This window comes from Nocardia sp. 2TAF39 (genome assembly GCF_052114905.1).
In the GTDB taxonomy this organism is placed as follows: domain Bacteria; phylum Actinomycetota; class Actinomycetes; order Mycobacteriales; family Mycobacteriaceae; genus Nocardia.
In genome coordinates this window covers 1-42,094 of record NZ_JBFRFQ010000056.1, presented here as the reverse complement: position 1 = coordinate 42,094, position 42,094 = coordinate 1, and the positions used below count along the sequence as shown (strand labels likewise).

Genomic DNA, 42,094 nt, shown 5'->3' with positions numbered 1-42,094 from the left:
GCCCACCGGCACGATCACCGCGTTCTTCACCGCCTGCGCCTTCACCAAACCCAAAACCTCGGTCCGGAAATCCTCCAACCGATCCGACCACCGCAAACCACCACGCGCCACCGAACCGAAACGCAAATGCACACCCTCCACCCTGGGGGTGTACACGAAAATCTCGAACTGCGGCCTCGGCTTCGGCAACTCCGCAATCGCATGCGGATTCAGCTTCACCGACAGGTAGTCCAGCGGGTTGCCCGCGTCGTCGCGCCGGTAGTAGTTGGTGCGCAGCGTCGCCTCGATCAGGCCGAACAGAGCGCGCAGAATCCGGTCGGTGTCCAGGCTGACGACGGCGTCGATCTCCGTCTGCACCCGCTCGGCGAGCGCCGCGGCCCTGGTGGCCGCCTCCGCGCCGACACCGTCCGGATCGAAGTGCGCGGCGAACAGCTCGGTGCACGACCGCGCGGTAGCCGGATGGGTCAGCAGCACGCGGGTGATGTTGCCGAAAGTGTAGGCGAATCCGGCCTGCTGCAGGTATTTCGCATACGCGCGCAGCAGCACCACCTGACGCCAGTGCAATCCGGCGCGCAGCACCAGCTCGTTGAGGCCGTCGACCTCGGCACGGCCGAACCACATCGCGGTCACGGCCTCCGGAAAGCGTCGTCGCACACTGGTTTCCGGCAGCGATTCGAGTTCCACCGAGTGCTCGAGGTGTGCGGAGGACTCACTGTCGAGCGCGTCGCGCAGCGGCGCCGCGGCGACGCGCAATCCGAAGTCGTAGATCCAGCGATCCGGCCGATCCGGCAGCGTGATCTGGTATGGCCGCTCGTCGACGACTTCCACACCCAGACTCTGCAATACCGGAAGTACCCGGCTCAGCGAGATCCCCTCTCCGGCGACATACAGCGTGAATCGCCATTCCGCCGAGGAGGATTCGCTTTGCCGGTACAGATTTGTGTCGATGGCGCCGTCGTCGAGCCGCTCGAGCCGCCGCAGATCGGAAAGCGCGTGCGCGGGCTCGTGTTCCTGCTGGTAGCTCGCCGGGAACGCGGCCGCATAGTCGGTGGCCAGCGCCTGTGGTACATCGGACGCGCCCGCGGCCTCGGCCACCAGGCGGTCGCCCCAGGTCCAGGTCGTCGCCAGCAACAGCTCCTGGATCCGCTCACGGTTCTCGTCGGAGATGTCGGCAGCTTCCGCACCGGGCTTGCGGTGCACCGTGAAGTAGACGACGGCCAGTTCCGATTCGGTGGCCCGCGCCGAATAGGCGATCTGCTCGGCGTCGAATTCGGCTCGCAGGATGTCGCCCATGCGCAGACGGACTTCGGTGGAGTAGCGGTCGCGCGGCAGATAGACCAGGCAGTAGATGGCGTCGCTGCGCGCGTCGCGCCGGATGAACAGCCGCACCTGCCGCCGCAGGCCCAGATTCATGACCGCGGACACGGTTTCGAACAGCCTGCGCGCGTCGGTGGAGAACAGCTCGACCCGCGGGAACGACTGCAGCATCTCCAGCATCGCCTGCCCGGAGAACGAATCGAGCCCGAAACCGGCCCACTCGATGACCTGCAGCACGCGACGCGAGATGACCGGGATGTCGAGGATGTTCTCGTGCAGACCCGCGACGGTGAAGGTGCCCACGAAGACGTGCTCGCCCTTCACCATGGCGACAGTGTCGCCCCAGGACGCGCGACCACTGGGATCGGTGCCGCCATAATCGGCGACGCTGATGAAGTACAGATCCCGTGAACCCGGCAGCAGCGAGTCCACCGAGCCGTTGGCCATGCGAAGGACCGTCCGTTTCGCGCCGACCACGGGCACGCTGATATCCGCGACAGCTCCGTTGCTGAGCACGCCGAGCCCGGTGCCCGGCAGCTGCCACGGCTCGAAAGCCGCGTCCGCACTCGGCGCGGAGCGACGGAAGTGATAGTAGCCGTAGCCGAGCGGAGTGAAGTGCCCATCGGACAACCAACGCAGCAAGTTGGAGGTTTGGGGGATCTCGGCGTCGTCAGCCCATTTGGCGGCTTGGTCGAGCTGGTCGGCGACGGTGTTCAGCACCTCGACCATGGTCGGGGTGTCGTCGGCGACCTGGCGCAGGTCGGCCAGCAGCGGCGGCAGTGCACGCTCGATACGATCCACCAGCTCGTCGGACAGGCCGGTGCCCAGCTGCACGTGGATCCACGACTCGCGCAGCGTCTTTCCGTCGGTCTCGCCGGTCGGTTCAGCTTCGCCGTCGCGGGGCGCGATGGTCAGCAACTTGCCATCGGCGTCGCGGGAAACGTCGAACACCGGGTGCACCACCTCGGTGACCGTCGCGCCGAGCCGACGCAGTGCAGCGGTGACCGAGTCGACCAGCAGCGGCATATCGTCGTTGACGATCTGGATCGCAGCGCCCAGCTCTGCGCTGTCGTCCTGGCGGTAGACCCGGCTGATCGCCGACCCGGGGGCACGGGTGGCGGCCAGCTCGAGATGCTGCCGGAAAATCCGCTCGGCCCGATCCGTGATCGCCGAGGTGGAGGAACCCGGCTGGATCCACCGGAAGTAGACCGCCTCTAGTTCGGTCGGATCATTGCGGAACCGCTGTGGTGTCATCGTCTGCTGGGTGGTTGCCACCATCGATCCGTTGCCTTCCCGAGAACTGCGCTCGTACGTTTTCGTACTTCGAAAATAACGTACCGCTATATAACGGCACAATCAACAGTGTAACAATAATTACTCTCGCCGGACAGCGGTCGCGTGCTTGCGGATCAGGGATTTTTCCGGCCCGACGGAGTGTGAGCAATGTGCCGTCAGCGGACCAGTCCCGCTCGCGAGAGGAAGGTCTGGGCGGCAGCCTTACCGGCGAACGTCCCAGTCTCCAACCGCAGACCCACGCGAGTGTCCGCGTACCAGACGGTTGCCGACGGCCCGATCGCGGCATAGACGGGCCCATCGACAAGTACTGTCCCGCCCGCACCGCGCCAACGAGAGATTGTGTCGGCCAAGCGATCCGGCTGCGCGCGCTCGGCATAGAAGGTCAGGTCCCTGCCGCCCGCGATGCCACCGAAGAGCATCGGATGATTGGCGGCGATCACGCATTTCTCGCCCTGCCCACCAGAATCCATCGGCTGACACGACGCCGCCGACCGCAACGGCTCCGGCACAACTTCCTCCGACGTGGCGCCGGGAAGCGAGGGCAGCTCGATCGAACAGGACCGGGCGACGACGACGCCGAGCACGATCAGGACCAGGATGGCCACACCGAGCGCGCGCCACTGCCACCGCGGAAAGCCTGCAACCACAACCTTTTCCGCCTCGGCACCGAGCTTCTCGGCGACCTTGACGAGCTTGGCGGGTGCCTGCTCGACAACGGACTCCACAGCGTGCACGACAGCGCGTAACGGCGCCCCACAGTGCCCGCAGCGGGAGTCGGCACCGGTATTGCGATGCGCACAGTACTGGCAGATCAGCTCGGGCGGCCTCGACACGTCAGCGCCCCGTGACGACGACCGAGGAGATCGCAGTCGTGTTGATCGACGCATCACCCTTGGATTCGAGCACGGTCAGCACGATCTTCGAGGCGCTCACCGGCGGCTCGATCTTGGTCACCACCAAGGTGCGCTGGTCGAGCGTCGGCTGGGTGTAAACGGTCTTGTTCCCATCGTCGAATTGATACGAAACCCGGCTGACCGTGCGGTACTTCGCCCACTGGTCGGTGCCGTCCGACCCGATGTTGTCCCAGCCGGGCATGATGCCGACCGAGTCGATCTGATAGGTCTTGCCCAGATCGATCGTCATGACCTGGCCGTCGACCTTGTAGGCGCGTACGCACGACCACGCCTTGCCCGACTGTCCGCCGAAGGCGTCCATCGCCGACGTGCTGCCCGGCGGGCATTTCGAATCCGCGGATTTCACCTGGATCAAAGAGCCCGCCGCTGGAGCGGCCGAAGTCGCGGGTGCCGCCGAGGTCGGCGGCGGAGTGACGACCAGGAGCTTATCCTGTGCGGTGTCCTTCTCCTGGCCTCCGGTGGTGATCAGCAGCAGCACGAGCAGCACCGCGACAACCGCGCCGACAGCCAGCGCCACCTTTGGTTTACGCAGCTGGGTGAGGGCGTCACGCCCGACCTGCTTGGCCTGCGCGAGCCGGTCCGCCTGGGTGGACGCGGGGCGTTCTGGTTCTGGTTCCGGCTCCTCTGGCGCGTTCGCCTTGGCGGCGACCGCGGAATAGTCGGCCGCGTAATCCATTGCGGGACTGGAGTCCGGCGACTGACCGTTCAGCAGCGCGAGGATTCGCTCGCTCGCCCGCGGACCGTCGGCGTTGCGCCGCCGCGGCGCTGACACTTCCAGCTCCTCGTCGACGTCGGGAATACCGAATGTGGCCGCGCTGTACTCCGGCTGCTCGGGATTCTCGCGCGTCGCCACGCTGGACTGCCCGAACGACGGATCGGACAGCAACGCGTCCAGGACCACACCTCGATGACGGAGAAATACATCTCCCGGGTCCTCGTCGGGCATGATTCGGATCGTATCCGGACCGGGCCGCACGCCGGGCCGGCGCTATTCCCGCTGGAGAGAACAGCTGACGGGTCCGGTCAGGGTCAGCGCTTCTTTTCCTCGGTCACAAAATACTCCGGTGGCACATCGAACACGCGAGCCAGCGCGATCACCAGGTCCAGCCGCGGGATCGCGTCACCATGGATGAGCCGGTACAAACCGGACTGCGACACCGGCACGTCCGGATACGCCAGTTCCAAATGCTGCGCCAGCGAGTACAGCGTGAGCGAGCGCGTCGATCCGTCCTCGGTCGAGACGACGGATTCCGCGATCAGCTCCGACAGCCGGCTGGAAAATATCGCCGCTGCCGCCTGTCTCGGGGTTAGTGCGTCCCCGGCCTCCGGATGAGGGAGATCGCCACCATCGGAATGGGTGTCCGCTACCACGGTGATAGACATTAACCGACCACTCCCATCAGCTCACGCGACGGCCACCAGGTTGCGGCGGCGCAACCGTGGAGCCCGGGGCCCCCGCGCCAATCGCGGGCGGGCCGTCGACGGAATCGAAATAACGTGTTTCGCCTCTCGGCTCGATCAGGTCGACCCGGACAGTGCGCATCGGAATGCTCACGTCCACCGCGGTCGCGCTGACCTGATTGATCGCGAGATCGACCGAGCGCCTGCGCGGACCGCCAGGCTCGCTGATGGTGACCGTCGTGTGCGCGCTCGACGCGCGCGGCGGCAGGTGATCGAAGACGGCAATGGTCGCGGGAATCTCCGCGGCCGGATCGCTCTCGCCGCCTGGTCCACCAGTGCCGTGGCCCGCCATGCGCAGCGAGCGGGGGTCGCCGACCGCGGCGACAAGCTGCCGCCAGCTGTCCGGCCGCGCCGAGTGAATCTCCACATCCGCGCCGACCACCATCGCCCGCAGGACGATCTGCTGGGCGACCGGCAGCATCGCATGCACATCGATCGTCCGTCTGCGTGGGTTGTACCGTGCCGGGTCGAACAGCGGCAGTGCCAGGGTGTGCCGCGGCTGACCGCTGATCGCGCCCAGGATCTGGCCGTTGGGGCCGATGGCGATGGCAAGGTCGGCGACGAGGTCATCGGGGGCGATGTCGGAGCCGGATTCGGAACCGCGCAGGACACGCACCGAGGTGCCGGTAGGCAACGAGGCCATCAGCGCTATTGACTGGCCGCCCCCGAGCAGCCGCAGGTAATCCGGCGGCGCGGTGGTCACGGCCGGGCCGATGAACCGCACGAGCGCACGCGGACCCGCCGTGTTGTCGGTCAGGTTCACCACGAGCGTGGTGCGGCCGCGGTTCCAGGTCCAGCAGTCATCCAGGCCGACGCCGTCCAACCGCGTCCAGTCGATCAGGAAGCTGGTGACGCAGCGGCCGGGCACCGAAGATTCCAGGCAGCTCCAGGTCTCCCGCAGGTCGGTCAGCTCGACCCCCGCGTGCAGCAGCCGCGTCGCGTCCCGCAGGGCCGCCGCAGGGAGCGCGTGCGCGGCGATTCCGCGTTCCCGTAGCCGCCCCGCGATCCGGTGCGCGGCGGTGGCCAGCGCCTTCGGGGCGACCACCGCGCAAGGGCCGCGCTTGCTCAGCGCGGCCAGGTTGCGTTCTTGGTCGAGCCGCACCACCAGCCAGGTCAGCCGGTCGCCGACCACCGGGTGGGAGCCGATCAGCTGGTCGTACAGCATGCTGTAGCTGCCGGTCGACCGGACGCGCTGCCCGGTCGTCACGATGTCGATATCGACGGCGATGCCGAAATGGTCGAGCATAGGGCGCAGTATGTCGACGGGAATGGTGTCCTCGGTGTAGAGGGTTCGCTCCGCGATGACCGTTGGAAGATCGAGGTTGGGGGCGAGCTGGATCATCGCGACCAGTGTGGTGTCCGCTTCGTTGATCCCGCACACGCCCGCCGCGACCTCCACGTCGCGGATCCGGGCGAGTACCACCCGTTCGCGCGCCCTGGCGGTACGGCCGAAGCGGAACTCCGCCCAGTCGAGCAGCCAGCGAGCGCTGGTGCGTCCGTTCACCCGCACGGTCACGGTCGTGACCAGGAACGTAACGACCACCGCGCTCACCCACCACGGGGTCTTGGCCGACAGGCCGACCAGCAGCGGGCTGCCGACGACCACGATCGCGGCGAAAGGAACACGTTCGACGCCGGCGACCCGAATACTCGGAAGGCTCACCGCCGCCTCCGCACCAGTGCATTCACACGGCTCCCGCCGAGACCGAGCAGCACGGCCACGACGATGACGGTGGTCGCCGTGACCGCGGGCCGCGGATCCTTCGCACGCGGCGGGGCCGGCATGGTCAGCTCCGAGGATCGGAACAGCCCGGCGGGCTGCTGCGGCGGTGTGCGGTAGCTCAGTGCGGCCAGCGGGTCGATCATGCCCGCACCGACCGCGTTGTCGATGCCGCGGGCCGGAGCGTGCGCGCTGGCCTGCAGCCGGGAGGCGATCTCGCCGGGGGTCTCGTTCGGAAAACGCGACCGCAACAGCGCAGCGACTCCGCTGACGTAGGCCGCGGCGAAGGACGCGCCGCCGACCGGCACCAGTTTGTCCGGTGACCCGACAGCGTTGATCAGACCGCCTCCGCCGGGCCCGAGCGATTCGATGCCGGTCCCCGGCGCGGCCACCGAAACCCACGGTCCCGTCAGCGAATCCGGCATCGGTGCGCCGGTCGCGCTGGTGAATCCGACCGTGAGCACATCGGCACCGAACCAACCCGGCGTCGAAATAGTCTTCACATCACGCCAATTCCGCGCGTCGGCGGGCCGGGTCGGGTCGATGTCGGGGTTCTGCGAGCAGTTCGCGCTGCCCGCGGTGTTGCCCGCACCCGCGACGATGAGCGCACCACGGATGTGCACGGCGTGTCCGATGGCCGCCGACAACATGGACTGGTCCACCCGTGCGTCCGCGGGCACACAGATCGGCAGCGAGACCGTGATCACGCCCGCTCCCTGGTTCGCAGCGCGGGTGATCGCCCGCGCCATCGTGCGGATATCGACGGCAATCTGCTGGGTGGGATCAGAGTTCGGCCGTTCGGGGCTGAACGCGCCGGAGCGGGTGCGCAGCGACATGATGCGCGCGTCGGGGGCGACGCCGGCGAATCCGTCAGTAGGGTCGGATGCCGCGCCGATGATTCCGGCCACCAGCGTGCCGTGCGCATCGCAGTCGGACAGTCCGTCGCCGCCGGCTGCGACGTAGTCGCCGCCGCCGATGAGGTTGGGTAGCCGCGGGCTGGGCTGCACGCCTGTGTCGATGACCGCGACGGTGACGCCGGCGCCCCGGCTCAACGCGCGGGCGCGCCGCAGGTCCAGCGCCAGTTCCGGCGGCGGAGTTCGGGTTAGATCGCTCTCGGGCAGCACCCCCGCGGCCAGGCAGCCCTTGTCCTGCTTGGTCGGAAGTTCCGGTCCCGGCGGATCGTCCTGCGGCGGTGAACCGACCACCACTTCCGGCGGTTCCAGCGCACCAGCGGGCGCGGCGGGGATGGCAAGCAGTACCCCGGCGAAGACCGCGACGGCAACGCTGCCGACCTTCATCAGATTCCTCGCATCGCGGTGTAGACGCCCATTATCCAGAAGGCGATCACCGGAACCACCAGGATGAGCGCATACTCCACCAGATCGATGACACGGCGGGTCACCGGCGACAGACGCTTGCCAGGCAACCGGATCGCTGCGACGCATGCGGCACACGCCGCGAGAGTGACCACCACTCCGACAATCAGATCCGCTGCTGGGGTCTGGTATGCCCCGACCAAGACGAAACCGACGCCACTCACTGTGACCGCGGCACCGGTGATCAGCGCGATCGCCTGGACACGGTCCGGATGCCAGCGCGACCGCATCGCAAGGAGGCCCGCGATGGCCGCGGACATGACGATCTCTCGGATACCCCCGGGACTGACCGCGGCCGTGATGCCAGCGGAGATCGAAAGCAATGCCGAGATCGCGGCGATCAGTCCGCGCAGGCTGGTCACCGCCAGCCGTGCCCGGCCCTCGATACCGACCTCGTTACTGCGCCGCTGCCGCTCGCTGTCCTCGGTGTGCTCATGGTCCTCGCGCACGGTCTCGGCGTCGAAGATGTCGGTCAGTGTGGTCGGTGCGACCTCGTTGCCGGGGTCGGGCAGATCCGGCGGGCGGATCCGCGCGATAACCACGGCAAGACGCGGCGCGGCGGTCAGCAGCACGATCGCGACGAACACCACGGCGGCCGCCACCTGCCCCACCGACAGATCGAGATACGTCAGCGGCAGGGCCGCGGCGGTCACTGCCACGCCGAGCACCGTCACCGCCATCAGCGTCGCGATCCCCAGCCCGCTCAGCCGCATCATGGTGGCGGCGGCGACTGCGGCCACCACCGCTCCCGCCGCCAGATTGGCGGCGGCGAACGGACCCGGCTGATCGTAGGCGGGCGGCACCAGCATCGCGCCACCGGCGAACAGCAGCGGAGTCGCGGACAACGACAAGCCGAGGCAGATTCTGGCCGCGGCGCCGCGGCGCCGGGCCGCCGCGGCTGCTGCCCAGCAGAGCAGGCCGAGCAGCAGGGCGGGCAGTCCACACCACACGACCGAACCGGTCCGGGTCCACGACCACGACAGCATCGCGGCCACCATCGTGGCCCCCACGCCCAACACGGCGAGGCCGACCACCGCAGCGGTGTTCGCGTCGAACTCGGCGAACTCGCGCTCGTTGATCAGGGCCAGCGCGTCGGTGATGTCCTCGACTACCGGCGTGAACACCTCCGCCGATTCGACCACCGACAACATCAACACCGTGCCGTCGGTGACATCGTGGTCGCCGAGACTGCGCCAGCGCGGGATCGGCGGCTCGCCGGGGCGGGCCAGACTCCACTGCCCTTGCGGCGGGGTGAAGTCGACGCTTTCGTCATCGATCGCCGAGGCGAGCACGACCAGCAGATCGTCGATGAATGTCTCGATGGTGAACTTGGTCGGCACCACCATGTCGACCTGGTAGGTGGCGATCATCACGGCGATCCGGGCCCGTGCGACCTCCGCCGATGGCTGCGTCCCGGTGGGCGCGGGTGCTACGGCAGTGCTCATCGCCACCCTCCGCGGTCACCGGACTTGTCGGCGCCGCTGGTCAGGTACCCGGGGAACCCGTCTGCCAGCCAGGCGGCCAGTTCCTCGAACGCGAGCAGCGACTCTTTCTCGAGCAACCGCAGGTCGATCTCTCCTCCTTCGGCCAGGTGGGCGTCGTAAGGCAGCACGGTTGTCGGGCGCTGGGCGGTCGCGAACAGCTTCTCGATGGCGTCGACGTCGACCGTCGGCTTGACCGGCTGGTGGTGCACGATCGCGACGATCGACTTCGCGATCAGGTGCTGCAGACCGTGCGCACTGAGCCAGTTGAGTGTGGCCACCGCGCCGGTCACGCCACCGACGGTAGCCGGGGTGACAACGACGACGGCGTCGCTGGTCTGCAGAACGGTCGCGGTCGCGGAATCGAGCACTCCGGTCCCGCAGTCGACCATCAGCAGGTTGTAGTGGCGGCGCAGCACCTCGACCGCGGTGGCGTACTCGCGGCCGGACAGCGCCTCGGTGGCCTCGGTGCTCCACGGCGAGGCGATCACAGCGAGGTCAGCCGAATTGATCGAGGTGAACGACTGCACCGCGGAGAACGCGTCCAGGTTCTGCGACCGCGCCAAGTCGCGCAGGGTCAGCCCGTACGGGTGCCTGCTGGTGCGGGTGGCGAGATCGCCGAAGTCCGGGTTCGCGTCGATCGCGACCACTCGGTCCGGACGCAGGCTGGCGAAGGTCGAACCGAGCGTTGCCGCGGTGGTAGTGCGGCCGACACCGCCCTTCACGCTCACCACCGCGATCTGATAGGTGGAGGTGAGCTGGCGCCGAATGCGGTTGCGGCGGTCCTCGGCGCGCTGCTCGGCCGGGGAGAGCCCCAGGTTGAAACCGACCTTGTTCAACGCGCCGCGCACGCCCGAGTTGGACCGCAGCTGGGCACGCCGCGCGGCTGAGATGTCGGCGAGCAGCTCGATCGAGCTGAGCGCGGCGGGCAACACTTCGATCCGCGGCGTCTGATCGTAAGCCGAGCGATCGACGCGGTCGGGGACCCACGGCGTTGCCGATCCGGACTGCCAGTCCTGATTCGCCGACGCCGAGTCCGTGTGCGCGACGGCCTGCGATGGCTGCTCGGCGGACTGCTCGACCTGCTGTGCTGTCTGGTACTGCTGGGCCGGTTGCTGCTGAGCCGTAGGTTGCTGGGCCGTGTGCTGGGCGGGAGCCGATTGGATCGGTGCCGCGTTCGGCCGAGCGTCGGAATAGTCCCTCGACTGCGCGTTCACTCGCGGAGGTGCACTGGCGCCGGCCGGCGGTGGCCCCACGACGCCCGGCTTCGGACGGTGGCCGGATTCTGGCACGGGAGGCGACTGCGGCTCACGCGGCGCTCCGACCACGGGATCGACGTGAGTGAACGTGTCGGCATCCTGGCGGCCTTCGGGGGCGGGCCCCGGCGCAACGGATGCGTCCGTCAGCTCGCCGGTCTGTGCGAAGAACGCGTCGTAGCCGCCGCGAGCCCGCGCGGCGTCGGCCGAATGACCGTTTCTGCTCGGTGCTCGATTCATTTCCGCCGTCCTCTCCACAACCACGGTCCGACGTTCAGTTCAGTCGGCTGGTGTCGAACCAACTTCGGCCGGGCAGCAGGTCGATCAGCGCCCCGATGCCCGACCGCAAGGCCGCATCATCGCCGGGCGCATATCTGGCCCACATCCGTCCATCCATCGCGACGCTCGGAGTCACGATGACCCGCCCCGACAGGGTATCCAACACGCTCACGGAGAATTGGGGCTGCGCTGAGCTGCCGTCGTGGTGCTCGATCACCACCACCTCCGCCCGCCGGACCACCTCAGCCAGCACCCGGCTCAGCACTGCGGCGGTATGCGGTTCCGCACCGAGTTCCGCCAGGGCACGCCGCCGTTCGTCCTGGTCGTCGGGGACCTCGTCGAATTGCTCGGCCGTCGCGGCGATCGGCTGGAACTGCAACACCGGCGCCGGACCGAGCGCGGCCGTGACGGCGCCCGACAAGGTGTCGAGCTGGCGATCCTGCTGGAACACCGACTGGATGACGACATGGTCGTCGGAGCGCACCGCGAGCACATGGGTCTCGCCCGTGCGCACCAGCGACATCCGCAGCATCCCTTTCGGCTCGCCATCCAAGCCGGTATCCAGGATCCGGACAGCCATCTCCACATCCGGCCGGTACAGACACTGAAGCCAGCGCTCGACTACCGGGTGCACGCGACCATCCTCGAGCACGCCCACCTCGGTGAGCTGCGCGGTGACTACGGCATGCACCCGATCTCGATCCTCGATCCGGTAGATATTCGGCAGCAGGGCCAACACCTGGGGGTAGGAGTCGATGCCGACCAGATGTTGTAACAGCAGGGCGGCATCGACATTCAGGTCGACTACGACTGGATCGTCTTCCACACTTTCACCGAACGCATTGTGGTCCTTTCTCTCAACTGGGTATTTGGCCTCGGCGTGCTTCACCGGGGACGTTCCGCCGAGGCGAGCACCGCTTCGTCGTCGACCCGCTCGATAACGCCGACCGCCAGCGCCGGTTCGAGCACCGGCTCGTCCTGGCCGCCACGGTCCTCGTACTCGATGACCCCGATGACGGGGGGTTGCTCGAGTATCGGAACATCCTGAGGTTCGCCCGGTACGAATACCTTCGACGGCTTCTCGTCGTCGCGGCGTCGTCGCATGCGCGCCTTGGGCGCCACGGCACCGCGTGGCGGGCCCTTTCGCGCCATCGGCCCGGACGCCGTCTCTTGCGGCAAGGCGCCGAATGCCCGTCCCGCTCCCGGATTCCAGTTGGCGGGCATCCGGAATCCGGTCGACGCGCCCGGCATCGCTCCGAGGCCGCCGCGGGCCATATTCAGCGCGACGAGACTCCCGGCTCCACCATTCAATGCGGCCAGCGTCGGCGAGTTCTGCGAGGTGCCGTAGAACCAGGACTGGTCCGTGGCTCCGTCGCCTATGCCGTTCGTTCCCGAATCAGCGGACCACGCACTCGGATCCACCTCCTGCGCCAATTGCTCCGGAGTGGTGGTGGGGTTCGTCGGATCCGTGGGCTGTGTCGGATCGGTCGGCTGCGTCGGATCAGTAGGGGTCTTATCGCCGCTCCCGGGGCCCTGGTCGGATCCAGTCGACCGATCGCCAGTCGAGGAGGAGGTGGAGGATGTAGAAGTTTGGGTAGGACCGGTACTGGTATGGTCGATCGGCCCGTTACCTGTCGGGCTGTCATAGGACGCGTAATCCGTGCCCGGATTTGCGCCGGACGCAACGGGCGGCGCCTCAACCGGCGGCGGAAGGGCGGCCAGTGTGGGCATCAGTGCCCCAGCGTATTCGGCCATTACCAAGAGGGCCTCGCCTCTGAGCTCGGCCAACTCGGCCTCGGCCTCCGTGAGCGCCGCTGCGGCCAACGTGCCCATGCCGGGGAGGGCCGCGGCGCCGAGGGCCGCAGCTTGCTGGAGCCGGACCCGGGCAACCCTGGCGGCCACCACCGCCATGGCAGTCTTCGCCAAGGAGCAGATGTCAGCCGCTCGATCCAGCAGCTCGGCGGTCACATCAGCCACCGTGGCCTGCTCACGCAACCATGCCGCATGTTTATGGAACGCCACCTGCGCTTGGTCGGACGTAAGCGCTCGGAACGTCCCCCCCATCTCGACCATCGACCTGTCGGTGTTGGCCGCGGCGGCATTCAATTGCTTGGCCATTAGCGCATAAGATTTTGCGGTCAACCGCGTGGTTGCGGTCCCGTCGCCGAGAATCAACGGGTAGATAATTGCTTCCGGCGCCAACGCGCCGAATACGACAGCAAGCATCTCATCAGCTTTCGCTCGGGCTGCCCGCGCCTACTCGCCGAATGCTGATGCGCAGTTGAGTACCTGGGCGCTACCACCGGTGTCGCCCTCAGCGAAGGCGACACCCACCTTTGGTAGCTCGACCGCACCATCGCTTCCCAGCGCGACCCCGTTTGCCGTCTTGGGGAAGAACAACCCGGCTTGCTTGGCGCACGCGGCCGGAATGAGTTTGCTCACGTCATCTTCCCCCGGCGAAAGCGGGACAGCGGCAGCAGTGGCCGCGCCGAGCATCAGCATCAGGTCTTCCGCGCTGACGCCGAGTTGGGAAGCGATAACCGTGAGATGCTCCGGAACAACAGCGAGGTTCATGGATGCCTCCTAACGACTGGTACCCACTCTTGGCGAGCAGTACATCAAAACGTTAAAGCATTCCCAACCATGGGAATGTCAGCCGCCGAAATCCGCGGCTGACCGCGCGAGCGGTGGGACTCCCGCATCGAGCCGATCGGAGCACAGCGCCTGCCGACGGCCGTCACGTGGGAGAGGTGGTCGAACCAGCACGGGCATTCCGGTCAATGCGCGATAGCAAGATGTACGCGGTCGTCCTCGACGATGCCCGCGCGAACGAGTTCGTCGAGGACGACAGCATGTACCCGAGCCTGGTCGGCCTCGTTGTAGATATTCGGCATCACCGCCAACACCGGAAAGTAGGAATCGATGCCGACCATGGACTGCAGCACCAACACGGCGTCCACGTTCACATTGACCGCAACCGGATCGGCTTCCATGTCACACCGCACACTTGGCCGAGTCCGGAATTGCGAGTCGAACCACGGAGTATCTAGATCCCTTACATCGCTCCGCCGGTTCCGATTTGTTGGAACCTCATGCCCTGGCCCACGTCGACCGCGCGGAACATACCGTCGATTCCAGATACTGTCTTGGTTGCGCTCTTCAGGGCCGTCAGCTGCTCGTTGTACTGGTCGATCAGCCTCCCAACGCGCTGCTGCAGATCGTAGTTGTCGGTACCCGCGGCGCCTTGGAAATTCTCGGCAACCAGATTGACCAGCGTCGTCCGCTCTCCGGCGTCGACAGTCATATCACTGAGCACCTTGTCGGTACGAACAACCAGACCTTCGACCTCATTGTATTTATTTACCAAAGCCATTTCGAGACAGCCTTTCAGATAAAGTTCAAATCGTGAACTATTGAATCAGAAATTCATATTGTATTTGTTGACGTTCGCCGCACCCTCTTGATCCTGGGCGTCAAAATGCGCGCCCGAAGAATTCAGAACGTCGACGATTTGCATGAAGGTCTGGTGCAGCTTGTTCCCTTTGTCGAGAGCTCCCTGCATCGCAGTTTGGATCGCAGTGCCGGTCTGCCCCTGAACCGCAGGGGCATACTCCATCTTGATGCCCTCCAGTATCCCCATATGGTTCTTGAAGGTATCAGCGAACGTGAAGAATTTCTTGGCGGCCGCTTGGATTTCTGCGGGATCGCCGGTGTAGCTGGGAGTACCCATTTGTTTCCCTCTCACTATGAGACGTTGATTTTGCCTCGGTCGGTTTCACCGAGGATGTTTGCAAGTTGTGCGTCGGAATCGTCGAGGCGCGGTTCAGGCTCATCGACGTACTCGATCACACCGATTACCGGGGGTTTCTCCAGAACCGGCACCTCCTGAGGTTCTCCGGGGATGAATACAGCCGCCGGCTTTTGGATTTCTCGTCGTCCCGGCGACATCGTCCCGTCTTCGGCGCGATCGCACCACGCGACGGACCCTTTGCGCGCGGGAGTTGCGGTAGTCGCGTTGTTGTTCAGCGAAGCCCCGAAGGCAGTCCCCTTGCCGAGCGACCCGATTGCGATATGGCCGTCGGCACTTGCCGCTGCCGCCAGCAAGTCTTCGTATATGGCGGCAGTGGCAGGCATCGGACCGGAGCCCAGCCCGAAAAGACTCAGCTTCACACCAGCAGTCAGCATCGCCGAGTCGCATTCCGGCGGATACGGAAAAAAGAAGGGCACGACAGCCTCCTCTCAATGACTACTGATGCTTTCGACCTATTTCGGTTCCCAGGCCCTGACTACATTTCCGTCGGCGCTGTCGTTAGCCTCATATTCCGCGCTGACCGGCACCAGCACCTCGGCGCCGTTGAGCAATTCGACGAGGCCATCCGCCGTAGTTCCCAAGAAGCCGTCGAGCCCCTCGAGTCCGCTGGCGTACTCCGCGAAGCGCGCAGCCTCTTTGCAGCTCACCTCGTCGAAGGACGCCGGGGGCGGGGTCATCGCCGGAGCCGAGGTGGCCACTACCACTACAGATGACAGCGTGGCCTGATTGACGCACATCTGCGCGCTGGTGGATTGCAGATGGGCCGGATCGACGGCGGCGAGGAGCACCATAGCGCGACTCCAATCAGCTTGACTACCATCTCGGATCGAGCGGTACCTAATGAAAACGGTAATTCATTCCCAACAATGGGAGTTGTCACAGAGATTCAAAGCTGCTGAGGCACCCAGGCCACTTGTACGAGATCTCTGCGGGAAGTCATCGGCTCCACGAAGATGCCCCGCCCCGGAGGCTGTTTGGTCGGCCGCACGTCGCCTATCAGCACACCGTCGAGCTTCGAGCCATCCATGACCAGACCTGAGGAGTTCAGGTTCTTCATCTGGCCGATCACGTTGTCGTAGAGCGCGGTGTCGGCCTGTGCGATGTTGCGCGCCACGATCACGTGCAGGCCGGTATCGCGGCCGTCGACGAGGATTTCCTTCAGCGGTTCCAGTGGGTTCATCGAGCCACGCTGCGCGACCATGTGATAGTCATCGATCACCACGAAGACCTCAGGGCCGCTCCACCAGGAACGCTCCGCGAGCTGACGGGTGGTCACATTGTCGGGTGGGCGTCTGGACTGCATCTTCTCGACCAGCGGCGGCAGAGCGTCGCGCACGTCCCGTTCGTTCGTCACATGCCCGATGAGCATGTCTCCCGGCACGGTCTCCAGATGCCTGCGGCGGTAGTCGATCAGCAGGATGCGCGCTTGCGAGGCGTCGTACTGGCGCCGAATGGAGTCCACCAGTGCGGCCAACGTGGTGGACTTCCCTGATCCCGACGAGCCGAGCACGATGAAATGTGTCGACACTCCGAAGTCGATCACGGCGGGGTTGAGATCGGATTCTCGGACACCGAATGGCACGACGAGTCGCTGGGCCAACGTCTGCGGCGCAGGTAAACCTCTTCGAACCTCGTCGAGGCCGATCTGCGGTGGCAGCAGTTTCACCTGCGGCGCTCGCCGGCCGGGATAGCGTTGGTTGACTTCGGCGATCGCGGCTGTGAGACCGTCCGCGGCGGAATCGGCATCACCAACGCCATCGACGCGAGGCAAGGACGTAAGCATGTGCAAACCATCGGTCGAGATACAACGACCAGGTCGGTTGGCGGGAATGGCCGCGACCACAGCGCGATGCGGGGTGAACGACGTATCGGCCAGATCCCCCAGGCGCATCTCGACGCGGGTTTGCACGAGGTCCTTGATCGCGGGCCGGATCGCGATCCAACGTGAACTGGTGAGCACCAAGTGGATGCCGAAGTTCAGCCCTTGGAGGGCGATCGATTCCATCACCGGGGTGTACTCGTCGTAATACGGACCATTTGTGCCGAAACCGATATCCCAGCCATCGATGACCAGGAAGACGTCGCCATAGGGATCGCGGTCCAGCCATGTCGCCTGGCCTGTGTTACGCAGAGTACGAAACTTCCGAGTGGTGTCGATACCGAACTCGGTGAACATCGACTGGCGGCTCTCGAGCAAGTTCGTGATCAATGCGATGGTGCGCCGAATACGGTCGCCGTCGCGGGCTGCGGCGACCGATCCCACGTGCGGCAGGTTCGCCAACGCCGACAACCCTCCGCCGGAGAAGTCCAGGCAGTAGAACTGGACCTGTTCCGGAGTGTGGGTCATCGCTGCGGACAATATAAGAGTTTGCAGCGCGGTCGATTTGCCGGACTGCGTGCCGCCGACGATGGCCATGTGCCCGCCGGCGCCGGACATATCGACAGACCATACGTCCTGGCGCTGCTGACGGGGCTTGTCGACCAGCGCCAACGGCATCTGCAACGTCCCCTGCGGCACGGAGGGAACCATCCGGTCCAGCGTAGGAGGCGTGACCAAGGGAGGCAGCCACATACGATGAGCCGGCTGGCCATGACGGGCTAGCTGCTGCAACACCGATTCCATCACTGTGATCGACTCTCCGTCGACCGTCTCGTGCGCGTCCTCGACCGTGACCGGCTCGACCACCACAGGCCGTGTGTCGACGATATTGCCTGTGGTGAACCGCTGTGGCGGCCGGTACCCGCCACCGGGCCGCCGCGCGCGTTGCGCCGAGGCCGCCGACACCTGCGCGGGTGGCGTATACCGTTCACCCACATAGGCGGCCTGGAACCGCTGCAGGTCGCCCGAGCCGACCCGCAGGTAACCCGAGCCCGGTTTCTTCGGCAGGTGGTAGGCGTCAGCGGTGCCGATCGCATCGCGCGAGTCGCTGGTCTGGTTGGTGCGCAACGCAATTCGATATGACAGGTGCGCTTCCAGCTCGCCCATCCGGTTGGCGGGCACCTTCTGCGACGCGAGCAACAGGTGGATCCGCAGTGATCGGCCGAGTCGGCCGATGGCTACGAACAATTTCGAGAAGTTCGGGTACTGCTCGAGCAGTTCGGCGAACTCGTCGAGAATGATCAGCAGGGTCGGCAGCGGTCGCAGGTTCGCACCCTGTTCCCGGGCCCGCTCGTAGTCGGCGACGCTGGCGAAGTTGCCCGCATCGCGCAGAATCCGTTGCCGCCGCGCCATTTCGCCGTTGATCACGTCTTCCATACGGGTAACCAGATCGGCTTCTTCCTCCATGTTCGTCACGACGGCCGTCACGTGGGACAGCCGGTCGAAACCGAGGAAGGTGGCACCACCCTTGAAGTCGACGAGCAATAGATTCAGTGTGTCGGGCGAATGCGTCGCGACCGCGGAAAGCACCAGGGTCCGCAGGAATTCCGACTTACCCGATCCGGTGGCGCCGATGCACATGCCGTGCGGGCCCATGCCCTCTTCGGCGGATTCCTTGATGTCGAGGTAGACGACGCCGCCGGCCGGATCATGGGCGAAAGGAATGTTCAACCGTGCCCGGTCCTCGTCGCGGCGCGGGATCCAGGCCTGCTCGATGCGGATGGCACCGGGATCTGCGACGCCGACCATTTCCTCCCACGAGGTACCCCCACTGGCTTGCTCGGCGGCCACCGCCTCGACAACCGTGGACAGCCGGTAGGGCGAGAGGTTACGCGCCATCGCCGTCATCGCGGAGACCGACAGCGTGTCGGCGACGCCGACCCGGCGCAGCCCGCGCGTGCTCACCTCGTTCAGCGACCGATCCTCTGTCACGGTGAACCGCAGCGCCCGCGGCAGATTCTGTTCCGTGGCACCGAGCCGCAGCCAGGTGCAGCCGTCGATGCCCGAGATATCGCGGTCACTCGCCGGACCCCCGACGTCGACGATCAGCAGATAGTGCGTGCGATCCAACGTGGGCTGCGAATTGGCGGAGAACGGGCCGCGATTGAGCCCGGCGAGCACTTTCGTCCGCAACTCGGCGACCGTGCGGTAGACCATCCGGCTCGACCCGATCGCGTCGGTGTCGTTCGGATGCTGAGTATGCGGCAGCCATTTCAGCCAGGACCATTCCGGAGCGTCCGGGTCGGACAGTACCGCGGCGACCGCCACCTGGTCCGGCCCGTGCAGCACCGCGATCTCGGCGATCATCGCGCGGATCAGCCCGGATACCAGTTGCGCGTCGCCGTCGATGCCGACCTGCGGCGCCGACAGCAGATTGATCGCGACGGGCATCCCGCCCACCGTGGAGTACGCCTTCGCGAACCGCGTCAGCTCGACGACGCCGACCGGATCGAGATCCGAAGTCGGTGCGGCCTCCGGCACGATCACGCGCACCTGGTTGGCGATGCGCCCTCGGCCGACCCGCACGCGCAGAAACTGCGGACTGGCGACCTGCACCTCCCACATCCGCTTGCCGCCGATCAGCCGAGCGATCTCGTCCGGGCCGGGATGCGTGTAGCGCAGGAAGGTGTACAGCTCGGCTTCCGCGCCGTGCACCGTCTTGCGATTGTCTGTGATGCTGCGCAGGTAGTCTTTTCGTTCTTCGTTGAGGCCCGCCGCTCCGCCGCTGTTGCCGCCCAGCGCGCCGCCCATCATGCCGCCCATAGACACGAGCATCATGATCGGGAACATCATGCTCATCGGCGACATGGTCCCGCCGCCGCGGAACATCATGACCATCATGCCGGCCATGGCCGCCACCATGACCACGGGCATGATCATCCGCAACCGCGACGGCGGGACCGGCCTGGGCAGCTCGGTAGGCGGCTGCAACCGTAGTTCTGTCACGGCGGGGGCTTTGGGACCGCGCACCATCCGAGCGGGCCGCACGAATCGGCGTGTAGTCGTCATGACCCACCGCCCAGTCCGGCGACGGTCTTGTTGGTCGGGATGCCGTCGTGCTGAAGGCGGGCATCCTTCTGGGACAGTACGGGGCCGACCGCGAACAGCGAGATGATGCTCCACGGCGCCGGAACCGGCGTTCGCAGCGCGAGGGAGGTCAACGTCGGGTCGTTGGCGCCGCCGTTCTGGTTGGTGACGAGGCCGTAGCGCACACCGCTGTCGGAGACCCAGTACAGCGATTCCCGCAGCGGCGACCCCGGTTCGGGGCCGGTCACCTGCACGAAACGACCGGTGTTTCTCGGCATGAAAGCCGCGTCGGCTGTGGTGCCACGCGACGACGACGCGGTCACCAGGTCGACGGCAAGCCCCTGCTCCTCCTGCGTCAGCGGCAACTGCCTGCCGACCAGGAGCTCGGTCGCGGCGTTCGGGTCGTTTCCGCCGCGTGACCAGTGGTAGCAGGTCACTCCGGAACGTTCGGGATCGACCAGCCGGATCGGCCGGGTCGGATAGGTCGCCGTGCCCGGCCAAGAGCCGGGCCGTAGATTGGCCGCGATCACATTTGGGCCGACAGCTCGGGTGGATACCGCACCCTGTGGGTCGGCGTTGCGGATCATCGCGGCCAGCACCGAACTCACCCGGACGACCCCCGTCTCCGAGACGAGATAGTACGCGGCCCCCTGCTCCGGGGCGGTCACGGTGAGCACCGACCCGATCGGCGTGGTGAATCCGCCGTTCAGGGTAACGACATTCCGGGATCCGGGTATGTCAGGCACCCGCAGCGGCGGCACCTCCGGAATCGCATTGATCAGCCCTTTGGAGGCGGCAATCACCGGAGCCGTGGAATCGATGCCCAATGCCAACGCGACCGCGGTATTCGACAGGTCGATCGCCGCACGAACGACACCTTTTTCGCTGTCGCCATAGACCAACCACGTCGTAGAGTCGTCACGCAGCAATCGTGCCTCACCGTCGGCCAATCGGCGATTGGCGTCTCCATCGACCGTGAGCGGACCGCCGATCGCGGTGGTGCGCACGGCGGAACGACTGATCGTCGGCAATCCGGTTGCCGGGTTCACCGGCGCGGCCGCGCCGATCTTCGCGGTGTCGCACACCGTCCACGACGATTCCTTCGAATTGCTGTCGACAATGCTGCCCGGCGCGCCCGGAATACCGACCCACGGCCCACGCGGATATTTCGACAGTTCGTCCTGGGAGACCTGCACCGGCTTGTCCGGGGAACCGACGATGAGACGCGCCGACGTCAGATTCAGCGCCGGGTACAGCCGATTATTGAGACGCACGAACAGCGCACCGGTGTCCTTCTCCGCCACGATGTTCGAATCCCCCACCTTCTTGGCGGGTTTGAAGAACGCCAACACCGCCGCGCCGGCGATGATCACACAGGCCATAGCGATACCGATGGACAGCGCCGTCGACCGGCCGCGCTGCGGATCATCGATCATCGAAGCATCCCGGTGGACCAGCGCATGCTCGATCCGACGCAGCAGAAAGCGCCAACCAGATATCTGGTGTTTGGTCACAACCCGGAAGCGCGCCACCGGTTTCAGTTCCTTCCGCCGACCTGCCGTCCACGATATCCGCCGGTCAGAGCGCGAATGCTAATGTGCTTCCCAATGTTGGGAAAGTGACGGCTAATGGTGCGGGCGACTGAACTCTGAGCTCTGCAACGTCATGGCCAGGCGCGATCACCAGTGGAACAACTACCGGACCACCCCGCCGGCGAGATGGTCATCGAAGAGGTCTGGCCCGGGCAAAGTACGGCTGCTGTCAAGCACAGCTCTGCACGGTGGAATCGTTCCGCCGGATGCGTCAAACCCCCGCCTTGGGTGCAAGTCCTTCCAGTGCCGCCGAGACGTCGAAGGCGTCGATCGTCATCAGTTCCTCGTCGGTCATCGCCGCGATATCGGCGTTGTCCCTGGTAAAGCGATAGTCACGCTCGGCTTCGGCGGCCTCGACCACGTTTCGCACGAAGCGACCGTTGCCGGCCAGGTCGATCAACCGCCGACCGTTCTTGGTTTGCCCCGCCAGCTCATCGCAGCGGATGCGCAGTACCTCACGCGCCTGCTCGGACAGGATCGAATCCTTCTTGCCCGCAATATGGTCGGCGATCTGCACCAACTCGCCCGCGTCGTAGCTGGCGAACCGGATCCGCTTGGTGAATCGCGAGGCGAGACCGTCATTGGACGCGAGGAACCGGTCGATCTGGTCCTCGTACCCGGCGATGATCACGACCAGCTTGTCCCGGTCGTTCTCCATCCTGGCCAGCAAGGTGTCCACCGCTTCCTTACCGAAAGCATCACCGCCGGAAAGGCCTTCCTGGATCAGGGTGTAGGCCTCGTCGATGAACAGCACGCCACCCAGCGCAGAGTCGATCAGCGCATTGGTCTTCGGCGCGGTATGGCCGAGATGGGTGCCGACCATGTCGTTGCGCGAGACCTCGATCACCTCGGCGTTCTCGACGACTCCCAGGCCGGCGAAGATCTTGGCGATCACGCGGGCGATGGTCGTCTTGCCGGTGCCAGGCGGGCCGGAGAAGATCAGGTGCTGCGACCGCGAGTCCACGGCCAGCCCGCGCTTGGCGCGCACCTGGTCCATCAGGACACCGGATTTCAGCCGATCGACCTGCTCCTTGACCGAGTCCATGCCGATTTGTGCCTGCAGCAGTTCCGAGGCCTCCGCGAGCAGGGACTCCCGTTCCTCCCGCGCCGCGCTGGCAGCCGCCTCGGCCGGGTCGTCACCGGTTTTCGGGTCCCACTTGTCCGTCCTGGACGCGATGAGTGCGGCGGTGGTTACCTCGAATCGGTACGACTTGTCTCGCACCGCGAGCTGCCATTCCTCGCGCTCGGGCCACAGCCCGGAGCCCTGCAGACCCTTCAGGATCTTGTCGCCGGCGTCGTACTCTCCGCTGTGCCGCAACAGCATGCCGAGCAGGAAGTGCGCGTCGGCCCAGATGTAGGACAGATTCCCCGAGGAGCTGTCCTCGACGATCCGCTGTGCGCGCGGCATGGCCTCGCCGAATCGGCCGAGGTGGGCAAGCGACTGGGCGGCCATCAGCTCGGCCGCGATGTCCAGCAGGCCGTCTTCGAGTACCGGCCGCGCGGCGCGGGCGGCGATCACATCCGGCCACCGCCTCGTCCGGAAGTACAGCGACATGCGGACGAAATCGGCGACGTCGTCGCTCGGGACTTCGTCGAGAATGGCCGCGGCCTCCTGCCATTCACCGCCGTCGGCGTACGAGCAGGCCTGCGCAATCGCGATCTGGTCCCGATCGGCCATCGCGACGCGCAGGCCGTACATCCCGATCTCGACCTGACACCACAGCGCCCGGTCGACCAGGCCGGCGCGCTGCTGATCGCGATAGAGGTTGTGCACCGATCGGTAGGCGCCGTAGATCACCTCCGAGTTGACCTCCCCCGCCATGGCGCGCCCCAACCAGGCGTCGCACATGTCCGGATCGAGATCGGTGGCGGCCCGGAAGGCCGCCGCCGCGTGCTGTTCGTTGCGGACACCGCCCGCGACCAACCCAAGATTCTGAACACCCGTATAAAACGCGTCCTCGGCCGCTGACACTCGGACTTCCCTTCCGCCGAACTAGCCTGCTCAAACGATAGATTCCCCCGGTCACACCGCAGACTCGACTACTTCCCATGATTGGGAAGAAATGCGAAGCACGTGTCGTGTCGCACCGGATGTTGCAGCACCGAGCCGGAGAACCCGGTTCGGCCCGCATCCCAAGCATTCATATGCCAATTTTGAACGTGCCGTCAAATAACGGTATGGTCCAATCCGTGGTCGGCAAACATCCGCCTGCTGACGACCTCCGGCGGCGGCTGACAAGCCGCGATCCGGCCTACAGCCGCCGCAAAGCAGGTCAGAAGCCCTCCAAAAATTTCTTGCCGCTAATTAGGTGCACACTATTGAACGTTCCGACAGAAGAGGGTACTGTCTGAACACAGATCGTCAGTCCCTCATCCTGACGATCTGAACCAAAGCAACGGCCGGTGGCACCGGCAGGCCATCGGCCGTTGCGAGGAACCGCCATAAGGCGAGCCGGACTCGCATCGACGACAGTGTGCCTACCTTTACCACTGTCGCCACTTCTCTCATACCGAACCGTTCCCACTCCTGGGGGCGGTTATCGCCGCTCGGCATCAGAAAAGTTACAGCCACCTGTAACGGGCGGCCGCGCCCCGCTGACTCTGATCGCTCCGCTCCCGAAGGCTGCCTTTCAGCACAGCAGGGGCCTGACCCGACGAGGGACACGATTTCGTGCGTGCCCGCCGTAACCGTCCCCGATGAGCCATTACCGCCTCATCTGCGAAGCCCCGACTTCATAGCAAGTTCCGACTCACGACTGTGACCAGCCCACCGCGACCGACAGGCTGCAGCGCGATCAAATGCGTCTGCTCGGCGGCTTGACGGGTTCGGATGCTGTGACGGTCGATGCCGTTATGTGCGGCGGTGTGACCGAACGTTCCGACGGCCCGGTCGATTCGACCTTGTCGTCCCGACCGGGCTCGGCCCCTCTCTCCCGGGGCGAGCGCACCGGTGGCCTGGCGGTGGACGGAGCGTGGACCGCGGCGGGAATGTCACGGCTGCGGCGAGCTTTGGTCCACGGCGTGACCACCGGCGCACGTCCGACGGACCGGCGGGTACCCGCGGGGCGTCCAGCCTTGGACGGCAACGCTTTCGGGGCCGGAGCCCGATCCCCGTCATGTCCCCATGGCGTGGCCGCTGCTGACTTGGTGCTGCCGGGCTGAGGAGGTGACGAACCGCCCAGCGGGTGACCCGCAGCCGTGGCGTCTACCGCGGCCGGAGGGCTGGTGTCCGCGCTCGCACCAGACACCCAGCTCGGTTGGTGGCCCCCGGAGTCGGTGGTCGGACGCGCCAGCTCTCCGGGCATTGCGCCGTTGGAAGCGACCGCGCCGACGCGCAGTGCGCTCCGCTCGCCCAGGGACTCCTGACTTACCGCGGCCGGAACTTCTCTGGGCCGCCCCGAGTCCGGAATGGTTGGCGCCGGGCCGGATACGGGCGGCATCATCGCGGGGGTACTGCGTTCTCCCCCAGCAGCGGGGGTAGCCCAGTTCCCGACGGATTCGCGCGGCCCACCTGCGGATCCGACTCGGCCTCTGGGCCGATCACCGGCACTCGCCGCAGCCTCTCGCCCCGCCCCCGGCGAGTGCGCACTGCCGGTTCCAACTCCAGCCGGACTACCCGAAGACATCGGTGCCGTAACGCTCGGTGTCGAGTCGGATTGTTCCCGCAACTGGGCGGGTGGATTCGCCTCCACCTCCGGCGTCCCGTCAGGCCTGGCCGGCGCCGTCGACCTATCCGGCGCCGTGATAGTCACCGGGTCGTCGAACCGTGTCGGCGTGGTGAAGTCGAGCGTCGACACGTTCTCCGCGAACGTCGCGGCATGCTGCATGATGTCGTCGGCATGCTGATCCAGCACGTTGGCGTAGCGCTGCACCTCGTCGGGCTCGATACGCAAGGGAACCGCGGACGAACTGCCCGAAGAAGCCGGAACGCCGAGCGCGTGGCGCGTGGCGTCGTAGACGAGACCCTTGATCATGTCGTCGATTGCGTGCTCGAGCGGTTCGATCGCCTTTCCGATCACCTCGGCGACGATGTAGCCGATCAAGCACTGCTGCATCTGGTTGCAGAGCCGGCGCGCCGCAGCCGCCACCAAAGGCGCGGACGGCGTCAGCGGCGGTGTCACCATCATCGACATGTAGGTGGTCGCAAGGGCCGCGAGTTCGGCCAGCACAGCGACCTTCACGGCGGTGATCACCGTGGCCGCCGCGTACAACGCCTGTTCCACGACCTTGCACGCATCTGCGAGCTGGGCCATGTGCGTCGAGCTCATGCTCGCCCAGGACGCGACCAACTGCTCGTAGGAGTATCCCGAGTAGACCGAGCCCATATCGTCGATCACGCCGGTCGCCGAGCTGTGGGTGTCCTGTACCTGCGAGGCGAAGGTGCGCACGTGACGGGCGAGGGCGCGCACGTCGTCCTCGTTGATGTCCGGGTACGGGATACCGCACATGTTGAGGAAGAACGCGACCTCGCTGGGCAGATCTATGGCCACGCGATGATCTCCTCCCCGGTCATCGACTCACAGCACCCGCACGACGATGGCGTCACTGGGCATGCGTGACCATTTGACGTTCGAACCCGTATAGGGCGCCTCGATGACCATCCCATTTCCCGCGGCCAGCTGGACATGCTCGGGCCCCCTGGCACTGAACGAACCGGCGGGGAACACCAAGTCACCGGCACGCACGTCCTCGGAATTCACCCGGACCCCGCTGTAGATCTGATCGTAGGTGGTGCGCGGCAACACCACCGCACCATTGCTGGCCTGGGCGACGGCGTACTGGGTCAAGCCCGAGCAGTCGAATCCACCGCCACTGGGGCCACCCGGGCCGCCGCCGCCCCACACATACGGCGTGCCGAGCCAGTCGCATGCGGCGCGGACCGCGTTGCTGCCCGCGGTCCCGTCCGAGGGCACCATGTTGCGACGCCGCAGCCGGGATCCCGTCCGCGTCCTGGACCGCGTACGTCGCCTGCGCGGCGAGGTGCCACGCTTGTGCCGCGTTTGCGGTGTCGCGGGCGGCATGATCTGCGCGGCCTGCTGTCGCGCGGCGGCGACGTCGGCGTCGACCTGTTTCGTGGCATTGCTGATGGTGGTCTCCGCTGCGGCGAGCAGGGCGGGACCACTGAAACGTGTGTCGGCGACCGAGGCGATAGCCTGCATGCGCGACTGGAAATCCGCAATCTGATTGGTCAGGCGGCCACGGCCGTTGACCGTTCCGTCACCCGACTCGCCCACGGCTTTACGCACAATGGAGTCCTTGCCGGCGTGCGATTCCGCCACCGACTGCTGCATTCCCTGCGCATCGGAATACCGCGCCGCGATCGCCCCGGTGTGCGCGCGCAAGTCACTGGTGAGTGATTGGTACGCCGTCGCCGCCTGGCCGGCGTCGGGCTGTCCTCCGCCGTACACTGCAAGCAGCGATCGAAGTACCCCGTCCAGGTCGTCTGTCAGTGTCGGTGCCATTCGACCGACTCGCCATCGCTCATCACCGACCGCCTCTCACATTCTGCTAGTCATTGTGTCGCCTGACCCGATTCATTCGTATTCCCAACCATGGGTGGCGTGGTTGAACTCTGCAGTACTTCCCAAACTCGGGAAGCCGGGACAATGAGGATGACTTCTGAGAGGCGGTGGCGACGGCATGGCAACACAGGCGGCGGATCCCAAAACCAAAACCGCGCAGGCGAAGCTGGCATCCACTCCCCTGGCAGATGTCGTCTCCGCCGCCAAACGGACCGATCCCCCCATCCAGCTGGATCCACCGCCGGGCGCTTCGGCCGGACTGCGCGCCTTCATCGAGATGGGCGAAACCGCGATACAAACCGCCGTCGACCTCCTCGGTCGTGGGCTGCCGAAACTGCCGCCGGACGTCGGCGATCTACTGCAGCCCAGTGTGTACAAAAACCTCGGCGAGAGCGAAGCAAACAAGGCATACCAGAAGACGATCGACAAGGTCGAAGCCAAGCAGATGGAACTGCTGCAGTTCGACAATCAGATCGTCAAGACCTCCGACACGATAGCCCGCGAACAGGCTTCTACCCTGAGTTCCATCTGGGACATCGTGAAAAAACTCCAAACTACGCTGAAGTCAGCGGGCGTCATAAAAAAGCCCGAAAAGCAGGAGCCACCCTTGCTGAAGGCCGTCGCCGACGCCGTGCAACGGGTATCCGAAAAAGTCGCCGCAATCGCCGAACTCAACGATAACCTGGCCAACAAGGGCGACGGCAAGAACACCAGCGGCAGCGGTAGTACCGGCGGCACATCTGCTCAGGGGGCCAGCAGTGGCGACGGCCTCGGCGGCATTCTGCAATCACTGCTTCCGATGGTCTCAATGCTCCCGATGATGGCAATGCCACTGGTGCAGCAGATACCAGAAATGCTCGAAAAAGCCGAAGAAGACAGACAAAAGAAGGCCGAGCAGAACCAGAACGGCGGCGGCACACCTCCGGCGCCCGGCCAGGCACCCCCCGGAAAACCGAACGCCACTGCGGTGGCTGCTGCCGCTCCAGGCGAGCCGAGCCAGAACGGCGGCACACCTCCGCCGGCCGGCCAGGCACCACCCTCTGGAGACCCGGGTGCCGCCGCGGCACCCGTTTCCGCCATACGGAATGCCAGTCGGCGACGGCAGCCACCCGCCGAGGGGCAGCCTCCGTCAGATCTCCCGTCGGAAGATGTCGAACCCGATCAAGAATCGAGCCCTGTGACCACGGTGTAGTCGGTGCTGGCGCCATCGCCGTACGCTTCTGGCGTAGGCACCAGCTGCTCGCACAAGTCTGTGCTGGTGGGCTGGAAGAGCCCCGGCAGGGGCCGTTAACCGCCCTGCCCACCGTCCGGTGGGTTATAGCGGTCGAGCGGCATCATTTGACCGTTGACGATGACTTGCTTGCGGCGCGGTATCGGTCACCACGAGCTGTTGAGCTTGTCGACCCACCCAACATATTGTCGTGAAGTCTGCCGCGCTCCGGCATCTCACCCGCAGAAACATCGATCCTGACGTCGCGCAGGACCACTTGAAGAATTCGACCGATCCGATGTGCTCAGAATAGGCTTTGATCTCTCCAGCGGTGCTGACCCGATGTTCCAGGCCATTGTTGCCGCGCGAGCTGCGAGGTTCGCACAGCTGACAGTCCTAGTCCGACTTTCCTTGTTCTTCAGACAAGGCTGTCGCAGTCGAACCGCGAGCTTGCAATCGCCGTTTCCGAATGCAGTTCATGGAACAACGGCCCATGGTTTCTCGCGAAACCCTTATGACCGCTCCGGCGGTGCGACCGGGGGTGGCGTCGACGGCGCCACCACGGCGCCCTGCGGCGGCCCTCCGGCAACCTCTGGTGCCGTAACGGACTGGGCCCCAGGCCGGGCGACGCGCTCGGGCTGCACGGCAGTCGAAACCGGGGCCGGAGTCGACACGAACTGTGGATGCTCAGTGATCTGCTCGTGCGCGTACACCGCGTCGCGCAAGCTCTGCCTGCTCGATTCGTTCGCCAGTAACAGCGCCAGCTCGTTGCAACGGCGTTCGAAGACCATGGTGCGCAACGGCGAAACGCCCACGTCGACCCGCAACTGCCCGATCTCGACCCGACCAACATCTACGCGCTGCCCGAGCATCGCGGCCGCGAGCAGATCGTCAGCGTCACGCAACTCGTCCCACAGTTCGCGGGGCACCGCCTTTCCGGCCTGTACCGCCGCAAGGATCCGCTCCCGCACCTGTCGCGATGAGACAGCCTCCGCGGGTATCGGCCCCGACCGGCCCACCTGCGCATGCGCGTCGACCGCGAGTTCCACACAGCGCGACCGAACCTGCGCATCAGGCACCGCCGAGACCTGTTCCAGACCCGCGGTCGAGCCGGTCAAGCCGAGCCGGTCGGCCGTGTCGGGCGTGAACTCGCGCAGATCGACGTCGTAGGACGGGCCGACGAGTCCTTCCATCGCCGCGGCGCTGAACCGTGAACGCAGGCCGGGATCGATCGGTCCGGACGACACAAGCGCCGACAGTTGCGCGTTGGCTTTCGCACCCCACGCCAGCCCGAATTCCGCGAGCACCCGAGCTGGATCCGAGACGCCTTCCCATGGGGAGCCGCTGCCATCCGCGTCGGCCAGCAGCTCGTCCCAGATCCAGGGGGTAGACACTTCACGCGGCAGGAACAGCCCGGCAGGCATCCACCCACGGCCTTCGTTCGAGCTGATGAACACGCCCGCGCCCGCAGGACCGCGCATCACCGACACCGACCAGGCCATGCCCACCGGGGAGTCGACGGCCGCGAGCACACTGCCGAGCAGGGTTCTCGCCAGCACCAGATCGTCGTTCACCGGGTTGCCGACGACGTACGAGGGTTCGGATTCCTTGTCCTTCGCGTTGGCGACAGCCGCGGAGAACGGAGTCGAGACGGGCACCGGTACAGGTGGCAGGTCGGGCCGTCCGGTCGCGCCGGTCGGTGGTTGCGCGGATCCCCGGTCGTCCGCGGACGAGTAGACGGGGCTTGCCGCGGTGGGAGGCATGCCCGCCGATGTCGGCGGCGTCACGCCGGAACTCGATACGGCCGGCGCCGCACCGGTAGCGTTGGGCGTGGTGCCGGTAGCGTTCGGCGTGCCCCCAGTTCCTGGCTGATCGGTGGAAGCCGCGACTGGAGCGGACGTGCCCGGTGCCGACGGCGTCGGTCCGTCCAGACCGCCGGGTACACCGCCGAGGGAGTTCTGGGTGCCATCGGGCCCGACCGAGATCGGGCCACTGCTGGGCGGCGATCCAACAGGCGAAGGCGTCGATGGTGTTGTGGGCCCGCTCGGACCGACCGGCGAGCCGACAGGAGTCGTCGACGACTGGTTATCGGTCAGACCACCGGCTTGCCGGATCTGCGAAGCGAATTCTTCGTCGGCTTGCTCGTAGGCGTCCGCGGACGCGAGCAACGAGTCGCGGGTGCGCTCGTGCTCAACGGCCAGCGCCTCGCCTGCCCGTTGCCGAGCATCGTAGTAGCGCTCCAATGCGTCGTAGACGGGATAGGCGATCTTGCCGTATGTAGGCAGAAAGCTCGCGAGCCAGTCCGACGGCGGCTTCGCCCATTCCCGGGTATCGCGAGCGACCTGGTCGTGTTGGCTGGCCAGCTGTCGCAGTACCGCAGGGTCGATATCGATGCGGTTCGGCATGCTCGATCAGATCCTTTCCCACCACGAGTTTCTCTATTGTCGATCCTTCCCACGCCTGGGTATATTCGCCAAACGATCCGGCGGTTGCCCACCGCCGTAACCATTGCGCGACAATGAGTTCCAGCGGATATCAGAATTCGGCCCCATTGTGCGGCGGAATTGGCGCATGGGTCGTCGGCACCACAACAGCGGCACGCGAGGACAGCGCCACGCATCCTGGACCCCGGGCCGAGCCGATTGTCGCCGCACCGGATGTGCGGATTCAGCCGGATCGCACGGCGACGCTCGTCAGTGCCCCGGACCGACGGTAATGGTCGGGCGGCGAGTCTGTCCGGCGGCCGGCCCTGCGGCCGCGGGTTCGACGAACGCCGGGTGTCCCACGATCTGGGCGTGCGCATACACCGCGTCGCGCAGGTTTTGCCGCGTCGGCGCGCTCGCTAGCAGCAACACGAGTTCGTCGCACCGTCGCTCGAAGACCATCCCACGCAAGGCGCTCAGGTCCGATGTCGATCGGCCGTCGGGTTGGTCGGAGCGCAGCTCGCCAAGGGCGACTCTGGACACGTCCGCCCGCCGCGACAACATCGACGCGGCAAGCAGGTCGTCGGCGTCACGCAGTTCCTCCCACCACTCCGGTGCCACCTCGCGGCGTTGGCTCAGTGCGGCGAGAATTCGTTCGCGCACAACGGGGGCCCCCAGGGATTCCGGAGAGCCCAAACCGGCCTTGCGTACTCGGACGTGCGCGTCCGAGGCCAATTCCCAGCATCGCGAACCGATTTCGGCGTCCGGTGTCGCAACGACCCGCTGTAGCAGCGCGGGCGCCCCGACCAAGCCGAGGCGATCCACCAGCCCAGGTCCTGGCGCACTCAGGTCCATCGCCGACGAGGCGCCCACCTCTCCCTCCATAGGCACCTCCCCCAACTGCCGACGCAGATCCGCGTCGATCCGCTCCGACGACACCACCGCCGACAGTCGAGCCCCGGACTTACCTCCCCAGGCCAGCCCGAATTCGGCGAGCACTCGCGCCGGATCGGCCACGCCTTCCCACGCGAATCCATTGGAGACCTCCCAGACCCACGGGGTTGACGCCTCACGCGGTAGATACAACCCGGCGGGGAGCCAGCCACGACCCTCGTTCGACGTCACGAACGCACTGATACCGCTCTGATGCCGCATCACCGACACCGCCCACCCGAGCCCGACCACGGATGCGCCGCCCGCAGCCAGGACGCCGCTCAGCAATGTGCGTGCCAGCACCAAGTCGCCATTGACGCGCTCGCCGAGGACGAACGACGGGGCGGCCGCCGAGGTCATCGCCGCGCCGACCACACCGCGAATCAACTCGTCGCTTCCCTCGGCATCGGCAGGCCCGTCCACCCGCTGACCCGGGGATTTCGATGCCGGAACCTTGGCGGTGCCGGTGGAGACACCTGACGGCGGCACAGCCGGACCCGCGGTGACCTTCGGGGGCACGGAAGGCCCCCGCGCGTCGACCGGCGGCGCCATCGGCTTGCCCTGGATCGACGGCGGTCCCGAACCCGCCTGTGCCGCCGGAGCCGAAACCGTCGATCCCGAGTGGGCGGCCGGCACTGCAGGCACCGCAGGCACCGCCGGTGCGACCGGTCCGGGAAGAACGAAAGGCGGTGGCACCGTAGCCGTCGGACCGTCCACGTGCGCGTCCCTGATCTCCGGTGTGTTGACCCCGGTATCACGGTGTGCGTCGGTGGCGGATGCGGCCGTGGACCGATCGTGCGCGGCGGATTCGACGGAACCGTCGTGCGCGCTTGGATCGGTATCATCCGCCCTGACATTTCCGCCCGTACCAGCCGGCTCGCTGTCCTCTGCGTCTGCATGCGAGGGCCGGCCCGCGGCGGAGACATCAGGTTCGTCGTGGTCTGCGGCGGGCGAATAGACCCCAGGGGCTGTCGTTCCGCCCGGCACGGACTGAGGTGGCGCGGCGGGCGTCGTCGACGGAGGAATGACCGACGTGTCCTCAGCTGGAGCAGTATTCGGCGTGTCCCCGAATTCGATAGCCGGTGGGCCGACCGAATCGAGCTGCGGCTCGTTGCCGGGGAGGTCGGGGAACAGCGGTATCGGGAGACGCTCTCCCGGCGCGTGACGCCCAGGCCGTCCGCCATGCCTCGGGGAGCCGGAATGGTCTGTGGCGGGCCGGTTCTGCTGATGGTCGTCCGCTAAACCTGGATGCCCCGGCATCCAAGGCCCTGGCTGACCTAGTACGTCGGCGATGCGGGCAAGGCTGGGCAGACCTTGCGGGTTGATCGACCCGAGCGCCGACCGGACGACGTCCTCGACCTCGTCCCTGGCCGCGGCGATGATGCCGGGAATCCGGTTCCGGATGACCTGGGCATCGGATTTGTCCTCCTCCGCCGCGGCGGCCCGTAGCGTGGCCTGAATCTTCGACGTGGCGCGATCGACGATGTCCAGGATCTGGTTTCTGGTTCGGTAGATCAGATCGGAGAAATCCCGGAAGGTGTCCGCCGCCGCCTCCAGCGCGTCCGCGAATGCCTGCGGGTTCGCGCGCTGGCGCAGCATATCCTCCTTGACCGGCTTCAGGCCGTCGCCGGAGCGCACCCGTTCGTCGAACTCACGGCGTCTACTCTCGACCTCGAGCAGGTCGAGCGTTGCGGCACCGTCGCGCGCGAGATTTTCGAGCGCGTTCCAGTCCGCTGGGGAGATCACCGGCCAGTTATCGCCGACAATGGCGTCCCAATACGGGCTGTTGCGCTCCGGTTCCATAAGCGAATCAGCTGAGCTCGGCGCGGCGTATATGGGCGCCGCCGGCGTGGTCCTGATGCGTATATGCGTTGGACACCACACGGGTGTGCTGGGTGGTCGCGGCCGCATCGCGGCCGTTGGCCTTGACTTTGCCCTCGATCGTGGTCTTCATCCAGTCCGTAAACGCCGCGAGTGGGCGCTCGACCTTCGACTGCGGGGGTTTTGGTACGACGAAGTCTCGCGTGACCCGCTCGACCTGGCCGCCAACCTTGGTCAGCGCGGTCGTGTGCTTGTCCGACGAGGCGATAACCTCGTGCGGCTCGTCCATGTCCAGCGGGTCGGCCATGTCGGGGTCCTGTCTCAGAATTCGATGGTGGGCATTCAGGAGTCGCGTCTGCCGAACTCGGATTCCTCCATGGCGCGATACGAAGCCTCGGTCGGCAGATCGAATGAATCGATCGTGTAAGAGCGGGTCCCCTTGTGCTCCATCTCGGCTCGCAATCCGACGCGCGATTTCACATGCGCCAGCCGGGCGAGCCGAACAATCTCGGTGGCCAGCCAGGCATCGCCGTTGTCGCGGGCATCGTCGGTGATGTACATGCCGATGATCTCGCCGTCCCGGTCGCAGCCGACGCCGACGGTGTGGTCGGGATTGAACACCTCGTAGGTCATGTTTCGCCAGTCCGGCGGCGTGGCGTCCAGGTCGTCGAACTCGTCGGGGTCGTCGGGGTCGAAATCGTCCAAGTCGATCGGGTGCATATCGGTCATCGGTTGCTCTCCGAGAGTCGTTCGGAACTGGTTGCAAAGCCGGTATCCGGCGTGTCGCTGGCATCATCGGACGAGGATTCCAGTCGCGCCGCCAGCGCGGACCACGCAGCATCATCGATGCGCATGACCTGGCGCAGCTGCCAGAATCGGGCACCGAGGTACATCTCCCCCGTGCCGTCGGCGGCGACATCGAGATAATCGGGACCATCGGTGGTCGCGTTCAGGGTCACCGCAGTGACCGGTGGACGCGTGTCGTCGACGTTGACCAGGGTGGCGCCGCCGCCAGGGATGAAACTTTGGCGCAGCCGGGCACTGTTGCCGATCGCGACATCGGAGCTGTTGGTCGTGATGGTGACTTCCGGATTCAGCAACAGCTGCATCACCCAAGACCTGGCCGCCTGCTCCGGATTGTCGGCATTGATCGAGATGGCCAGGGTCGCCGCCAGATCGATGACGAGCACCAGGTCGGCGGTCGTGACACCGACGATCACCAAGCGCTTGGCGGTTCCGACCGGATAGGGGAGATCATCGGCCGCCAGCGACACCACATCCGCGCCGACCCCGGCTCCGGTCGCGGGATGCGCGGAGACGGTTCCCGTCCCCACGTCGATCGTGTAGGCCACCAGAGTCTCCGAGGTGCTGCCCGCGACCCCGGCCAATCGCACCAGCCCCTCGTCGTGAAGCCACCGCACCGTGTCGGCGACGGTGACCTCAGGGGCCGGCTCAGTCATCCTGCCTTCCCTGGTACGGCGACGGCCGATTCGGCCTCGTCCGACATGACCGGAGTGTCCATGACGCTTTGGTACTGCCGCGCTGCGTCCGCGGTGCTCTCGCGAATGGCAGCCATGATCTCGGCAACCAATTCGGGGCCGGTGAGCCGCGCGGCGGTGCCCGGCGCCAGGTAGAGGTCGGTCAGCCTGCCCATCGCGTCGACCTCGGGGATGATCGCGCCGCTCGGCGACGGGCGCCTGGCACGGATGTTGTCGATCTTCTCGCGCATATCGGCGATGCGGTGCCGCAGGTCGCGAGCGGCGTCCAGGGCCGCCTGCACGTCCGGGTGGATGGCACTCATGACTCCACCTCGCTGGCGCTCGGCTCCATCATGACTGCCATGGCAGCTGTACCTGCTGTTCGTTCGCTACGCTCACTCATGACTCCACCTCGCTGGCGCTCGGCTCCATCATGACTGCCATGGCAGCTGTACCTGTTATTCGTTCGCTGCGCTCACTCATGCGTTACCTCCAGGTTGGGTGGGGGTCTGGTTGGCCGGCGCGGGCGTCGGGGGCGTCACGGTCGGGGCGATGGTCGGCCGCTCGCCGATCACCAACTCGGTGTGTGGCGTGTTGTCGACGTACATCAGTCGGTCTGGATGCCACGCCACGACACGGTTGCGTTCGTTGTTGCCGCCACTGTTGCCCATGCCCGGCGACATCGGCATGTACGGCATCATCGGCGAACCGCCGCGCGCGGCGCTGGCGTTGTTGGGCGACGATGCCCCCAGTGGTTCGAGCACGGGTGTGCGCGGCATAGACGACGCTCCCGCGCCGAGGCTGCCCGTGGACGTGGCCAACGGCAAGGCGCCGACCGGGGCGGTTGCGGCGGCGACGTCCGGGATATCTGCGCCAGCGCTGCTTATCGGAGCCCCGCTCGGGCTGCCCGTTCCGAGACTGCTCGGGATACCGAGGTCGTCGTAGCCGTAGTCGTCGAGGCCGTAGTCGTCGTAGCCTTCGGACGAGTCTTGGCCGAGCTGGCTCAGCGGCATTCCGGCCGAGGCCATCGCGCTCATCAGCGCCGGCAGCATCTGGCTCAGCGCGCTGGTATCGCCACCGCCGCTACTGCTCTCGCCGCTGCTGTCACCCGTCGGAACCTTGGAATTGACCTCGGTACTGTAGCCGGTGATCGTCTCCAACGACCGCGCGTTCTGCTCCTGGAACTTCGCCATCGCCGCCTGGATGCCGACCTCGTTCTTCGAGCGCATCGCGGCGAGGAGCTCCTTGCGTGCGGCGATGATCTCGGCTGGCGTCGGGTGTTTCGCCTTCGCCGTCCGGAATGCGTTGCTGTAGGTATCGATTCCGTCGGCAAGCATCCCCAGGCCCGTACCGAGCTGGTCGAGCCAACCCCGATGCTGCCCGAGTTCGGTCGCCGCCGCGGCACCGACCGGCTCCCAGTTCTGCATCGTCCGCGCCGCGAGATCGACGCCCTCGGTGGCGGCGAGGTGCTGGCTGCCGGTGAACTTCCGGATCGCGTCCGCGAATCCCGTTGCGGCGCCGGGACCCGGACCCGCATGCAACTGCTGGGCGAATGTCAACGGGTCGACGGAACCTCCGGCAGCGGGAAACCTGAGCGCCGGCGGCCGCCGCTGCCCCACTTCTTGGATCTCTCCCACCGGGTTGCTCACCATGTCGCCGCCACCGCTGCCGCCCACGATGCGGCTGCCGCGCTCATCGGCTTCGGTGTAATCGACTGCCGCGGCGCCGATGTTGTGTGCCGTGCGTTGAACCTCGTTGAGAACGCCGATCGTTCCGTTGAACAGCGACGCAGCCTGCGCGTTGAGCTGCGGCACCGCCCCGGCCGAGATCGGGTCCGCCCCTGCGGGTACGACCCATCCGTCGGGCAGCGCCGTGCCGGCCTCACGCGCAATCGCGGCGAGTTTCGACGCCGCAGCGACGAGTTCCTGCGGATCGACATTGAGCGCCATCACGACCTCCTCTCCTCATCTGCCGCGCGATCACACGGGTGCCGCGACAATCGGCACTGCCGCGTTCGCGGACTGATCGGGCGTGCCCGGCATAGCCGGGGGCACGTCCCCATCCTTCGGCGCGGCCAACTCGATGCCCTTCGGATGGACGAATCCGGAGAACTGACCGAATTCTCCTGCGCTGTCCGACATTTCCGGGACGAAAGGTTTCAGTGCGCCGTTGACGACTGCCTCCAGCGTACCGCCCTCCTCCGAGCCGAAGACCACGAGAATCGCGCTGCGCTTGTCCCACGTGGCGACATCGCCGGTCATCAGCTGGTATGGATCGACCCGCGCACCGATCTGCTTCTTATCCGACCACTTCGCAGGCGTCTTCTCGTACGCCTTCTGCGCGTCGGTGCCGCTGGCGTTGCCGAACGCCCCGTCCAGGGCCTGGGCGACCATCGCGGACACCTTCTGGGTGCGACCATCGGGGAACGTGTAGAGCACGCTGCCGTCCGCACCCGGCGTGCGGCCGGGAACGCCGTTGGCCGGTTGGGACGACCACGGTGTCGAAGGAGCCGCACTGTGGGTCGGAGCCGTCGACGCGGGCGTGGCGACCGTCGCGGGCTGCACTGGAGCCGGCGCAGTAACCGAAGGCGGGGTGACCGGGTTGATGAGATCTTCGTCGAACCGCCCGGGGTCGAGTCCCGAGCGCCGGTCGTCCAGACCGGCAGTCATGTTCTTCATCGCCATCATCTGCATCGCCGTGCCCATCAGGTCGCCCATGCCCATGCCGCCCATGCTGCCCAGGCCGGAATTGACGCCTCCCGGGTACGACGCGTTGACCGCTGGGGTTGCGGCCTGGTTTTCGAGGGTGTCGATCGCGCGCTGCAAGCCGTTGTCGGCAGTGCTGTTCGTTCCCACGGGATCGGGTGTCTGCGAGCTGCCATTTTCCAGATCACCGATATTGCCCGGATTGGTGGGATCGTCGCCGGTGTTGACCGCGGGTGGCGTGTAGGCAGGGTTGTTCTGGCTGGCCTGCAGGCCAGCGAGCGCATTCTGCAATGTGCCGTTCATGGCCGTGGTCTGCGCCGCCAGCTTGTCGTCGAATTTCGTTGTCATATCTTTGACATAATCCGCGATGTCCAGCTCTTTACCGGTCGCGTCTTCGGTAACGTCCACGATTTCATTGAAAGCCTGGGCGGTGAGCTGAACGAAACTCATGTCGGAACCATCACTTTGCGTAACGGCAACGTTCAATCCACAGATGAGGTCGGCGACGTTCTTCCTACCCTGCTTGGTGATCGCTGCGACATCAGGCGTCTTCGCCACGACGTTGTTCTCGATCGTGTTGAAGTGGACGGCAGCATTCTGCAGCGCCTTGACAGCATCTGCGTATCCCGTCACGCCCGCACCGACACCAGCCGACGACAGCTCCTTGGGGGCAGACAAGTCCAAGGCTTTCTTCTGCTGCTTTGCGTCTGTTATGGCCTTTTCATCCCCGAAGAGCTGGTGAGTATCACACAGCGACGTCGCTACGGAATCACCGGGTCCCGCGTACCACTGTTTGAGCGTCGCATTCAACTTGCTCGGCTCCAGCAGGAACCCGTATCCCGTCGCGTGCACCGAAGGGTCGGGCAGCTGGGGGATGAACGGCGCCGTCCCCATGAGCTCTACGTGCGAACCCGCCCAGACCAATTCGAACGTGGGCGCCCCGCCAGCACCAGGATCGTTACCACCGCCGGCTGAGGGGTTTCCCTCGTTTGGCCACACCGAAACAGCGATGGCCGACCCCAATCCACGGAGGAAGCTCGTTCCCCAACCGCCGGGGATACGGTCCGCCTTATTGCGTGCACCCTTCCCGCTCTTGAGCGGCCCCTCGAATTTACGCAGGAATTTTTCGCGCGATTCGAGATTCTTCTTCAACGGTGCATTTTTCAACGCGTCTGCATCGTCGACTTTCTGGGCCGCCGTCTTTGCCCTGCCAGCCGCATTTTTGGCCCTTGTCGCTGCCCCCCTTAACCTCTTTGCCTCCTTATCCAATTGTTGCTGTAGCGCGGAATCCGTGTTTTTTCTGGCCGCCTTTTCGGCCTTTTTCGCCGCTTCTTCCGCAGCGGTCGCCTTGGTCTCCGCCTTTTGCAAAGCGCTTTTCGCCGCCTGCAGCGCTGGGCTCTCCACGGCGAGCTTGGTCAGCTCGCTTTCGGTCCGTTTGATTGCAAAGCCCACCCCGAAACCAAGACCTTTCGCGACGGCACCGCCAATCGCACCGCCGACCGCGCCGTGCGCGGCGGCGTAAGCCACGCTTCCATCAAGCTTGAAATCATTCTCTACCCACTGACCGGCCGCACCACCCGCGGCACCGCCTACCACGGCACCCCAGGGGCCGGGCACTACCCGGTCGACAGCGAAGCTGACACCGACGTCAACCGCGAAAGCTATCAAAGACATGAGAACTCCTACGCCGGAACCACTATTGCCCCGGCGACCGGCTGATCGACAGGCACCATCGGAGCCGCTGCCGCATCCGGACCAGGAGTTGTGATCTCGATACCCGCCGGATGAACGAATCCAGCGAACGGCCCGAACTCACCATTGCTGTCATGCATTTTCGCGGCGAACTGTTGCAGCTTTCCATCGAGGATCACCTCCGGCGGGACGCCGCTGTCGGTGCCGAAGGACACCACGATCGCCAACCGCTGCCCGTCGCCGACCGCCGCTTCCACCGGTTCGCGTTGCCCCCAGGTCGCGATATCGCCGGTCATCAGCTGGTACGGATCGATGGGTGTGCCGACCGGCCGATCAACGGGCAACGTAAACGGAGTCTTGCTATACGCGCCGCGGGCGTCGGTGCCCGCGGCGTTACCGAACGCCGCATCCAGAGCCTGCGCGACGACCGTGGAGACCCTCTGGGTCCGGCCGTCGGGGAAGGTGTACACCACGCTGCCGTCCCCGTCCGAGGTGCGCATCGATGCGGCGACCGCCGATGCACGACCCGGCGACGCCGTGGTGGCGGCAGGTCCCGACGATGTCGCCTGAGTCGCCTGAGTCGCCTGAGCCGCTTGGGGCGTCTGAGCGGGCGACGCCGGGGCGCCTGTGACCATCTGGGGTGCCTCCTCCCGTTCCCCCCGATAATCGTTGGAATTCTTGGAGTTCGGACGATCGCCGTTCCCGCGATTCGCCAACGCCTGCTGCACCATGTACGGCAACGTGAAGTCCGAGCCCATCGACGACGCGGGCGACGCAGCGCTCTGGGTCGGCGTACTCGTCGGCGAGGCGGACCTGGACGACTCGGTCCCCGTTGCGGCCTTCGTCGACGCGGGATCGGTGGCAGTGGATGAACTGCCGGCCTCCGTCGCCGACCCATTCGACTGGCTACCTGAGCTGCTGTCCCATTCCCACGCAGGCGGCATCGAGAAGTCGTTTCCGGTGCTGGTGGCGCCAGGGCTGCCTGTCGATGGCGCAATATAGGGCGCGTTGTACGGATTGTCGTTGGCCTGCTCCGCAGCCGGCTTCGGGACAGCAGGGGCCTGGGCAGCAGCGGGCTTTTTGTCGGTGGGCTTTTCTTTCTCCGCTTCTTTGCCCAACTCGTCGAATGCATTCGTATATTCGCTCATGACATTCGTCAGGTTCATCATCGTCGACTCGACCATGGTCATGACATAAGTGTCTTCGCTGAGGCCACTGGCGGCCAGTGACTGCAGAATCGACGCATCCAGAATCTGGTCCTGGACGAACTGTTGGATCTTTTCCAGACTCCGCGGATCCACTTTGGCCATTGCGGTCAAACTTTCTATGACGCCACCGATATCCTTCCGTCCTTGTTTGCACAGATCGGACGTCTTCCCAGCAATCTTGATAATTCGCGCATCCAACCCACGCAGACCCTCATACCACGAATCCAGATCTGCGACCCATTTCGGATAGGTCTCGATATTGGCCCGTTCCGGGTTCGAGACCTCGCCTGCGGGGCGTTTCTCGGGTAGCGCCGACTCTTTACCATCACCGAACGACTTCCAGTTACCGAGGTAGATATCCGGCAGACCTTTGTATTGCCCCTGGATGGCAGGCAACAACGTCAGACCGTCCGGAAGCTTTGCCGGATCCGGCATATAGACATGCGGCATACCAGACGTATCCTTGATTCCCGAATTGCTGATATCGATGACCTCGATCTCGGGATATCCCATATATTGATGGTATTTATCGCGAACCATGTCCGGCGTGGTACGGCCTCGATAGGCACCGAAACCGGCGCCAAGAAGGCCCCAAACAGAACGAAGTCCAGCTTGCGCCCCGTCCCAACCTCCGGTCACCGCAGCCCGCGAGACTCCATTGCCGAAAAGACCACCTAAACCGCCCCGAAAACTGCTCTCCATCAAGGATCGGCCGGCCGCGCCGAATGCCTTGGCCCCGATGCCGCCGACCGCACCGCCGACGAGTCCTCCCACCGCCCCGAAGGCAGCGCCCTCGAGCATTTTCTCGGGATCCCAACCGGTCTCGAACCCGGTGACCACACCTCCAACGACACCGCCGAGTACCGCAGCACCGACCGGGCCACCGAACGCGAAGCCGACCGCACCCGCGGCTCCGGTAATGATGTCGCCCCACAGTCCCATTACGACACCTGCCTGATCAGAATCCGTGACCGGTCGGCACCGGCACGTGCGCGGCTTCGCGTCCCTTTTCTCGACGGAGCGGCCGATCCGATCCAGGCGTCAACCTGATCGGCCGACCAATGCTCGAAGATCGAGACGCGGGTGCGGCCATACGTGAGTTCCTTTCGACTCGACCCACTCATTGTCGAGGATTCCCAGCAATGAGAATCACGGACAGCTTCGGTCGAGTCAGGATTGATCGGACAATAAGACGCACGCGCACCGATGCCACGGCCGGTGACCGACGCAGGAGGAAGCGCCCGATGAGCCTCTGCCAGGCCCTGGTCGGTCCCGCCGTTCCGAGTGTTGCCCAGCGAGCCGCCGGAGGTGTGCTGTGACGAGCAGGGAGTTACTCGCGGGCGTGAACGGCGTGGAACAGGCGCTCCGGCGGGAGAGGTGACGAGTACAGACATGCCACCTACCGAGGTAGCGCCCGAGATCGATGCGGGTGAAGAAGGTGAGGCGCCACCGGTTCCGGCGACGCCGTGGTCGGAACGGCCGGAGAATCCGCGTACTCGTCCTGGTACGTCTTCGCCGGGTCAGCCCGGTGCCTCGTCGGCGGCGCCGGGGCAGCAAGGGGGGGCGTCGCCGGCGCCGGGGCAGCCCGGGCCGGCCGCGTCTGGTCAGTCGAATGGTGTCGGGCAGTCCGGTGTTCCAGGCCAGCCCGGTGCGGTTCCGGGACAGCCCGGTGCCGCTGGTGCGCCTGGTCAGC

At 65.9% G+C, this 42,094-nt stretch carries 31 protein-coding genes; 1 reads left to right on the top strand and 30 read right to left on the bottom strand.

The window, feature by feature from the left end; all coding sequences use genetic code 11:
• The 21 genes from AB4Z47_RS26855 to AB4Z47_RS26755 form a co-directional block, all read right to left on the bottom strand.
• Positions 1 to 2,595: NAD-glutamate dehydrogenase domain-containing protein (locus AB4Z47_RS26855; protein ID WP_441954809.1), on the bottom strand; the 2,595-nt coding region annotated here is incomplete at its 3' end.
• 173 nt (positions 2,596 to 2,768) lie between these two features.
• The gene (locus AB4Z47_RS26850; RefSeq protein WP_441954808.1) at positions 2,769 to 3,338 is read right to left on the bottom strand and encodes a hypothetical protein; all 570 of its coding nucleotides are present in this window, start codon (positions 3,336 to 3,338) and stop codon (positions 2,769 to 2,771) included.
• Positions 3,339 to 3,447: 109 nt separating this feature from the next.
• Entirely contained in the window at positions 3,448 to 4,473 is a 1,026-nt protein-coding gene (locus AB4Z47_RS26845; RefSeq protein ID WP_441954807.1) for a hypothetical protein, read from the bottom strand.
• Positions 4,474 to 4,556: 83 nt separating this feature from the next.
• Complete coding sequence (locus AB4Z47_RS26840) at positions 4,557 to 4,910, bottom strand: helix-turn-helix domain-containing protein (protein WP_441954806.1); 354 nt, start codon at positions 4,908 to 4,910, stop codon at positions 4,557 to 4,559.
• Positions 4,911 to 4,926: 16 nt separating this feature from the next.
• Entirely contained in the window at positions 4,927 to 6,651 is a 1,725-nt protein-coding gene (gene eccE / locus AB4Z47_RS26835) for a type VII secretion protein EccE (RefSeq protein WP_441954804.1), read from the bottom strand.
• Complete coding sequence (gene mycP, locus AB4Z47_RS26830; protein WP_441954802.1) at positions 6,648 to 8,006, bottom strand: type VII secretion-associated serine protease mycosin; 1,359 nt, start codon at positions 8,004 to 8,006, stop codon at positions 6,648 to 6,650. Before mycP ends, eccE begins: the two co-directional genes overlap by 4 nt.
• Positions 8,006 to 9,529, bottom strand: a complete 1,524-nt coding sequence (eccD, locus tag AB4Z47_RS26825; protein WP_441954800.1) for a type VII secretion integral membrane protein EccD — start codon at positions 9,527 to 9,529, stop codon at positions 8,006 to 8,008. The genes mycP and eccD overlap by 1 nt, the downstream gene beginning before the upstream one ends.
• Positions 9,526 to 11,061: a MinD/ParA family ATP-binding protein gene (locus AB4Z47_RS26820; protein ID WP_441954798.1), complete on the bottom strand. Its 1,536-nt coding sequence runs from the start codon at positions 11,059 to 11,061 to the stop codon at positions 9,526 to 9,528. The genes eccD and AB4Z47_RS26820 overlap by 4 nt, the downstream gene beginning before the upstream one ends.
• Before the next feature lie 34 nt (positions 11,062 to 11,095).
• Positions 11,096 to 11,926 (bottom strand): ESX secretion-associated protein EspG, encoded by an 831-nt coding sequence (locus tag AB4Z47_RS26815; RefSeq protein WP_441954796.1) that lies wholly within the window; start codon positions 11,924 to 11,926, stop codon positions 11,096 to 11,098.
• Positions 11,927 to 11,985: 59 nt separating this feature from the next.
• Complete coding sequence (locus AB4Z47_RS26810) at positions 11,986 to 13,326, bottom strand: PPE domain-containing protein (protein ID WP_441954794.1); 1,341 nt, start codon at positions 13,324 to 13,326, stop codon at positions 11,986 to 11,988.
• A gap of 30 nt (positions 13,327 to 13,356) precedes the next feature.
• A complete protein-coding gene (locus AB4Z47_RS26805) occupies positions 13,357 to 13,674 on the bottom strand; it encodes a hypothetical protein (RefSeq protein WP_441954792.1) in 318 nt (105 codons plus the stop codon).
• Positions 13,675 to 13,877: 203 nt separating this feature from the next.
• Positions 13,878 to 14,093, bottom strand: a complete 216-nt coding sequence (locus AB4Z47_RS26800) for an ESX secretion-associated protein EspG (protein WP_441954790.1) — start codon at positions 14,091 to 14,093, stop codon at positions 13,878 to 13,880.
• A gap of 62 nt (positions 14,094 to 14,155) precedes the next feature.
• Entirely contained in the window at positions 14,156 to 14,473 is a 318-nt protein-coding gene (locus AB4Z47_RS26795) for a hypothetical protein (protein ID WP_441954788.1), read from the bottom strand.
• A 45-nt stretch (positions 14,474 to 14,518) separates the two neighbouring features.
• On the bottom strand, positions 14,519 to 14,830 hold the full coding sequence (locus AB4Z47_RS26790) for a WXG100 family type VII secretion target (RefSeq protein WP_441954786.1): 312 nt from the start codon (positions 14,828 to 14,830) through the stop codon (positions 14,519 to 14,521).
• 14 nt (positions 14,831 to 14,844) lie between these two features.
• The gene (locus tag AB4Z47_RS26785) at positions 14,845 to 15,327 is read right to left on the bottom strand and encodes a hypothetical protein (RefSeq protein WP_441954784.1); all 483 of its coding nucleotides are present in this window, start codon (positions 15,325 to 15,327) and stop codon (positions 14,845 to 14,847) included.
• Positions 15,328 to 15,363: 36 nt separating this feature from the next.
• Entirely contained in the window at positions 15,364 to 15,702 is a 339-nt protein-coding gene (locus AB4Z47_RS26780) for a hypothetical protein (RefSeq protein WP_441954782.1), read from the bottom strand.
• A gap of 95 nt (positions 15,703 to 15,797) precedes the next feature.
• Positions 15,798 to 19,799: a type VII secretion protein EccCa gene (gene eccCa, locus AB4Z47_RS26775; RefSeq protein WP_441954780.1), complete on the bottom strand. Its 4,002-nt coding sequence runs from the start codon at positions 19,797 to 19,799 to the stop codon at positions 15,798 to 15,800.
• Positions 19,796 to 21,349, bottom strand: a complete 1,554-nt coding sequence (eccB, locus tag AB4Z47_RS26770) for a type VII secretion protein EccB (protein WP_441954778.1) — start codon at positions 21,347 to 21,349, stop codon at positions 19,796 to 19,798. The genes eccCa and eccB overlap by 4 nt, the downstream gene beginning before the upstream one ends.
• Before the next feature lie 271 nt (positions 21,350 to 21,620).
• Positions 21,621 to 23,381: a type VII secretion AAA-ATPase EccA gene (gene eccA / locus AB4Z47_RS26765; RefSeq protein ID WP_441954776.1), complete on the bottom strand. Its 1,761-nt coding sequence runs from the start codon at positions 23,379 to 23,381 to the stop codon at positions 21,621 to 21,623.
• An 823-nt stretch (positions 23,382 to 24,204) separates the two neighbouring features.
• Complete coding sequence (locus AB4Z47_RS26760) at positions 24,205 to 25,899, bottom strand: WXG100-like domain-containing protein (protein WP_441954774.1); 1,695 nt, start codon at positions 25,897 to 25,899, stop codon at positions 24,205 to 24,207.
• A 27-nt stretch (positions 25,900 to 25,926) separates the two neighbouring features.
• Positions 25,927 to 26,871 carry a C40 family peptidase gene (locus AB4Z47_RS26755; protein ID WP_441954772.1) on the bottom strand — a complete coding sequence of 315 codons (945 nt, stop codon included), beginning with the start codon at positions 26,869 to 26,871 and terminating at the stop codon, positions 25,927 to 25,929.
• A 178-nt stretch (positions 26,872 to 27,049) separates the two neighbouring features.
• Between AB4Z47_RS26755 and AB4Z47_RS26750 the strand changes: the two genes are divergently transcribed.
• Positions 27,050 to 28,123, top strand: coding sequence for a hypothetical protein (locus AB4Z47_RS26750; RefSeq protein ID WP_441954770.1), 1,074 nt, complete (start codon positions 27,050 to 27,052; stop codon positions 28,121 to 28,123).
• A 530-nt stretch (positions 28,124 to 28,653) separates the two neighbouring features.
• On the opposite strand, the gene AB4Z47_RS26745 is transcribed toward AB4Z47_RS26750, so the two are convergent.
• From AB4Z47_RS26745 to AB4Z47_RS26705, 9 genes are all read right to left on the bottom strand, one after another.
• A complete protein-coding gene (locus AB4Z47_RS26745) occupies positions 28,654 to 30,546 on the bottom strand; it encodes a type VII secretion target (RefSeq protein WP_441954768.1) in 1,893 nt (630 codons plus the stop codon).
• Positions 30,547 to 30,834: 288 nt separating this feature from the next.
• On the bottom strand, positions 30,835 to 33,300 hold the full coding sequence (locus AB4Z47_RS26740; protein WP_441954766.1) for a hypothetical protein: 2,466 nt from the start codon (positions 33,298 to 33,300) through the stop codon (positions 30,835 to 30,837).
• A gap of 7 nt (positions 33,301 to 33,307) precedes the next feature.
• A complete protein-coding gene (locus AB4Z47_RS26735; protein WP_441954764.1) occupies positions 33,308 to 33,625 on the bottom strand; it encodes a hypothetical protein in 318 nt (105 codons plus the stop codon).
• A 35-nt stretch (positions 33,626 to 33,660) separates the two neighbouring features.
• Positions 33,661 to 34,047 (bottom strand): hypothetical protein, encoded by a 387-nt coding sequence (locus AB4Z47_RS26730; RefSeq protein ID WP_441954762.1) that lies wholly within the window; start codon positions 34,045 to 34,047, stop codon positions 33,661 to 33,663.
• Positions 34,044 to 34,778, bottom strand: coding sequence for a hypothetical protein (locus AB4Z47_RS26725; protein ID WP_441954760.1), 735 nt, complete (start codon positions 34,776 to 34,778; stop codon positions 34,044 to 34,046). The genes AB4Z47_RS26730 and AB4Z47_RS26725 overlap by 4 nt, the downstream gene beginning before the upstream one ends.
• Positions 34,775 to 35,119, bottom strand: a complete 345-nt coding sequence (locus AB4Z47_RS26720; protein WP_441954758.1) for a hypothetical protein — start codon at positions 35,117 to 35,119, stop codon at positions 34,775 to 34,777. The genes AB4Z47_RS26725 and AB4Z47_RS26720 overlap by 4 nt, the downstream gene beginning before the upstream one ends.
• Before the next feature lie 156 nt (positions 35,120 to 35,275).
• Positions 35,276 to 36,745, bottom strand: a complete 1,470-nt coding sequence (locus AB4Z47_RS26715) for a PPE domain-containing protein (protein ID WP_441954756.1) — start codon at positions 36,743 to 36,745, stop codon at positions 35,276 to 35,278.
• Positions 36,746 to 36,775: 30 nt separating this feature from the next.
• Positions 36,776 to 39,175: a hypothetical protein gene (locus AB4Z47_RS26710; protein WP_441954754.1), complete on the bottom strand. Its 2,400-nt coding sequence runs from the start codon at positions 39,173 to 39,175 to the stop codon at positions 36,776 to 36,778.
• Positions 39,176 to 39,183: 8 nt separating this feature from the next.
• Complete coding sequence (locus AB4Z47_RS26705; RefSeq protein ID WP_441954752.1) at positions 39,184 to 41,241, bottom strand: hypothetical protein; 2,058 nt, start codon at positions 41,239 to 41,241, stop codon at positions 39,184 to 39,186.
• Positions 41,242 to 42,094: the final 853 nt, after the last annotated feature.

Coding starts and splice junctions, on each gene's coding strand:
- AB4Z47_RS26745 (WP_441954768.1), bottom strand. CDS start 30,546: ATGCCGAACCGCATCGATATCGACCCTGCGGTACTGCGACAGCTGGCC.
- AB4Z47_RS26710 (WP_441954754.1), bottom strand. CDS start 39,175: ATGTCTTTGATAGCTTTCGCGGTTGACGTCGGTGTCAGCTTCGCTGTC.
- AB4Z47_RS26780 (WP_441954782.1), bottom strand. CDS start 15,702: ATGGTGCTCCTCGCCGCCGTCGATCCGGCCCATCTGCAATCCACCAGC.
- mycP (WP_441954802.1), bottom strand. CDS start 8,006: ATGAAGGTCGGCAGCGTTGCCGTCGCGGTCTTCGCCGGGGTACTGCTT.
- AB4Z47_RS26840 (WP_441954806.1), bottom strand. CDS start 4,910: ATGTCTATCACCGTGGTAGCGGACACCCATTCCGATGGTGGCGATCTC.
- AB4Z47_RS26800 (WP_441954790.1), bottom strand. CDS start 14,093: ATGGAAGCCGATCCGGTTGCGGTCAATGTGAACGTGGACGCCGTGTTG.
- AB4Z47_RS26735 (WP_441954764.1), bottom strand. CDS start 33,625: ATGGCCGACCCGCTGGACATGGACGAGCCGCACGAGGTTATCGCCTCG.
- AB4Z47_RS26750 (WP_441954770.1), top strand. CDS start 27,050: ATGGCAACACAGGCGGCGGATCCCAAAACCAAAACCGCGCAGGCGAAG.
- AB4Z47_RS26720 (WP_441954758.1), bottom strand. CDS start 35,119: ATGAGTGCCATCCACCCGGACGTGCAGGCGGCCCTGGACGCCGCTCGC.
- AB4Z47_RS26740 (WP_441954766.1), bottom strand. CDS start 33,300: ATGGAACCGGAGCGCAACAGCCCGTATTGGGACGCCATTGTCGGCGAT.
- AB4Z47_RS26730 (WP_441954762.1), bottom strand. CDS start 34,047: ATGACCGATATGCACCCGATCGACTTGGACGATTTCGACCCCGACGAC.
- AB4Z47_RS26725 (WP_441954760.1), bottom strand. CDS start 34,778: ATGACTGAGCCGGCCCCTGAGGTCACCGTCGCCGACACGGTGCGGTGG.
- AB4Z47_RS26805 (WP_441954792.1), bottom strand. CDS start 13,674: ATGAACCTCGCTGTTGTTCCGGAGCATCTCACGGTTATCGCTTCCCAA.
- eccD (WP_441954800.1), bottom strand. CDS start 9,529: ATGAGCACTGCCGTAGCACCCGCGCCCACCGGGACGCAGCCATCGGCG.
- AB4Z47_RS26715 (WP_441954756.1), bottom strand. CDS start 36,745: ATGGCGCTCAATGTCGATCCGCAGGAACTCGTCGCTGCGGCGTCGAAA.
- eccCa (WP_441954780.1), bottom strand. CDS start 19,799: ATGACGACTACACGCCGATTCGTGCGGCCCGCTCGGATGGTGCGCGGT.
- AB4Z47_RS26795 (WP_441954788.1), bottom strand. CDS start 14,473: ATGGCTTTGGTAAATAAATACAATGAGGTCGAAGGTCTGGTTGTTCGT.
- AB4Z47_RS26845 (WP_441954807.1), bottom strand. CDS start 4,473: ATGCCCGACGAGGACCCGGGAGATGTATTTCTCCGTCATCGAGGTGTG.
- AB4Z47_RS26820 (WP_441954798.1), bottom strand. CDS start 11,061: ATGAATCGAGCACCGAGCAGAAACGGTCATTCGGCCGACGCCGCGCGG.
- AB4Z47_RS26755 (WP_441954772.1), bottom strand. CDS start 26,871: ATGGCACCGACACTGACAGACGACCTGGACGGGGTACTTCGATCGCTG.
- AB4Z47_RS26790 (WP_441954786.1), bottom strand. CDS start 14,830: ATGGGTACTCCCAGCTACACCGGCGATCCCGCAGAAATCCAAGCGGCC.
- AB4Z47_RS26810 (WP_441954794.1), bottom strand. CDS start 13,326: ATGCTTGCTGTCGTATTCGGCGCGTTGGCGCCGGAAGCAATTATCTAC.